Below are 57671 nucleotides of genomic sequence, written 5' to 3'. Positions count from 1 at the left end.
TTGGTAGTGGACGATTCCCATCCTACCAACGAAAAGCCTTTGGATTTTTCCATAACAAAGAATGTTGTGTTCATAATTGCAGTAGCGCTTCTTATGTTTTTGGTGTTCCGCTCCATGGCCAAAAGATATCAGAAGAGTACAATGCCAAAAGGATTGGGAAGATTCTTGGAGCCCCTTGTTCTTTTTGTTCGCGACGAAATAGCTATCCCTAATATTGGTGAGCACAAGTATAAGAGGTACATGAGCTATTTGTTAACGGTATTCTTCTTTGTGTGGATTATCAACCTTTTGGGATTGACACCACTTGGGGTTAACGTAACCAACAATATTGCCGTTACTTTCGCATTAGCGATCATTACCTACTTTATTACAACATTTACGGGGAACAAAAACTACTGGAAACACATTTTTTGGATGCCGGGAGTACCTGTTCCAATGAAAATTATATTGGCGCCCATCGAATTGTTGGGAACCTTCATCAAGCCATTTTCGTTGATGATTCGTTTATACGCCAACATTACCGCAGGTCACGTGGTATTGATGAGTATTATCGGGCTTATGTTCATATTCAAGAACTGGATAGGTAGCCCATTGTCTTTCTTGTTGGCATTCGCACTTTCCTTATTGGAATTGTTGGTGGCGGCATTACAGGCGTATATTTTCACCATGTTGTCCGCTCTATACTTTGGTATGGCGGTAGAAGAAGATCATCATTAATTAGAACGTTTAATATTTAAATTCATATATCATGACAATTCCAAACATCGTAGGTGCTGGTTTGATCGTAATCGGAGCAGGATTGGGTATCGGTAGAATCGGTGGACAAGCAATGGAAGCCATTGCACGTCAACCTGAAGCTTCTGGTAAGATCCAAACAGCAATGTTGATTGCAGCAGCCCTTATTGAAGGTATCGGTTTCGCCGCTCTTTTTGCAGCTTAATAACCGTAAAAACATTGATGAAGGCCATAGCGGTTGGCTGTGGCCCTTCATTGATTTAAATGATATAGTTTAAAAGAATTAATAGAATAAGATAAATGGAAAAGTTAATCGAGCAGTTTTCCTTCGGGTTGTTTTTTTGGCAGATGTTGCTTTTTATCGCTCTTTTATTATTGCTTAGAAAGTATGCATGGAAACCTATCCTTGGTGCGGTTGAAAAACGTGAAGAGGGTATAAAAGATGCACTTGAGGCAGCTGAGGCGGCAAAAAAGGAAATGCAGAACGTTACTGCCGACAGCGAAAAGCTTTTGAGGGAGGCCAAAGTTGAAAGGGACGCTTTGTTGAAAGAGGCCAGGGAAATCAAAGAAAGCATCATTGCTGAAGCCAAGGAACAAGCCCAAGTTGAAGGCGATAAGGTGATCAAGCAAGCTCAAGCTACTATTGAAGCTGAGAAGAAAGCTGCAGTCGCCGACATTAAGGCACAAGTGGCCAATCTATCCGTGGAGATTGCGGAAAAAGTAATCAAAGAAGAATTGTCCGATAAAACCAAACAACAAAAGTTGGTAGAGGACATGTTGGGCGATATTAAACTGAACTAACAGACCATGAACCAAAACAGGGCAGCCATACGCTACGCAAAAGCAACCTTGGATTTCGCAGTCGAAAAGAAGGCGGCCGATGCCGTTGAAAAAGACATGCGGGAGATAGCTGCGACCATTTCTGAAAACGTGGAGCTTCAAAATGTATTGGAGAGCCCTATCATAAAATCAGAAGTAAAGAAGAACAGTTTGCTCGAAATCTTCAAAGGTGCCAACGAAATCACCAAAGGTCTTCTTCAAACTTTGATCAGCAACAAGCGAATAGATATGTTACAGGAAGTGGCCTACAAGTACATCATCCTTCACGAAAAATTGAAGGGAGAAGAAGTAGCTTATGTAACAACTGCTGTTCCTTTGACCTCCGAGTTGGAGAAAAAGATTTTGGACACGGTTACCAAAGCTACCGGCAACAAGGTGACTTTGGAGAATAAAATCGATGAGAGCATCATCGGAGGATTTGTACTTAGGGTGGGCGACACCCAATACGATGCAAGCATCGCAAACAAATTGAACGGATTAAAAAGAGAATTTACAAATAGTCTATAAAAATGGCAGGAGTAAAAGCCGCTGAGGTATCAGCAATTTTGAAAAAACAGTTATCAGGTTTCGAAGCATCCGCTTCTTTGGATGAAGTAGGTACCGTATTACAAGTAGGTGATGGTATTGCCCGTGTATATGGACTTTCCAATGCCCAGTACGGGGAGTTGGTAGAGTTCGAGGGTGGTATGCAAGGTATCGTTCTTAACTTGGAAGAAGACAACGTTGGTGTTGTATTGTTGGGCCCATCCAAAGAGATCGTGGAAGGCGCTACTGTTAAGAGAACCGAGCGTATTGCTTCCATCAATGTTGGTGAAGGAATTGTTGGCCGTGTGGTGGATACCTTGGGTAAACCTATCGACGGTAAAGGACCTGTTGCTGGTGAAACCTACGAGATGCCTTTGGAACGTAAGGCTCCGGGTGTAATTTTTAGACAACCCGTTGACGAACCAATGCAAACAGGTATCAAGGCTATCGATGCCATGATTCCGGTTGGTCGTGGACAAAGGGAGTTGGTGATCGGTGACAAGCAAACAGGTAAGACCACAGTTTGTATCGATACCATCCTAAACCAAAAAGAATTTTACGATGCAGGTGAGCCGGTTTACTGTATCTACGTTGCCGTAGGTCAGAAAGCATCAACGGTAGCCGCCATCGCCAAAACGTTGGAAGAAAAAGGGGCATTGGCCTATACGACCATTGTTGCCGCAAATGCTTCCGACCCTGCTCCTATGCAGGTATATGCCCCGTTCGCGGGTGCTGCCATTGGTGAGTACTTCAGGGATACAGGCCGTCCGGCATTGATTATTTATGATGACTTGTCAAAACAGGCAGTAGCTTACCGTGAGGTTTCCTTGTTGTTGAGAAGACCGCCGGGACGTGAGGCTTACCCTGGAGATGTTTTCTACCTTCACTCCAGACTATTGGAGCGTGCTGCGAAAGTAATCGGTGACGATGCTATTGCAAAGAATATGAACGACCTTCCTGAATCATTAAAGTCTAAAGTGAAAGGTGGAGGTTCTTTAACGGCACTTCCAATTATCGAAACTCAGGCAGGTGACGTATCCGCTTATATCCCAACCAACGTAATTTCCATTACCGATGGTCAGATATTCTTGGAGCAAGATTTGTTCAACCAAGGGGTTCGTCCTGCGATCAATGTAGGTATCTCCGTATCACGTGTGGGTGGTTCCGCGCAGATCAAGTCCATGAAGAAAGTAGCAGGTACCTTGAAACTTGACCAGGCCCAGTTCCGTGAATTGGAAGCTTTTGCCAAGTTCGGTTCCGACTTGGATGCCGCTACCTTGAACGTAATCGAAAAAGGACGAAGAAACGTGGAGATCTTGAAACAAGGTCAGAACGATCCATTTACCGTTGAAGATCAGGTGGCCATCATCTTTGCAGGTTCCAAGAACTTGTTGAGAGATGTTCCTGTGGACAAGGTAAAAGAGTTTGAAAAAGATTACTTGGAGTTCTTGAACGCCAAGCACAGAGATGTTTTGGATACGCTTAAAGCCGGTAAATTGACCGACGAGGTTACCGATACATTGACTGCTGTTTGCAAGGACCTTTCAAGCAAGTACAAAGCATAACAATTGTCATTTCTGAGGGGCCCTGAGCGTAGTCGAAGGGCACTGCAGGAATCCATAACCAAAAAGATTCCGCATCAAGTGCGGAATGACAAAGAAGAATATGGCAAATCTAAAGGAAATACGTAACAGGATATCATCCATCTCATCAACGATGCAGATTACCAGTGCCATGAAAATGGTTTCTGCTGCCAAGTTGAAGAAGGCACAGGATGCTATTACGGCAATGCGTCCCTATTCCGATAAACTGACCGAGCTCCTACAAGGGCTTAGCGCCAGTTTGGAAGGAGATGGAGGAAGCGAGTACGCCGACAAAAGGCCAGTGAACAAAGTTTTGGTGGTAGCCATTACTTCCAATAGAGGTCTTTGTGGTGGGTTCAATTCCAACATCATCAAGCAGAGCAACAATTTGGTGTCCAATAAGTATCCGGGCAAACAGGTCGATTTCTATACCATTGGTAAGAAAGGAAACGATATCCTTAGAAAAAGACATACCATTTTGGGCGACCAGAGCAAGGTGTATGATGATTTGACCTTTGAGAACGTTGCCGAAATTGCCGAACTTTTAATGCGTTTGTTCACCAAAGGTGATTATGATAAAATCGAGTTGGTGTACAACAAGTTCAAAAATGCCGCGACACAGATTGTGATGACAGAACAGTTCCTGCCCATTGTTGGCGCAGAAGGTGATGAAGCCATTGCTGCCGATTACATTTTTGAACCTTCAAAAGTGGAAATCGTAAAAGAGTTGATACCTAAATCCTTGAAGACACAATTGTTCAAGGCCATTAGAGATTCTTTTGCGAGTGAGCACGGTGCCCGTATGACGGCCATGCACAAAGCAACGGACAATGCCGCGGAGCTTAGGGACGAGCTTAAATTAACGTACAACAAAGCCCGTCAAGCGGCCATTACCAACGAAATCCTCGAAATTGTTGGTGGAGCGGAAGCGTTGAATAATTAAGCCGAACCAAAGCGAGGTTAAATATTCAATAGCCGAGGCTCGGAACAACTAGAAGTACAATATATTTATATAAGTAAAGGCCACCGATTCGGTGGCCTTTTTGGTTTTAGTAACTTCTTAAGTTGGACAAAGCAATTACGGAAAACCCCTAGTTTTTTTAAGGTTTTTGTCCAATGCGGTTTAAATTAAAGTTCTTAGATTAGTCCCAACACAATCCTCATTACTTGTTGAGCGCAGCAAAAGTGTATTCGAACACAACATTCGTATACCGTGTGTTGCGGTGATTTTTTAAGGTTCCCCAATCTTATTAATTATTAAAACTTGACAAAATGAAACAACTGAAAAACCTACTCTTCTTGTTGCTTTTGGCCATGTTGGCCTGGAACTGCCAAAAGGAGGAAGCAGCTTTTTATGAAGAAGACCCTCATCCCCAACAAACCTGTGCCACTGCCGACCAAAATGAAGTTTTTGATATGCTGTCGGCCCAATAAAAGATGTCCGACAAGAATGGAGAAAGCCCGTATGTCGAGTTCGATACCAACCGGATTTCCCTAGAGAACATAACCGAGTCCGATGCCAAGCTCATGGTCGTTCCGGCCAAAACTCCATTTAAGGGACAACACAGTAGAATATTGGCCCTTGAGGTCAATGGCACCTTGAAAACGGTGGTCTTCAACATGTACCCTGACCTTGAGAGCCCTGACAGCACTGCCTTTAATGGTGAAATCACCCTGGCCACCCTTCAAGGAAACCTATTGAAGGGATTTAAAGTGGAGGAAGGCTTGATTACAGTGGCATATGACCTGCACGGCAAAGCTGGGGGAAGCCAAGGGTCCAAGTTTGACAATGCCGAGTGCAGGCAGTGGTGCGGGCACGGTTCCAGCGACCCCGTGTGCATCTGCAACACACAGCACTTGGATGGTGTGACCGTCACAGCTCCCAGCAATCAATCGATCACCCATATCCCCATAAATGGGCTTTACGGGGGCAGTGGATACGTGGAGGGCCCATCCGGGGGCAGTACCTGGGGCTATGGCGGCGCTGGGGGAGGCGGAAGCAACCCGAGTTTTGAGGAGGAAGACGTTTTGGATGAATTGACTCCTGACACGCCAATAGAAGATATTGAAGATTTTTTGTCGTGTTATGATACTTCGCAGCCCGCGGTAATCACAATATATGCTGACCAACCAATAAAAGGCTCAAGTGCTTCTATCAATTCAGATTTGGATGTTGGTCACGCCTTCATTTCCATTGCTCAGAGTGGTAAAACAAGTTCTTTCGGGTTTTATCCTAGCGGGGAAGGCATCAAATCTGCACATGGGTCAAGTATTATTGGCAATAATGGGGGTGACAGCTACGATGTTAGCCTATCAAGAAATATTTCTGGAGCAACTTTAGCACTTGTAATTCAAAAGGCTATTAATTATCCTGACATTTATGATGTATATAACTATAACTGTACTGATTATTCCTTGGAATTGGCGAATCTAGCTGGATTCAATATTGATAATGCTTGGGGAGTATATCCAACTGGGTCTGGAGGAGACAATCCCGGAAAATTAGGACAAATTTTAAGAACAAGGCCAGGAGCCAATACAGAAGGCGGTTTTGCGTCATCAAAGGCAAATGGCTGCAATTAATTTCATATGAAGATAAAACGAAGTTTTTTTCTGTTTATCACGTTTACTTTAATTCCAGTAGTTGTCTTTTCACAGAAAGATGAGGAATGGAACGCAAAGGAGTTGGAATATTACAAAACCATAAAAGGTCTAAGTGATTATATCGTAACATCGGTCAAAATTTCTAAAGACACTTTATTTGACAAGTATATTTTTTTTGACAATGTACTCGATGACACCAATAGTGAAAGAAAAAAAAGAAGAATCAGAGCTTTTGACACCATATTTCACCATATTCCTTCCACGATAGATTCCATCGGCATCGAAAATTTAGATGCAAAACCCATTCGTTTTTTTAAAACCCATAAAATATATGAGCCGTTTGAAAAAAATTTGAAGGGTTTTGAAAAGGATGTGTTAGTATACTATTTAAAGGATGATGCGGAAAATCCATTAGGTTACCTCCTTTTTGAAGAAAACTCTAGTAAACTGGCTTCTTGGATCTTGTTGAATCAAGGTGACCAGGGTTGGTTTTTTCTCACCTTTAATTTGTTGTGAGCTTTCGGCGAAGATAAAGTTGGACATGCTTTCGTTTCCATTTCTCAAAATGGTATGACAAGTACTTTTGGATTTTATCCAGATGGAGGTGATTCCTATGATGTAAGTTTATAAAAGAAAATTTCCAAGAAATTGGAGGGCAGGCAACAAGAAATGCCCCTTTGGGTTGGTTAGGAACACCGAGACAATATAAAGAAGATTGGTCGGGTACTGATGATTGTTATTAAATTTATATATGAATTCAATTTCGTGGTATTTAGTTTTATCGTGCTTAATCGCTCAGACAATGGTTATAGATGAAAGTGTTTTATGCAAATCGTTCTCAGATGTGTTTAAAGATTCTACTTACATAGAATTAAATATGCACAATTCTATAGATTCTGGTCTGACATCCTATGACTATTGCACAGTTAATGGGATGGCAGGCCAATATCATTTTCTGGGATTTTCTGTAGAAAAGATAGCCGCCAAGGTAAAACTGGGAGAGGATAAAAAGTTCAAAGAAATTCTTCTAATCCTTAAGGTATGGGATGTGGAACAATTTTATCAAAAAGTTGTAGGCAAATATGGTATGCCCAATACATCCAGCTTATCTAAATTTTATCTGGAAAAGCATGGATTTAAATTACCTATTGAGGTGCGAAAGGATTCTTTGGATAAATATTACGAAGAAATGCCAAAACCAGAGGTAAAGAACTTCCATGAAATTCAAAGTTTGGCGTGGTACGATATTATCAAGAAAAATAATTGTGTTTTAACCGACCTTTTGATCAAAAACAGGACAAATCCCACCAACAATTTCCAAGAAAAAGAGATTTGGGTTTCTTTTAAACGTGCTAGATAATTTCATAGAACTTAAATAAATGGAATCGTATATCAATAAAATAGTAAAGGCCACCGATTCGGTGGCCTTTTTGGTTTTTCTTAGGACAATAAGGTTTAGGTAATACTGGCTTTTGCGTAACTTGTAGCCGCCTAAGCAAGGTTTTCAAAGAAGCAACACCTATTGAATCCACTAAAAAAGCTTTTTAAACAAACATTTATCTATGGTTTGGCCACGGTATTGCCGCGGGTCCTCTCCTTTATATTGGTGCCTTTGTACACTTCTGTAATGGACCCGGAAACCTATGGGGAAATATCGGTGATCTTCTCATGGTTTGCCATTTTTAATGTAGTGTTGGCATATGGTATGGAAACAGCCTTTTTCCGATTCTTTAATAAATACTCGGATAAGGGGAATGTAATTTCTACATCCTTGATATCCTTGCTGATGTCTTCCCTTATATTTTTTGGTGCAGCCTTTCTTTTCAAAGGAACCTTTGCCGCCTTTATAGATGTACAGGAATCGTTGATCATATATATTATTTTGATTCTGGTACTAGATGCATTGGCCATAGTGCCGTTCGCTTGGATCAGGGCAAATGAACGGCCATTAAGATATTCGATAGTAAAAGTCACCAGTGTGGCCATTAATTTATTGTTGAATATATTTTTCTTGACCCTATTGCCCGGATTGGCTGAAAATGGGCAATCATTTTGGGCAGCTCTTTATAAACCAGATTTTCAGATAGAGTATGTCTTTATTGCCAATGTAATTTCCAGTGGTGCTGCCTTTTTATGGGTGAGCGGAATTTATTTTGACACCAAATATAAATTTGATAAAGGTTTGTGGAAGGAAATGCTCAAGTACTCCATGCCCATTATGGTGGCCGGACTTGCATTTACGGTCAACGAGGTGTTCGACCGTATTCTTTTAGATCGATTATTACCAGAGGACATTGCCAAAGCAGAGATAGGGAAATATTCGGCCTGCTATAAATTGGCGGTATTCATGACGCTGTTTGGAACCGCTTTTCGGTTGGGGGTGGAACCGTTTTTTTTTAGTCACGCAGACTCGGAGAACCCTCAAAAAACCTATGCCCAGATCACCAATTACTTTGTAATTATGGGCAGTCTCATTTTTTTAGGGGTAATGGTGTTCATAGACCCTTTAAAAAAATTGTTGGTCAGGGATTCTGCTTTTTGGGATGCTTTGGACGTGGTTCCTATCATACTTTTGGCAAGTTTCTGTTTGGGCATTTATCACAATCTGTCCGTTTGGTACAAAGTAACGGATCGCACCAAGTTTGGAGCCTATATATCCTCGGTGGGAGCTATAATCACATTGGCAATCAATATAAGCTTGATTCCCAAAATAGGATATATGGCATCGGCCCTGGCAACTCTGGCGGCCTACGCGACCATGATGGTCCTATCGTATCACTTTGGAAAAAAATATTACCCTGTCCCCTATAACATGAGGAAAATTGTCTTTTATTTCGCTGTATCACTCTTGTTCTCAATACTATCGTTCTATGTTTTTAATAGAAATTTAATAGTGGGCAGCATACTACTTTTCTTATTTTTGGGGTTAGTATATAAGATGGAAGGAGATAAACTTAGAAGTATTTTTATAAAACGTGAAAATTAAAATAATCAATACATCCGGCCACAAGTTGCCACATTACGAAACCCTTGCCTCGGCAGGGATGGATCTAAGGGCGGATTTGGAATCACCCATAACATTGAAACCCTTGGAAAGGGCCATTGTCCCTACAGGACTGTTTATGGAGCTTCCGGTAGGTTATGAGGCACAAGTACGCCCTCGTAGCGGATTGGCGGCAAAAAAAGGTATTACTGTGCTCAATGCACCAGGAACCATCGATGCGGATTATCGCGGTAATGTCGGGGTAATCTTGGTCAATTTATCCAATGAGGATTTTATTGTGGAAAATGGAGAGCGTATCGCCCAAATGGTAATAGCCAAACATGAGCGTGCCGAGTGGGAAGAAGTTGAAGCACTTTCAGAAACCGATAGAGGCGAAGGTGGGTTCGGAAGTACCGGTACCAAATAAAGAAGAATGTAGGGTTGAGCTTAGTCTTGACCTTTTTAATAAAAGTCTAACCATTAAAAAGAGACACCTGGCCAGACAGGTGCGTAAACTATGAAGATAATCGTTCCAATGGCGGGAAGAGGTTCCCGATTAAGACCACACACATTAACAGTTCCGAAACCATTGATACCTGTTGCGGGAAAACCGATAGTACACCGATTGGTTACCGATATCGCCAAAGTGTTGGGTGAACCCATTGATGAGGTTGCCTTTATTCTGGGCGATCCAGCCTTTTTTGGCGATGATGTTGTAGAGAGCTTAATGGAATTGGCCAGCGAAATGGGAGCCAAAGGATCAATATATAGACAAGATCAGCCACTTGGAACCGGACATGCTATAATGAGCGCAAAAGACTCCCTTAGTGGACCAGCGGTAATAGCTTATGCCGATACATTGATCCGTGCAGATTTTGATTTGGACAAATCTGCGGACAGCGTAATATGGGTAAAACAAGTAGAACATCCCGAAGCTTATGGAGTAGTACAATTAAATGATCAAAATGAAATTGTTGAGTTGGTCGAAAAACCAGCAGAATTTGTTTCCGATCTAGCGGTAATCGGAATTTACTATTTCAAGGACGTTGAAGTGCTCAAAAACGAGCTACAACATGTGTTGGATAACGATATTACGCATGGGGGCGAATACCAAATCAACGACGGCATAAAACGAATGATGGAAAAGGGCATGAAATTTGTTCCCGGAAAGGTGGACGAATGGATGGACTGTGGCAATAAAAATGTAACCGTGGAAACCAATCAGCGCATGTTGGGCTTTTTGGAGCAGGAAGGGGAGAATATGGTGGCCGAAACGGTACAACAAGAAAATGCAAACATTATAGAACCATGCTTTATCGGGGAGCATGTGGTATTGAAAAATACCACGGTCGGCCCATATGTATCCGTAGGTGCAAACACGGTATTGGAAAATTCTACCATAAAAAATAGCCTTATCCAGAGCAACAGTAAAATTAGCAACGCAAATCTGGATAATGCCATGATCGGGAACCATGTGGTGTACAATGGTAATTTCGAGACCATTAGTATTGGAGATTATTCCGTTTTGGAATAACTTTAGTATAGATTTTTAGTTTGACGGGGACTTAAGACGGTATGAAAAATGTATTACTTCTTTGGGTGTTTTTAACAGCATCAATCTTGATGCATTGTGATACCTATGCCCAAGAAGAACAAGAAAGCGCCGAGGTCTACCTCGACGAATATACCGATGAGTTTCAAGAAAACTTTTTTGAGGCCTTAAAACAAAAAGGTATCCAAAACTACGATAGAGCAGTTGATCTGTTTTTAAAATGTAAGCAATTGGAGCCCGATAACAGTGTTGTGGACTACGAACTGGCCAAAGCCTATCTTTTGGACAAAAAGTACATACAGGCTCAAGATTATGCTGTTGCAGCGCTTCTTTCAAAACCTGAAGATTATTGGTATTTGGACAATCTATTGACCATTCTCGACAAACAGGGAAGCCCAATAGAAGAGATTAAGCAACGCATACCTTATCAAAATGAAAAGTTACGGCAAAACATGGCGGTTTCGCTCTTTAGGATGAAAAAGTATGAGGAAGCTTCCAATGTGTTGGGTAGCATGGAGAATTCGGGTTTAAAAACAGAGCTGACTCGAAAAATAAACGATTCTTTGGAAAAAGGAGGTCAGATGCAAGAAGTTCGGACAGTGGAACAAAGAAATAATAGCAATGATCCGGTACTGCAATTGCAAGCAACAATGGAACAATTGATCTCAGCGTCCAATTTTAAGAAGCTGTTGAGCGAATCGCAAGAGGCTCTGGACACTTACCCTTTACAGCCCTATTTTTATTATGCATATGGTACGGCCCTTATTGGTACCGGAAATTCCAACAAGGGCATTGAAGTGTTGTTAAGCGGACTGGACTATCTGTTGGATGACAACCAGCTTCAAAATAAAATATACAAGCAGCTATCCGCAGGATATGCCAAAATTGGTGACACACAGAAAGCCAATGAGTATTTGAACAAAATCAATTCGGGATTATAATGAACCTACATAAAAATATAATAAGATTCACCGCAATACCAATGTTGTTGTTCGTATTGGGCGCTTGTAAGGGCACTAAATCCATTACTGGTGGGGAGGTCAATTCGCGCCTTACTGCAAAGAACATTATAAACGCCCATTACTCCAATCAATCCAATTTTAAGACATTGAGGGGAAGGGTAAAGATAGATTACGCCAACGGAGACGATTCGCAAGGAGTTAATGTGAGCCTAAGAATGGAAAAGGACAAGGTGATATGGATGAGTGCTCCCTTAGGAGTGGTCAAGGCGCACATTACCCCAAAGAAGGTTTCCTTCTACAACAAGTTACAAAACGAATATTTCGATGGGGATTTTAGTTATTTGAGCGAACTTTTGGGCACCCAATTGGATTTTGAAAAAGTACAGAACCTCCTCCTCGGCAATGCTGTGTTGGACCTGCGAAAGGAAAAATTCAATACCGAAGTGTACAATGGGAATTACCAATTAAAACCGAAAAAGGCCCAAGAGCTTTTCAAAATACTGTTTCAGTTGGAACCCAAAAACTTTAAGATAGCGTCTCAAGAAATATCCCAGCCGGAAAATTCCAGACAACTAATGGCTAAATATACCTATCAGGATATTTCAGGAAATGTGCTGCCGAACGAAGTTAAGATTGTCGCAGAAGAAGCAGGTGAGCTGACTACTATTGACCTAAGTTTTAAAAACCTGGAATTGAACAAACCCATGAGTTTTCCCTATAAGATACCCAAAGGATATGATAAAATTACATTAAAGTAGTATGAAAGATAAAACTTCATATCTGTTTTATTATGCGTTAGTTATATTCTTTGTTTCATCGGGGAGTTTTGCCCAGACCAGCGAGCAAAAAGTACTGGAGGCCAAACGAGAACGACTGCAGAAAGAAATTAAGGAAATCAATAGATTGCTCTTTGCAGAACGTAAAGAAAAGGGCACCGTATTGGACCAAATGGAAGCCTTGGACAACAAGATCAACGTTCGCCAAGAGCTTATTCGAGTAACCAACCAACAGTCGAACTTGCTCAATAGGCAGATAAATGTAAACATCAGAAGCATAAGCAAATTAAGAGAAGACCTAAATGCCCTAAAAGAAGATTATGCCCATTTGATCCAAAAAACCTACCAGAATAAATCACAGAGCAATCGACTCATGTTTTTGCTTTCAGCTGAGAATTTCTTTCAGGCTTTTAAAAGGCTTCAGTATATGCAACAATATGCCAAACATCGAAAAAAACAAGGGGAAGATATTGTAAAGAAAACCGAAGAGCTTACCCTTTTAAACCAGGATTTGGTACGTCAGCGCAAGCAAAAAGACCAACTCATTGCGGAGAATAGAAAGGCAAAAGATGAACTGACCAAAGAAATAGAGACCCAAAAGAGCCTTTTAACGAGCATAAAACAAAACGAGGCCAAATACACTACGGCAATAAACAAGAAGCAGGCAGAGGCCCGTAAAATTGATCGAGAGATAGAACGAATGATCAAAAGTGCGATCGCCAGCTCAAATAAAAGCTCCGGTAAATCGACCAGCAGTCCAACTTTTGCCATGACCCCGGAAACAAAATTGGTTGCGGACAACTTTACCTCCAATAAAGGAAGGCTCATTTGGCCGGTGGAAAAAGGAGTTAAAAGCCAAGGGTACGGGGTTTATGCCGATAAATTGTATCCTGGAATCAAGCACAGGAACAATGGGGTTACCATTACTACGGACAAGGGCAGCAAGGCAAGGGCTATTTTTGAGGGAGAGGTAATAGCCATACTTACCGTTCCAGGTGGGAACAAGGGTGTTCAAATAAAACACGGAAACTATATCACCACCTATTATAACCTATCCGACCTTTATGTAAAAAAAGGGGATAAAGTAGCTGCCAAGGATATTTTGGGCGAAATAAATACCAATCGGTTTGATGGCACAACAAAATTGAAGTTCTATCTGTATAGGGATTCCAACCGATTGAACCCTGAAGATTGGATATATCAACTCTAACACTATGAAGAAATTATCAGACTTGCAAGGCTCCTTTGAACTCCACAATGGGGTCCAGATGCCCTATTTAGGGCTTGGTGTTTACCTTTCCAAAGATGGAGAAGAAGTGATCAATGCGGTAAAAGAAGCTTTGAACCACGGTTATCGTCATATAGATACCGCTGCCATTTACGAAAATGAGGAAGGGGTGGGCGAAGGAATAAGGCAAAGCAATGTACCTCGAGAAGATGTGTTCTTGGTAAGTAAAGTTTGGAATACCGATCAAGGATACGAAGCTACATTGAAGGCATTCGAAGCCAGTTTAAATCGTTTGGGAACCGATTATTTGGACCTGTACCTCATCCATTGGCCCAAAGGGGACCTGTCCAAAGACACCTGGCGAGCACTTGAAAGCCTGTACAGGGAAAAACGGGTGCGCGCCATCGGAGTTAGCAACTTTTTAAAGCACCATTTGGAAGATCTTTTGGGTGCCGCCGAGATTGTGCCCATGGTCAATCAAATGGAGTTTCATCCCTACTTGGTGCAGCAAGAGTTGATGGATTTTTGCAGCTCGCACCAAATCCAATATGAAGCGTGGTCCCCTTTAATGCAAGGGAACATCTTTGATTTGGACATTATGAAGGACATGGCAGCTAAATACAACAAAACAATTGCCCAGATCGTGCTGCGATGGGATCTGCAAAAAGGAGTGGTCACCATTCCTAAATCATCCAAAAAAGAACGGATCAAAGCCAATTCGGAGCTGTTCGATTTTACACTTTCGGATGAAGACGTAAAGCTCCTCGATAGTTTGGACAAAGGCAAACGATTTGGCCCCGATCCGGACAACTTTGATTTTTAAACTTTAGGAAGTAGTAAACAATGCTTTTAGTTCGGTAGCATCGGCAGGCTTCATTTTACCGGCAAGTACCAAGCTGAGCTGTTTACGTCGTAACGCAGCGGCAAAACGTTGCTTTTCCAGCTCGGTTTCCGGCTCCAACGGTGGGACTTCCGTTGGTTTGCCGGTGTCATCCACCGCAACAAAGGTGTAAATGGCCTCATTTGCCTTGGTACGCTCTCCCGTAAAGCGATCTTCTATCCAAACATCCAAGAAAATTTCCATGGAGGTATTAAAAGCGCGGGAAACAGAAGCCTCTACGGTTACCACACTGCCCAAAGGAACTGCGCTGTTAAATGCAACATGGTTCACGGAGGCAGTTACGGTGATACGTCTGCTATGTCTACGGGCAGAAATACTGGCAGCACGATCCATGCGGGCCAATAGTTCACCGCCAAAAAGATTGTTCAACGGGTTGGTTTCGCTGGGTAATACCAAATCTGTCATTACCGTACGTGATTCACTAGGAGTCTTAGGCGTCATACCTTTAAATTTTGCGCAAAGATATTGAAGTACGGAAAGGTTTTAAAAGAAAGCGGGATTATTTATTTTTCGGAAAGCATCCAAGCATCCCTGGAATCCTCAACTTTGACCTTTCGTAGGAACAGCAGTGCTTTTTGAGGGTCTTCAAAGCTATCGTAAGCCACTTGGTGCAGGCCATATTTGTTCACCCCAAGATAAAAGGCATTGTATCCTTTTTCTTTAAGTTGACTTACCCTTTTTTCAGCATTCTGTTGTTCCCGGAAAGCTCCCGCGATAATATGGTGGTTTCCCCTTTTCTTTTTGGTCACGCTAAGGTTGATGGCTGGCAGTTCCAAAGGAGAACTTTCAAAAAAAGTAGCTTCTTGGATCAAACGGGAAACTTCTTGTTGTGCATCTTGCTGGGCCGCAACCTCTTTTTGCTGTAAATCATCATAAGTTCGGTACGATGTTACACCCATGGAAACGGCCAATAGAATAACCGCGGCATATTTTAACCAAGGCCTGAACGAGGTCTGCTCCCTTTTCTCAGGGGTAATTATAAATGGAATGCGCTCTTCCAGTTCTTCAACCTCCTCCTTGATCACCTCACGCTTGATCGGTGTAGCGGCAAAAGCGGACAATCCAAAGGAAGACGTCAAAAAGTTGATTTTTTCCTCTGGCTGAAATTGGATTCTATGCTCGTTGTTGTGCCATAGTTTGCCTATACCAAAAAGCTCAATGCTCTCACCTTTGGATAATTTATTGTTCCAATCCAGTGAGATATTTTCCACTTCCTTTAGCATTTCCTCGTACCCGATATTCTTTTCTTTGGATATGTGGGATACCAATAGCCCATCGTTTTTGGTAAGTTGGGCATTAAAGGAAATTACCTTGCTCGGTGGTACCAATGTGTTGGTGGTCAAATCGATTTCTGCGGATTTTCCGTGAGCTAAAAACGCTCCAAAACCGGGAACAACCACACAGTTGTACTCGAACAATAATTTTTCTAGGTATGAGTCTATCCGCATAGCCACAAATATTGCAAAAAAAGGGGGAGTACAAAATATGCAGCATAACTTTTTATTAACATTTAAAAATCTGTATTTTGTGAACAACTTTGACTCCCAAATCAAATGACTGAACCTGAAATTATTGCGGCTTTACGGCTGCAAAACATTCCGAATATCGGGGATGTGACCGCCAAGAAATTAATTGCACATTGTGGAAGCCCAACAGCAGTTTTTGAAGATAAAATGCATCATCTTTTAAAAATTGATGGTATTGGAAAAGTTACTTTGAAAGGTCTGCAGGACACAATGTACCTTGAAAAAGCCCAAGAAGAATTCGAATTTCTGTCCAAGCAGAATATTTCCACCTCCTATTTTATGGATGAAGATTATCCGGCCCGGTTGAAACATTGTTTGGACGGGCCTATTATATTGTTTCAGCGCGGGAATATAGATTTAAAGGGTCAAAAGCTAATCAGTGTGGTGGGCACAAGAAATGTGACCAACTATGGTGTCTCGTTCTGTCATCGATTTATAGAGGAATTGGCGCCTTTGAACCCGGTTATCGTTAGTGGATTCGCCTATGGAGTGGATATTGCTGTTCAAAAGGCGGCCATGGACCATGGATTACAGACCATAGCTTGTATGGCGCATGGATTAGATCAAATATATCCTAAGGTACATGCCAAATATCAAACCAAAATAGAGCGAAATGGTGGGTTTATGACGGAGTTTTGGAGTACAAGCCAGCCTAATCGGGAAAATTTCCTCAAAAGAAATCGGATAATTGCAGGAATAAGTGAAGCAACCATTGTGATCGAATCTGCGGAAAAAGGGGGGAGCTTGGTAACCGCCGATCTGGCACATGGGTACCACCGGGAAGTATTTGCCGTTCCGGGAAGGGCTACCGATAAATGGAGCAAAGGCTGTAATGACCTTATAAAATATCAAAAAGCGCATATATTGACGTCTGCAGCCGAACTGGTTTATCTTCTAGGATGGGAAATTGAAGCGGAAAAACAAGAAAAAGCGGTGCAAAAGCAGCTGTTTGTCGAGTTGGATGAAACAGAACAGTCAATCTACAACTACTTGCAAATAAACGGAAAACAACTACTGGACACCGTGGCTTTGGAATGTAATCTGCCCATTTTTAAGGTTTCCAGCACATTATTGAACATGGAAATGAAGGGCGTGATCCGACCACTGCCCGGTAAACTGTTCGAGGCGGTGTAGTTTCCGAGGTTCAATTGGTAGGGAGCAGTCGGTAGTATGTCGTTGAGCGTATTCGAAACGATAGTCGGTGGTCGTTCAACAGACAGTTACGGGTGGGTAAGGTGTTGTTGCGAACCGTCATCAAGAGCTCTCATCCTGAGCTTGTGGAAGAGGAGCAAAGAATTCCACCAGATTTAGTTTTAGTTTTTTGATGATGGATTCCTGCCTGCGCAGGAATGACAATTCGTCGTATGGAATGATAACAGAACAGTCACTCTGTTTTAGGGCGTTGTTCATCGAAGACATGCCACAAAAAATCGGGTTTTCTTTCCTTTTTGAAAAGGGTTTGGCCAGGAAGCCCAATTTGCCTGCTCCTTGAATATGGGCCTATTAAGTCAAAATATCGATAAAAGGCTAATACCCCAACTTTTCTCGAACACGGACCAATACCTCATTGGCCACTTTTCGGGCTTTTTCCGCACCAAAGGCCAAGGCCTCGTCGATCTCGCCTGTATGGTTCATGTAATACTCAAACTTTTCCCGGGGCTCTTCGAACTTTTCTATAATAAGCTCGTACAAGGCTTGTTTGGCGTGTCCGTAACCATAATTGCCCGCTAAATAATTGGCGCTCATTTCCTCGATTTGCTCTGGGCTGGCCAAAAGCTTGTACAGTGCAAAAACATTGTCCTTGGATGGATCTTTGGGTTCTTCCATGGGTGTACTGTCCGTAACAATGCCCATGATCTGTTTTCTTAATTTTTTATCGGTTTGGAAAAGGTTTATAAGGTTGTCACGGCTTTTGCTCATTTTTTCACCATCTGTTCCTGGAACGTATTTGGTCTGCTCGTGGACTTTTGCCTCGGGCATTACAAATGTTTCGCCCATCTGATTGTGAAAACGAGAAGCTACATCCCTTGTTATTTCCAAATGTTGCAGTTGATCTTTCCCCACAGGAACAATTTCTGCATCGTACAATAATATGTCGGCGGCCATTAGCATGGGATAGGAAAAAAGTCCTGCGTTCACATCTTCCAGCCTGCCGGCCTTATCTTTAAAGGAATGGGCCAAAGTAAGTCGCTGGTATGGAAAAAAGCAGCTTAGGTACCAGGCCAATTCCGCAGTTTGGGGAATATCACTCTGTCTGTAAAAAACAGTTTTTTCAATATCCAGGCCAAAAGCGAGCCAAGCAGCGGCAATAGCATAGGTATTGCTCCTTAACAGTTCCCCATTTTTTATTTGAGTTAACGAATGCATATCGGCAATAAACAAAAAGGAATCGTTTTTAGGGTTTCCCGCCATTTCAATGGCAGGGACAATTGCACCTAAAATATTTCCTAAATGGGGCGTGCCTGTACTTTGTATTCCTGTAAGAATTCTGGCCATATCATTTTTAAAAGAGAACAAAGGTAAAAGAATCTAGAATATTTTAAATCAACCTTATTTCAATAACGCACCTAAATCGGTATGCGGACATATTTCACAAAGAAAGTCTAATGAGCACAGTGGTACCCAAAGGTTTTCCTGTTTCATCTGTTTTATCTATGATTTGATATTCTTTAATGCTGTTTCCAAGCGCTTTCAATCTATGTGCGGTAACTTCCATTCCTCTTGATTTTTTCTTTCGTAATGATCCTTTATTTTTTTCTAGGGAGGCTTTTCTTCCTATACCATTGTCATCCAAAACACACAATATAGTTTCACCCTGTTTTTTAAAGCTAATGGTAAGGATTCTTTCTCCTTCGGATTTTGGCAGCAGCCCGTGGATTATTGAGTTTTCCACAAAAGGTTGAAAAGCCATGGACGGGATTTCGATCGAACAAGTATCAAGATTATCTTCCACTTTGATTTGATAAGAAAAGTTGTCATCGAAACGTAGGGATTCCAAAGCCAAATAGTCTTCGAGCATATTTATTTCTGTGTCTAAAGTAACAAGCGGATTGATTGATCCCTCTAAAATATTACGTGATAAATGACTGAACTTGGAAAGATATTTTAACGAAGACTTAATGTCTTTTTTTATGATTAAATTCTGAATAGAACTTAAGGCATTAAAAATAAAATGGGGGTTTATTTGTGCCCTAAGTGCTTTGTTCTTTGCTTCCAGCGCCTTTTGTTGGAGAAGAAGGTTTTCCCGAAATTCTAAGTGTACTTTATAATTAAGGCCTATGGTAAAGATCAATATCTCCAAAGAACATCCTATAAGCAAATAATATCTGCTATCAAGAAGAAGCCCATCATCGGGGTTGGCATGATAGACATGCAGCATGTAGGATATCAAGAAACTAAAAGAGGCCAAAACAACAAAATGTGCCAAAATATTCTTAGCATGGAAGCCAACATATAGCAAACCGATTATACAGAGCCCAAAGACAATATGCATAAAATTTGAAATAATATAATTTAAGCCGGCCATGTAGTCAAGAAAATAGAAGAAAACTAGGACTACAATAGGCAAAAAAATCGACCCCATGATCGCATACATTAAAGAATGCAGTTTGGGATAATCTTTTTTTGTGCGCAGATAATAGATAAAAAACATGCCATAGGAAAAATTGGCCAGCAAAATGGAACCCTGTGAAAACCAATGCTGTAGCAATCTGTTTTTACCAAAAACAAAGTCATATATACTCAGAATATCCCCTGAAACATAAAAGAATAGAATAAAAATGTAGATTGAGTAGAATAGAAACTCAGGTTTTTTAAGATAGAAATAAAAGCTGATTGTGGACAACCAAATAATCAAACAAGCTCCTGTAAAGGCGTAGTATGGCCATAATCTTTTTAAATCATTTATGGTCAAATTGGACATAGAGGATGAAGGCAATATGCTAAAAGTCCAGTTATTCAATCTTTCATTAAAGGTAATGCGACGAATTTTGAGATATAGATATCTTTTATCGATCAAATTATGCGGTGTAATCGGGGTTTCCGAATAATAGTTAGTTAACGGTAATTCCTTTGCTTCCGTATGATCATCAAAAAGGCCAATCGCTTTTGTCGAAATAGTATTGCTGTCCTGATAATACAAATCCCCAAAATCGAAAGAATTGAATTTGAGATACAAGATTGTGTCTTTGTCAATTGACTGGAGCTTATCCTTAAAATCCAGTTCAATCCAGTAAATATTATCGCGATGCGTTATTTCCGAAGAGTCAGGAATCTTAAACCTACCCTCTGCTAAAATTTGAGAAAAGGTTGTAGAGACATTTTCGCTTTTTAAAACCTTAAACGAAATATGCCTTTCTTTTTGAGCCACGCCCTGTGCCATGAGAGTAAGGCTAAAAATCAAGAATGTCGTCTTTAAAATGTTCTTCATTTGGACGAATTATGGCATCTAGTAAAGCTCCAAAAATTTCTTAATATATATCAAAACACATAAATTCGATAATCAACTATTCAGAAATTGCCTTTAAGATAAAAAATTAAAAACTTTACTTTTGGCAAATGCTTGGAATAATCAAAAATGTGGGGCATTGGCTGTATAGGGTTTGGTTCTATATTTTGGTAGCTGTTCCTATTTTTCTGTTTTTCCCTTTTTTACTGGCCACCACAATTACCGAGAAGACCTATCCGCAATTTTTCTGGTTGGCCCGAAATTTATGGGCCCGTCCCATTTTGTACGGTATGGGATGCATACCTAATGTTGTGCGCGAACAACGGATGGATAGGGGGAAGAGTTATATGTTGGTGGCCAACCATACCAGCATGCTCGATATTATGTTGATGCTCCATGTAAGTAAAAACCCTTTTGTTTTTGTGGGCAAAAAGGAACTGGTAAAGATTCCCATATTTGGATTTTTCTATAAAAGAGTTTGCATTTTAGTGGATAGAGACAGTGTTAAAAGCCGCACAGGGGTGTATCGAAGGGCACAAAGGCGATTAGATCAAGGTCTAAGTATCTGTATTTTTCCAGAGGGGGGGGTGCCTGACGAAGAAGTAGTTTTGGACAGTTTCAAGGACGGAGCATTTAAAATGGCCATAACCCATAAAATCCCGGTGGTGCCGATGACTTTTTATGATAACAAAAAGAGGTTCTCATTTACTTTTTACAGTGGCGGACCTGGTAGAATCCGGGTACGGGTGCATCAATTTTTTGAAACCGGGATCTTGAGTCCGGAGGATACATCCACTTTAAGGGAAGAGGTCCGGGATGTTATACTTACGGAACTGATTTGAATTAATCCATTGCATTTTCCGATTTAGCAAGGTTGGGCAGTTGTAGAACAATATGTTCTATATCTGTTCCATTGTCGAAGGAGCTCGTGGTCTCATGGAAAATTTGATACCCTTTTACCGTGTTCAAAAGTTCAATCTGCTCTTTCCAATTTATCATATTTTTACGGTACCAATGATTGTTTGGAGACTTGGAATCCAGTCCTTTACAATGATATTCAACATCAAAAGACACCGTATTTTCCAAGGTTTTTATCCCAACCTTAAAATGCTGGTCGGTAACTCCATTTATAATGGATTGTTCCACAATATTCTCAATGAGCATAAGCATAACAAAAGGAGGAATGGATGCTTCTTTTGAAATAATAGTATTTTTTTCCATGGAAATAGTGTAGTCGAAAGAATCATCATATCTCAGTTTTTGAAGTTTTAAATACCAGTTCAACATGTCGACCTCGCTGTACAAAGAAGCTGAGTCTTGACCTATCTGTTTTAAATAAAACCGGACAAGTTTACTAAATGTGGAAAAATAATCAAGGGCCAACTTGGTATTTTGTGTAGTAATAAAGTACTGAATGGCATTTAATGAATTGAATACAAAATGTGGGTTCAGTTGCGAATTCAATGTTTTTAACTTTAGCTCGAGTATTTCTTCCCTTATCTCGATAAGCTTACGCTGTTTTTCCAGCAATTGTCTATTGGTGCGCACACTTCTAATTTTTATGGCACAGATAGATGCAATGGCGGATAACATTCTTAAATGGCGATCTGTAAAAAAACCCTTTTCAGGATGTTCACAGTCTATCACGCCATAAATTTCATTTTCGTATTTAATGGGAACACAAATTTCTGAGTGTCTAAAACCATCATCCACTATATATCTCGAATCCTGTGTGGTGTCGAGAATCAGTTCGGGCAAACCAGTGATTGCTACACTCCCGGTTATGCCCTCTCCTACCGCAATTTTTACAGGATTGTACAATGTTTGGTCTTTTGGGCTTTTTGGCCCGTATGCCGCTTTCTGAATTAGCATTTTTTGGTCAGGTTCAACCAAATAGATCACACAATCGACAAACCCCAATTTGGAAATGCAGTTTTTTGCAACATCCCAAAGGATATCTTCTTCTTTTTCCATTCCCATAACAGATTTGGAAAAATAAATAAGGATGTCCTCAAATTGTTCAGCATTCACATTATCAGGGGGTTGGTTCGTGTTTTGCTGCTTAATGTAAGAAAAATATGCGAATTTATGGCCTAAAAAACGCTCCCTTGGAAGGAAGCGCTTAATAAATTGCTTAAAGGAGCAATTATCCTAACCAACTTCTTTATGCTAAAACCTAAAACTAAAACCACTATAAACACCAATGGAGTAGGGGTGGAAATTACCCGAAACATTGGAAAAGGTGTTTAATTGATATTTAAAAACAGGCTCTATATTTATTTTGATTTTTTTGGAAAATCTATAATTGAGCCCCATACCCACATTGGCACTAAAATTCAGCGAATTTATATTGTTGGCCTCACCTACCTCCGTTACCAAATCATTGGATTCCAACAACACTGAATTATCTACCAAAAACAGCGAACTAAAGCCCCCGATCAGATCAACACCGAATTTATTGTCCAAAAGAGCATAATTTATCTCCAAAGGAACCTCTATGTAGCCCAACTGTTGCACCATTTTACCGTCGAGAGAAGGAAGGCTGTTCAGTGCTATTTCTTTAGCTGTCACCGAAGGTGAACTTTTTTGGGTCTCCCTACTTTCAACTATTATGTTTGTTTGGCTTGGATTGTAATCAATATTAACGATTTTGTTCGTTGCTGCAGCGTTTAAGGTGGAAGAGAAAAGAACATCGTTGGTGCTGTACCCGAAATTAACGCGATGTACCCCGGAACGTATTTTTAACTTTTTTCCCATTTCGTAGGCAACGGTAAGTCCATAACTTAGATTAAGGTTTCCCGATTTTGAATTGGAAGAAAAGTCGGGGCCGATCGGGGAGCCATCTCCAGAAGCATCAAAATAAACTGGTGCCAAAGAAGGGCCAACGGACCATTTGCCAGCGTTGTTGTTGGCAACAGCCTTATCTAGATCTTCTTGTTCTTTAATGGCATCATAAATGGATTGTTTTTCCATCTTATCCTTTTCTACTTCGGTAGACACAATTGCTTCCTCTGAATTGGGAGTAGTTGGAATAGACCGCTGCTTATCAGTAGGTTCTCCATCAAGTTTATTGGAGGCCAAGACCGCATTGCTTTCTGATGCTGTTCCACTGCTTTTTGAAAATTTAGGTTCCGATGGTGCCAAATTATTTTCAGGTACATTATCTGCTACAATGAAATTGTTTTTGGTGGCGGAAGTGGGCAATGAGCTCGAAGTTGTATTTGCTTTATTGTTAGAAGGCTTGGAATTACTGTTCTTTTTGGAGTTTTCCGTATCTGCTAAAACTTCGTCGTCAAGCTTTAAATCAGTACCAGGAGAAAGAGATGGGCTATTGAAAGTGTCCGTATCCACATCCTTTTCGGCATTGGTTGGAGAGGAGGGGTCGTCCTCGACATTTGTAATGATTTGTTGCTCTGCCGGTTCACCGGCAAATGGATCGATAGCGAACAATACGACCACCAAGGCAGCGGCAACACCGCCTAGGTACCACCAAATGGGCACGATCCGTTTCTTCTGTTTTTTGTTGTCCAAAGAGGATTCAATGGCACTCCATACTTTTTGGTCCGGAATTTCTTGATAGTCCCGAAACTGTTCTTTGAACAATTGCTCTAAATTCTTTTTCCCCATGGTCTGTCTATTTAAGCAATGTTGATCTTGGTTTTTTCTATTTTATCTCTCAAAATGGCCTTGGCCCTCGCCAAATTCGATTTTGAGGTTCCTGTTGAGGTTCCCAATAGCTCACTAATTTCTTTGTGGCTATAGCCATCCAATACATAAAGGTTGAATGTTAACCGGTATTTATGCGGCAATTCCTGAATGTATCCCAAAAGTGTGGAGAGGCTGACATCGGTAGCCTCGGTGTCCACCTCGACCTCATCTTCTGTGTTTTCCGAAACCACATTGAGGTGTTGATCCTTTCGATACTTTTGAAGAACTGTGTTTACGGTTATTCTTTTGATCCACCCTTCAAAGGACCCTTTAAAATTGAACTGCCCTATTTTCTCGTAAATGGTCATAAAACTGTCGTGCAGATTATCTTCCGCCTCGGTTTTGTTCCGAGAATATTTTAGGCACATACCAAATAGGATGCTGGAATACCTTCGGTATAACTCAGCTTGCGCCTGCCGATTCCCTTTTTTACAGTTATGTATCAGTTCTTCAAGATCCAAATGTTGGTCAATTCTGGATTCGTATTTTTACTTTTGCGTGGATTCCGTTGCTACAGGAACTGTATATTCCAAATAGGTCGGGTTTCCCTCGGCATCGTCTCCCGCATAAAACCTAAAGGTATAATCTTTGTTGTAAATTACATTAAACGTTAATGTGGCCATTACTTCTTCAACAGCTTGTGTACACGCTCTGTTTTCGTCGGTGAGTACGGATCCGATCACCACCACATCGCGATCGGTCATTGCGGTCTGCACCACATCGAACCCTTCAAAAAATGTACAGCCATTAGGGCGTTGGTAGGTTATGTCGATGTCGTAAGTTCTACCGTATTCGAAAGATTCGGGCACATCGGCCTCTATCGTATGAAGCGCGGTAAAGTAAAAATTGGGGGAATCATCGTCCACTTCACAGGAAACGAACCATGAGCATGCCACAAATAATACAATGGGCATTAACACTTTTTTCATATCAAAAATCCTTTTTCCCTTAGATGTGCGGTACAATCAAGGGTTGCGTAGGATTTTCATAACCAAAAGTTAATCTGTCCAAAAAATCGATTAAAAGCTTATTCGCTTACTGCAGCAATGGCTTCCCGTATTTTTTCTTCCAATTCTTCGGACAGTTCGGGGTTGTCCAACAGTAATGTTTTGACCGCGTCCCTGCCTTGTCCCAATTTGGTGTCTCCATAACTGAACCAGGAACCGCTTTTCTTTACAATTTCGTATGCTACGCCCAGATCGAGTATTTCGCCGATTTTTGAAATACCTTCTCCGTACATAATATCGAATTCGGCGGTTTTAAATGGAGGTGCCACTTTGTTTTTTACCACTTTTACCCGGGTCTTGTTCCCTTGGACTTCGCCATCGGTACTCTTAATTTGGGTAGACCTTCTAATATCCAAACGCACCGAAGCATAAAATTTTAGGGCATTCCCACCGGTGGTAGTTTCGGGGTTGCCGAACATTACCCCGATTTTTTCCCGCAACTGGTTTATGAAAATTACGGTACACTTGGTCTTGCTTATGGTTGAGGTAAGTTTTCTGAGCGCTTGAGACATTAATCGTGCATGGAGCCCCATTTTTGAATCGCCCATTTCCCCTTCGATTTCGCTTTTTGGAGTTAAGGCCGCTACGGAATCCACAATCACAATATCAATGGCGCCGGAACGGATAAGATTATCGGCTATTTCCAAGGCCTGTTCCCCATGATCGGGCTGTGAGATGATCAAATTATCGATATCCACCCCCAGTTTTTTCGCATAAAAACGATCAAAAGCATGTTCGGCATCGATAAAAGCGGCAATGCCGCCGGCCTTTTGAGCTTCTGCGATCGCATGCAAGGTCAAAGTGGTCTTACCGGATGATTCCGGACCATATATTTCAACAACCCTTCCTTTTGGGTAACCACCGACCCCGAGTGCAATATCCAGACCTAACGACCCTGAAGGAATAACCTCGACATCTTCAACAACACTGTCCCCCATTTTCATAACGGCACCTTTGCCGTAGGTTTTGTCCAATTTATCTAGTGTAAGTTTGAGGGCTTTTAATTTTGCTTCTTTCTCTTTGCTCATGGTAAAAATTGTTAGGAAGGCTAAAATACCATTTCTTTCTACATGCCACAAAGACGACGCAACCTTTTTAATAACAATGCATCTTGGGTGTACTAACTCATCTTTATAGAGCTGTATTTAGCTCAGAATTGCTAGAAAAGAAAATTTAGTTGTGAAAAAGAAAAAGTGAATTAAGGGGGCCTAATGGCCCTTTTGATTTACTGTTGTTTTCAATCCCTATCTTTGCAAAAAATTTAAAGGACCATTCTTTAACTTAATCAGGTATAGCATGCAACTGTACAATACATTAAGTGCAAAAGAAAGGGAAGCTCTTATTGAGGAAGCCGGCAAGGATAGGCTTACGATCTCTTTCTATAAATATGCACATATAGGGAACCCTCAAATTTTGAGGAACCATCTTTTTTTGGCTTGGAACGATATGGATGTTCTTGGCCGCATTTATGTCGCTCACGAAGGGATCAACGCCCAGCTTTCGGTGCCGGCAGAGAATTTCGGGATTTTTAAGGAGCATTTGGATAGCATTTCTTTCTTGGAAAATGTACGCTTGAATATTGCCATTGAACAGGACAATAAATCTTTTTTAAAACTCAAGGTAAAGGTCCGCAAAAAGATTGTGGCCGATGGCCTCAACGACGACACTTTTGATGTCACCAATAAAGGAGTCCATGTAGGAGCAGAGCAATTCAACGAACTTATTGAGGACGAAAATACTGTGTTGGTGGATATGCGCAACCACTACGAAAGTGAGATAGGCCATTTTAAGAATGCCATAACTCCAGATGTAGACACCTTTCGAGATTCACTCGATATTATTGAGCAAAATTTAGCTGAGCACAAGGAGGATAAAAAACTTGTGATGTACTGCACGGGAGGTATCCGCTGCGAAAAAGCCAGTGCCTACTACAAACACAAAGGTTTTAAAAATGTGTACCAACTAGAAGGCGGGATAATCGAATACACCAGACAAGTGCGCGAAAAGAACTTGGAAAACAAATTTCTCGGTAAGAACTTTGTTTTTGACCATAGGAGGGGCGAACGAATTTCTGAAGAAGTGATAGCGCACTGCCACCAATGCGGAAAACCTTGCGATACCCATGTGAACTGCGCCAACGAAGCTTGTCATTTATTGTTTATTCAATGTGAGGAATGTGCCCAAGAGATGAACAATTGTTGTTCCGTGGAATGTAAAGAAGTGCATGCGTTACCTTATGAAGAACAAAAACGTTTGCGAAAGGGAAAGGGCGCCAGCAACAAAATATTTAAAAAAGGACGTTCCCCTGTGTTGAAATACAAGAAGTAGCATTTCCCTGCTGCCACAAATTGTACTATATTTACAATGAGTAATTTTATGAACCCTATTTAAGGAGACGGTTCAAATTTCCTTAAATCAAGATATTAAATATGGCGTGTAGCAGTTGTTCAACCGGCAAGGATGGACAACCGCGTGGTTGCAAGAACAATGGAACTTGCGGCACAGATGGTTGTAACAAGCTAACAGTCTTTGATTGGCTTTCCAATATGTCGTTGCCCAACGGTCAAAAACCCTTTGATTGCGTTGAGGTACGTTTTAAAAATAGCAGAAAAGAATTTTATCGGAACTCGGACAATCTCCAATTGTCCATAGGTGATGTTGTGGCCACTCAGGCCAAGTCCGGTCACGATGTCGGTGTGGTTACATTGACCGGTGAACTGGTGCGTATTCAAATGAAACGCAAAAAAGTTTCACCAGAGGACAAGAATATTCCAAAGATCTATAGAAAAGCTTCACAAAGGGATATTGATATTTGGCAAAAATGTAGGGACAAGGAAGAAGAAATCAAAAAGCGTTCCCGTGAGATTGCCATATCGCTTAAACTTCAGATGAAACTGAGCGATGTGGAGTTCCAAGGCGATGGTTCCAAAGCTACCTTCTATTACACGGCAGAAGATCGTGTGGACTTTAGACAATTGATCAAGGACATGGCCAAAGCCTTTGGTATCAGAATAGAGATGCGCCAAATCGGCTACAGGCAAGAAGCACAACGTTTGGGAGGAATCGGTTCTTGTGGTCGTGAACTTTGCTGTTCCACTTGGTTGACCGATTTTAGATCGGTGAGTACGGCCTCTGCGCGCTACCAGCAACTGGCCTTGAACCCCCAAAAATTGGCAGGTCAATGTGGCAAGCTAAAATGTTGTCTCAACTATGAGCTCGACATGTATCTCGAAGCCCTAAAAAACTTTCCTTCGTCGGACTGTAAGCTAAAAACAAACAAGGGCCTGGCCTTTTGTCAGAAAGCAGATATTTTTAAGGAAAAGCTTTGGTTTTCATACAAGGACGAACCTGCAATTTGGCACACTTTGACCAAAGATCAAGTGTTGGAAATTTTGGAACTGAACAAAAAAAATCAAAAAGTGGCAAGTCTCGAGGAGTATGCTGCCGACAATGTGATCGAAGAGAAAACAACCTTCGAGAACGTGGTCGGTCAAGACAGTCTTACCCGATTCGATAGGCCCAAAAAGAAAAAACGAAGAAATAAAAAGCGAAGAAAGCCAAAACCTAAAGCATCATCCAATGCGAAATAAAATTTTGTTGCTTCTTATTGCAGTAGTGACCCTATCTTCTTGCAATGAGTTGTTGGTGTATTCCGATTATCGGCCGATCAAGGAAGGAAAGTGGGAGCTCGATAAAACAGTTGATTTTCAGTTTTCCGAACTGGACTCCACACAGACCTATAACCTGTTCATCAATATTAGAAATGATGATTCTTATCCTTTTAGCAATTTATTCTTAATTACCGAGTTAGAGTATCCCAACGGCAATACAATTAAGGATACGTTGGAATATAGAATGGCGGAACCCAGTGGCGAATGGTTGGGAAAGGGAATGGGAAGCGTAAAGGAAAATAAACTTTGGTACAAGGAAATGATCGATTTTTCGGAATCTGGCGTATATAAAGTGAATGTTTCGCACGCCATGCGCAAAAATGGCAATGTGGAAGGACTCCATATTTTGGAAGGAGTAACAGATGTTGGTTTGGAAATAGAAAAAGCACCCAAATAATAATGGCAAAAAAGCGTCAAAAAAAACAGCAACAAAATTTTCGACCTTTTATTAAGTGGTTTTGGATTGTATTCGCAATAGGAATACTTTCCGTTGTTCTTATTTTTCAATTGGCCTCTTGGGGCGCGTTTGGCGAAATGCCCACTTTTGAACGATTGGAAAACCCCGAGACCAATCTGGCCACGGAATTCATTTCAGCGGATGGCGAAACCTTGGGTAAGCTCTATTTGGATGACAACCGTACATGGGTGGATTATGAGACCTTGCCTCAAAATATTGTCGATGCCCTTGTCGCAACAGAGGATGCCAGATATTATGAGCATTCCGGTATCGATGCCAGGGGATTTGCCAGAGCATTGGCCTATCTGGGATCCAAAGGAGGTGCAAGTACCATTTCTCAACAATTGGCACGTCAGCTTTTTGTGGGGGTAAGATCCAGAAACCTTTTCGAAGCCGTTACCCAAAAAATAAAGGAGTGGGTCATAGCCACCCGTCTGGAAAGGAACTATACCAAAGAGGAGATCATAGCCATGTACTTGAACATTTATGATTTTAACTACAATGCCGATGGTATCCGTTCCGCGGCCAGAATCTATTTTGGAAAAGAACCAACAGAGCTAAAAACAGAAGAATCTGCCGTTTTGGTAGGAATGCTCAAAAATTCATCGCTATACAATCCCATACGAAGAGAAGAATTGGTGTTCAACCGAAGAAACACCGTGTTGGGCCAAATGGCAAAATATGGATACATCTCGGAAAAGGAGAAAGACTCACTCCAAAGCTTGGAGATGAAAATCAATTTTAACCCAGAATCACACAGGGAAGGATTGGCCACCTATTTTAGAATGTACATGCAACGCTGGTTGAACCGATGGGTAGAGGACAACCCAAAGCCCGATGGTGAAAAGTATAATATCTATTTGGATGGGTTAAAGGTTTACACGACCGTAGATTCCAGAATGCAAAAAAATGCAGAAGAAGCGGTACAGGAACACATGAAAAACCTTCAGGCCGAGTTCTTTAACCAAAATACGCCCGAGCGCAACCCTACTACACCATTTTTGGACATCAGTAAAGGCGCTGTGGACACCATAATGCGAAACGCCATGAAACGCTCTGCCAGGTGGCGTCATCTAAAACGCGAGGGACTGTCGGATAAAGATATCGAAGCCACTTTCCACAAAAAGGCGGAAATGACCGTGTTTGATTGGAACAGTGATTCCTACGAGAAAGATACCATAATGACCCCACTGGACTCAATCAGGTACTATAAAACCTTTTTGCGAACCGCGATGATGTCCATGGAGCCACAAACTGGTCATGTAAAAGCATGGGTCGGAGGAATAGATTACAAGCATTTCCAATATGATAATGTGATACAGGGAGCAAGGCAAGCAGGTTCTTTGTTCAAGCCTTTCGTGTATGCAGCGGCCATTGATCAGTTGCGTTATTCGCCTTGCTATACCTTGCCGGACAACCAGTATAGTATTGAGCCAGGAAAACACGGAAACATGGAAGCCTGGACCCCAAAAAATGCCGATGGCAAATACTCTGGGGAAGATATGACCCTAAAGAACGCTCTTGCGAACTCGGTAAACACAATAACAGCTCAACTTATAGATAGAGTGGGCCCGGGTGCGGTGGTTTCAATTGCGAAAAGCATGGGGATTACCAAAGAAATTCCCGAAGTGCCTTCCATTGCGCTGGGAACACCGGATGTATCCGTTTATGAAATGGTAGGGGCCTTTGGAACATTTGCCAATCAAGGTGTGTACGTTAAGCCCGTAATGGTTACCCGTATAGAAGATAGGAATGGAACCGTGCTTTATGAATATACACCAGAAACTAAGGATGTGCTGAGCAAAGATGTGGCCTATGCAGTAGTTAACCTATTGCAAGGCGTTACCGAAGCCGGCTCGGGCGGAAGGTTAAGGCACACTTATGGGGTCAACAATACGGTTTACAAAGAAGTTGTAACGGGTTATCCATACAAGCTGTATAATCCCATAGCTGGTAAAACAGGGACCACACAGAACCAAAGTGATGGTTGGTTTATGGGAATGGTACCCAACTTGGTGACCGGTGTTTGGGTAGGCGGAGAGGAAAGATCTATCCATTTCAATCGTTTGGCTTACGGTCAGGGTGCTGCGATGGCATTGCCTATTTGGGCCTTGTACATGAAAAAGAATTATGCCAACGAAGAACTGGGAGTGTCGCAAGATGCATTTGAAGAGCCGGAGGACTTATCCATAAATGTGGATTGTTCCAAGCAAAAAGAAGAGGAAGATATAGATACTGACGACGATTTGGACGATTTGGACTTCTAACCGAAAATAATTTAAAAGAAAGCCCCAAGCATATCATAATTTGCTTGGGGCTTTTTTATTTAAATCGTAATTTCAGGCAATCATAAATACGAAATGCATGATCAATAAAACAGTTGCGAATGTTGCCGAAGCTTTACAAGGTGTTAAGGACGGTATGACATTTATGTTGGGCGGATTTGGCCTATGTGGCATTCCGGAAAATGCAATTGGCGAACTGGTACGTTTGGGCATTAAGGACATTACCTGTATCTCGAACAATGCCGGCGTAGATGACTTTGGCCTTGGCCTGTTGTTGCAAAAACATCAAATTAAAAAAATGATATCTTCCTATGTAGGAGAGAATGATGAGTTCGAACGTCAAATGCTCAGCGGTGAGCTCGAAGTGGAATTGACACCACAGGGCACCCTGGCAGAAAAATGTCGGGCAGCACAGGCTGGATTCCCTGCGTTCTATACTCCTGCAGGTTATGGTACCGAAGTTGCCGAAGGAAAGGAAACTAGGGAGTTCGATGGCAAAATGTATGTGCTGGAACCCGCCTTTAAGGCAGATTTTTCATTTGTGAAAGCTTGGAAAGGCGATGAGGCGGGAAACCTTATATTCAAAGGAACCGCAAGAAATTTTAATCCATGCATGTGTGGAGCTGCGACCATTACCGTCGCAGAAGTGGAGGAGCTGCTTCCTGCAGGAAGCTTGGACCCTAATCAAATCCACATTCCGGGAATATTTGTACAACGAATCTTCCAAGGTGAAAAATTTGAAAAACGAATTGAACAAAGAACCGTAAGACAGAAAGCATAGTTATGTTGGACAAGAATGGAATTGCAAAACGCATCGCAAAAGAGGTCAAAGACGGGTATTATGTGAATCTAGGGATTGGAATCCCAACCCTGGTGGCCAATTTTGTACGCGATGATATCAGTGTAGAGTTTCAAAGTGAGAACGGTGTACTCGGTATGGGACCATTTCCTTTTGAAGGAGAGGAAGATGCCGATATCATTAATGCAGGAAAACAGACCATTACCACATTGCCCGGAGCTTCATTTTTTGATTCTGCACTTAGTTTTGGAATGATCCGTGGACAACATGTACACCTCACCATTCTTGGAGCTATGGAAGTGGCCGAAAACGGGGATATTGCCAATTGGAAAATTCCCGGTAAAATGGTCAAGGGAATGGGAGGAGCCATGGATTTGGTGGCATCGGCGGAAAATATCATCGTAGCTATGATGCATACCAACAGAGCAGGGGAATCAAAACTATTAAAACGCTGCACACTGCCGTTGACAGGTGTAGGATGCGTAAAAAAAATAGTGACCAACCTTGCGGTGCTCGAGGTGACGCCAAAAGGGTTCAAATTGTTGGAACGGGCTCCCGGTGTTTTGGTGGAAGAAATCAAGAAAGCTACTGAGGGAGAGTTGATTGTGGAAGGAGATATTCCCGAAATGAATATTTGAATCGAATCAATCGCAATTTTACAACAAAAAAAAGAGATTACACAACAATAGTTTTTACAGGCAGTTCATCGATTATATATTTGGTTATATCGAAATTTTTACCCAAATTAACACCGTTAAAACCTATTAACCATGGCACTAAAATCAAACACCACGATGAACGAGAACGTACAAGTTTACAGAAACGATTTTTTTACAGGTTTTATGCTATTGATCAAGAAGCTTTTTATGCTATAGGTCAGTATTCATCCCCCTGAAAAATTTGGAGCCAACATCGTGTTAGGCTCTTTTTTTATGGTATTTTGAGATGTAATTTAGATGGAATGGCACTTTATTTTCGACAATGTGATAGTACGGACCTAGACTCTCTGGTACAACTTTCCAAAATAACATTTTCGGATGCTTTTGAAAAGGACAATGATCCACATGACTTTCGTACCTATCTTCAAAAGGCATTTGGATCCAAACAATTGGCGAAAGAACTTTCCAATAAAAACACATTTTTTTATTTTGTATACGATGGCCAAGAATTGGTAGGATACTTTAAACTAAATGTAGAATCTGCCCAATCGGATGTACAAGACCCCAAAGCTCTCGAGATAGAACGTATTTATGTGCTCAATGAACATCAAGGCAAAAAGATTGGCTCACGGGTGCTTAAACGAATTGCCGAAAAGGCCAAAGAAATGCACAAGCAATATATTTGGCTGGGTGTCTGGGAGCATAACCCAAAGGCCATACGTTTTTATCAGAACCATGGATTTGTAAAGTTCGGAGAACACCCATACTTTATAGGAACAGATGAACAAACCGATTGGTTGTTGCGATTAGAGATTCAATAAATCTCCCAGAAACAGAATATCCCCCTCTGCTTGTAACTTGTACGCAAAAGAATTCTCGAACGCAGCATGGATAAGCAACGAAATTGCATAGGCATTTAGTTTGGTTAAGCTATTGGTCCGGTAAACCACATCTCTAATGGTAGAAAAGCTAACATTGCTTTTAATGGCAATATTGGCAAAATCGTTTTTTGTGGTGTTTCGTCGAAGCACGACGGAAAGCCTTTCGTTAATAGGCTTTCCATAATCTTCATCTCTAAAAATCAGTTCGGTTTTTACAATGGGCCCAAGCCCTTTAATTGATCCCATACATAAGTCGTGTTAAATAATAATATGTTGGGGTCGAAACCTATTTTCTATATTTGGCTTGTAACCCAATTACAGAAAACCAGATAAATTGCTGCGTTAAGTGCGTATTGCGTAACAATATTACACAATATAGAAATAAATGTATATAATTAAGCAGTTGCGAAGAAAAAATAATATTAGCCAATCACAATTGGGGAAAGAAATTGGTGTAAGTCTGCGCACTATTCAGCTCTACGAGCGCAAAGATGCGAATATCCCGATCAAAAATTTAACAAAGATTGCGGAGTATTTTGGGCTTACCATTGCAGAACTCTACATGCACGAAGTCAACGATATGGGGGAGGCGTACACCAAACGACAGCCGTTTACCAAGCACGGCAGCGTTTTCTACCCATTGGAGCACGGTAAATATTTGGTAATGGCCCCTCTGGTATTGGTCGAGTGGCACAGAAAATATATCGAAAGTCTTCAGAGCACTAGTTTGACCAATCCGTTCCAAGGCGGTTTTGTAATTGATTTTTTAACCGACGAACCCCATCGAATTTTTGAAATTTCCGGGGACTCCATGAACGATGGTACGTGCGATTCAATTCCGAACAAGGCATACGTGCTAGGCTTGGAAATAAAAAAAGAGTCGTTTACAAAAAGCCGTCCGACCTCTTGGAACCAATCATATGTATTGGTTTGTTCGGATAGAATTATCTGTAAACAGCTTACAGGGTATAATAAGATCAATAAATCGCTCCAGTGTCAAAATTTGAACACATCGCCCGAATTTAAGGACTTTGAATTGCCTTTGGATGATGTGTTACAGGTATTCAAAATCGTTAAGAAGCAGTTTTGATACTTTTTAAATGGTCTAGGACTAAACCAAGGCATTCATCCAAGTTTTTCTTAATCTCGCTTTCCCAAAACCGGAACACGGTATATCCTTTTTCCTTCAGGGCATGGTTCACCTCTTGATCGCGTTGTATGTTCCGTTCAATTTTGGGAATCCAGAAATCTCGGTTGGTCTTGATTTTTTGCTTACGTTCTTCCCAATTATAACCGTGCCAATATTCGCCATCAATAAATATAACGGTCTTGTACTTTTTAAGGGCTATATCGGGCTTTCCTATAAGTTTTTTGTAGTCGGTACGGTATCGGTAGCCCGCTTGCCACAGAGCTCTTCTAAAGGCTAGTTCTGGCTTTGTGTTCTTGCCCCGGATTTTGCCCATGATCTTGGATCGCTCAGGGGTGGTGTAAAAACCGGACTCCTCATTGAACCGAGGGACTTTTATGCGCTCTGTTGGGTATTCTTTGGGCATACTCCAAGATAACAAAAAACCCAAACTCCTATTGGAATTTGGGTCTCGAGTATTAAAATGTATTGTGTTTATCCTTTTAACGAAGCGGATAAATACTCACGGTTCATACGTGCAATGTTCGTCAAGGAAATACCTTTAGGACATTCCACTTCGCATGCTCCTGTGTTGGTGCAGTTACCAAAGCCTTCCAGATCCATCTGGCGAACCATGTTCTGTACACGCTCCACGGCTTCCACTCTACCTTGTGGCAACAATGCAAATTGCGAAACCTTTGCAGATGTGAACAACATGGCGCTCGCATTTTTACAAGCAGCAACACACGCTCCACAGCCAATACAGGTTGCAGCATCCATGGCTTCGTCCGCAGCATGTTTGTTAATAGGAATCGCATTGGCGTCTATGGTGTTTCCAGAAGTATTAACGGAAATATACCCACCAGCTTGTTGAATACGGTCAAAGGCACTGCGGTCCACGATCAAATCTTTGATCACGGGAAATGCCTTGGCACGAAATGGCTCAATAACAATGGTGTCACCATCGTTAAATTTACGCATGTGTAACTGGCAAGTGGTAATCAGTCTATCGGGACCATGGGGTTCGCCGTTAATTTGTAGGGAACATGTTCCACATATACCTTCCCTGCAATCGTGATCAAATTCAACAGGCTCCTCTCCTTTGGAGACCAGTTCTTCGTTCAAAATATCCAACATCTCCAAGAAAGACATATCACCTTCTACACCATCAAGGGTATAATCCACTATTTTTCCGGGGGTGGAAGCGTCTTTTTGACGCCATATTTTTAGATATAATTTCATAGTTTCTTATTTGTAGGATCTTGTCTTCAGTTCAATATTCTCGTATACCAAATCCTCTTTGTGCAATTTGGCGTCTTTGGGCTCGCCCACGTATTCCCAGGCGGCCACATACTTAAAGTTCTCATCGTCTCGGAGAGCCTCACCCTCTGGGGTCTGGTACTCTTCGCGGAAGTGACCTCCACAAGACTCGTTTCGGTGCAAGGCATCCTTTGCGAAAAGTTCGCCCAATTCCAAGAAATCGGCAACCCGTCCAGCTTTTTCTAGCTCCTGGTTTTTGGAATCCATGGTTCCGGTAACCTTCACATTTTCCCAGAAATCTTTTCTAAGGGCGGAAATCTCCTCGATAGCTTCTTTCAATTCTTTTTCATTACGGGCCATGCCACATTTGTTCCACATGATCTTGCCCAGCTTTTTATGATAGTAGTCCACGGAATGGATTCCAGAACCGCCCATCAATTTTTCCATTCGGTCTCGTACTTGTTGCTCTGCCTCTTCGAACTCCTTGGAATCTGTTGGAATAGCTCCCGTTCTAATGTCGTCGGACAAATAATCCCCGATGGTGTATGGCAGCACAAAGTAACCGTCGGCAAGACCTTGCATTAGGGCAGAGGCTCCCAAACGGTTGGCTCCGTGGTCACTAAAGTTGGCCTCACCGGCGCAATAACAACCAGGAATTGTGGTTTGTAAATTGTAATCCACCCAAAGGCCTCCCATGGTATAGTGTACCGCTGGATAGATCATCATTGGGGTCTTATATGGATTCTGGTCCACAATTTTTTCATACATCTGGAAAAGGTTACCGTATTTGGCCTCAACGACCTCTTCACCAAGTTTGGTGATAGTGGCCTTATCGGGATTCTTGATCCCAGAAGTCAGTGCTTTTTCTTTTCCATATCGTTCGATGGCCGCTGCAAAATCCAAGAATACGGCTTCACCGGTCTTATTTACACCGAAACCGGCATCGCAACGCTCTTTGGCGGCTCTGGATGCCACATCCCTTGGAACCAGATTACCAAAGGCAGGATACCTTCTTTCCAAATAATAATCACGATCTTCTTCGGCCAGTTCGGTAGGCTTTAGCCTTCCTTCGCGAATGGCGATGGCATCCTCCTTTTTCTTAGGTACCCAAATGCGTCCGTCATTTCTAAGTGACTCGGACATCAAGGTCAATTTGGATTGATGATCGCCAGAAACAGGAATACAAGTCGGGTGGATCTGGGTAAAACATGGATTGGCAAAGAATGCTCCTTTACGGTGTGCTCTCCAAGCGGCCATTACGTTACTTCCCATGGCATTGGTAGAAAGGAAGAAAACATTTCCGTATCCCCCGGTTGCCAGAACAACGGCATGTGCACTGTGCCTTTCAATTTCGCCGGAAACCAAATCCCGGGCAATGATTCCTCTTGCTTTTCCGTCCACCAATACCAAGTCCATCATTTCGTGACGGTTGTAGGCTTGGATCTTACCACGGTTTATCTGGCGGTTCATTGCGGAATAAGCACCGAGCAATAATTGTTGTCCAGTTTGCCCTTTGGCGTAAAAAGTTCTAGATACCAATACTCCACCAAAAGAACGGTTGTCCAACATTCCGCCGTACTCACGGGCAAAAGGAACCCCTTGTGCCACACATTGGTCTATGATGTTGCCGGATACTTCTGCCAATCGATAAACGTTGGCTTCGCGGGAACGGTAGTCGCCACCTTTTATAGTGTCGTAAAAAAGACGATAATTGCTGTCACCATCTCCTTGATAATTTTTTGCCGCATTGATACCTCCTTGGGCAGCAATGGAGTGTGCCCTTCGGGGTGAATCTTGGTAGCAGAATGTTTTTACATTGTAACCCAACTCGGCCAAAGTTGCTGCTGCGGCACCACCGGCAAGTCCTGTTCCAACAACAATAACGTCGATGTTCCTTTTGTTGGCAGGGTTAACCAGGTTGATGTCGTTTTTATGCTTGGTCCATTTATCGGCCAATGGCCCGGATGGAATTTTAGAGTCCAATATGCCCATACTTAATGTGTTATTGGGTTAAGGTGGTGGTATATGGCGATAAATGCAAATGCCAGGGGTACCACTACCGCAAATATTTTAGCAAATTTTGTGAATCCAACGGTGTATTTGTTGTTTGCACCCATGGATTGGAAGGATGAAGCAAAGCCATGCCACAAGTGCAAGCTGAGCAGTACAAAGGAAATAACGTAAAGAATGGTCCTCCAGAAAGGAGCGAATTTCTCCACGGTTTCTCCATAGTAACGTGTTGGGTCCTCAGGGTTGGCCTCAACGTACTTGTAAGCCATTTCGTGTACCCAAAAGTCATAAAAGTGCAAGGCCAAAAAGGCAAGGATTACCAGGCCGGAGTAGATCATGTTCCTGGAAACCCATGGAGCATTGGCACTGCCCTTGTACTTTACATAACGAACATCCCTTGCTTTTTTGTTCTGGATTTCCAAAACAAAGCCCATCACAAAGTGCACAATCACACCAATGATCAAAATAGGTTGCATCAAAAATTGGACTATTGGGTTATAGCCCATAAAATGGGATGCTTCATTAAAAAATTCCGGGGAAAATACCGAGGCCAAGTTGATGGTCACGTGTAGAATCAAAAATATGACCAAAAAAAGACCCGATAGGGCCATCACATATTTTCTGGCCAACGAAGATTTAATCAAACTCATCAGAAGTTAGTTTTTACACAAATTTACGGCACGGATGAGTTTTTAACAAGCTTTCAACAACGCAAAACAGGTTATTTAGACTCATTTTAAGCTACTGGGATTTAACCCTTCAGGATTTGCTTTTCGGATTTTTAACCGATATTGGGATTGATTATCAAACCAATGTAAAACATGGACATTGCCCTGCTTTCCGTAAGTCTAAACGTGTATTCCACAGCGAGAATCGCGGAGGAGTTCGAAAAAGCGGGACACTATGTTGAGCATATTGATCACACTAAATGTTCCGTGCTTTTGAGCGGGGAAAGACCTCGGATTTTTTTCGAATCCGAGAACATTACGGATGAGTTCGATGCCGTAGTGCCGAGAATCGGCACTACGGTTACTAGGCATGGTGCAGCGATCGTAAAACAATTCGAATTGAACCATGTGTTCAGTACCGCAAAATCCCTTGGCATACTAAAAGCAAGAAACAAAGTGGCCACTCTCCAGTTGATGTCCAAAAAAGGAATTTCAATTCCCAAAACGGTATTTTCCATCAATCCCAACAATGTAGAAGATCAAATCGAATTGCTGGGCGGAGCTCCCGTAATTATAAAACTACAAGAGGGGACCCAAGGCAAGGGGGTTATTTTGGCAGAAAGCAAAAAGTCCGCAAAATCCGTGATCGATACTTTGTATAATATGAATACCAGTATTTTGTTGCAGGAATTTATACAGGAGGCAAACGGGGAAGATTTAAGAATAATCGTGGTGGGCAATAAAATTGTGGCCAGCATGAAAAGGACCAGTGGACTGGACGATTTTAGATCTAATGTGCACAGGGGAGCAGAGATACAAAAGGTGCAACTAACACCGCGAGAAAAGTATATGGCCTTGAATGCGACCAAACATTTGGGACTTGGGGTGGCGGGAGTTGATCTGATCAGATCCAAAAGTGGCCCCTTGTTGATCGAGGTCAATGCTTCGCCCGGGCTCAAGGGAATCGAATCTGCCACAGGTGTAAATGTGGCCAAGGCAATCGTTCGGTACGTGGAAAAAAATGGTAAGCGATAATGGCCGGTGCTTTTTTATGCAGATAGGTCGATTTCTTTACCCGAAACTTTGGACAGACTAAATTTAATGGCGTTTTCCAGATTTGAAAATTGACGGATTTTATGACGAAAGAACATACGCTCCAACACTACACTGGCCAATCCACTCTTGTTATAGGCCACAATGGAGTAGTGCTCCAATCGATGCCGATGTTTGTAAAACTTTAACCAATCGGTGGGAACAACGGAGTAATCGTTGATTCGATTGCTGATATAGGCAATGGGCTTGTCCTTTCCTAAAACCTGGTAGGCAACTAGGATGATCTTTTCGGCAATATCCCAATTAAAAATTGCACCCTCTTTCATTTCGGAGATGACCAAACCGTCAAAAAAATAAAATATGCCAAATTCGTATTCCCTGATCTCCCGGATGTTTTTAAAAAACTCCAACTCTTTAACGCTCTGCATAAAAACTGTTCTTTTTTTGATGAATCCATGTCTTCATCAAAAATAGAGTCAAGCATAGGTTATCAATGGCGCTATTTTACCGATGCCCCTTGTTGGTTGGTGTATCGGCCGTTTCAATTGACGGGAAAATCGACCCTTTTTTGCCAAAAAGAAGTATTCCTACAAACACAGTTCAAAACCCTTATTATTTTTCCATATTCTCCAATTGAATGCCCAGCGCTTTTGTGGAAAGTTGAACTTCTAAAAGGGAGAGTACCAACGAAATCATTAAAAAGACCAAGCTTATGCCAAATATTACATTGGCCCAGACCTGCATTTCCACATAAATTAAAAACATGGTTATCGCTGACAATAAAAAACTGACTATCGCAGAGGCCTGCATATTCTTAATTATGCCCAAACGGGAGCGTAATTGGTTGATCTGTTGCTTAAGGGGTTGGGCGGAGGTTTCCTCGAATTGTTTGTGCAATTGCCGAATTAAAGCGGCAATGGCCAAATAACGGGCGTTGTATGCCAACATGGTCAACGAAATGGCAGGAAAAAGTAGAGCTGGAATACTTAGGCTGAGCTGCATAGTTTTAATTTGAAAGGTAAGGTAAGAATTTGTCATCGGTATGGCAATTACCTAAATTTGAGCAAATCAAAATATAGATATGAAATACGATCAATTAGACAGCAAACTTTTTGTGAAGAACCGTAAAAAGTTCACGGCATACATGAGGCCCAAAAGTATTGCAGTATTCAATTCTAACGATATTTACCCCATTGGCGCAGATAGCACCCTTCCTTTTGAGCAAGATCGGGATATTTTTTATCTGAGCGGTGCCGACCAAGAAGAGACCGTTCTGTTGCTTTTTCCGGACGCAATGGATTCCAAACACAGAGAGATTTTATTTGTTAGGGAGACCAATGATCATATTGCGGTGTGGGAAGGGGCAAAGCTGACCAAAGAAAAAGCGACCGAAGTGTCGGGCATAGAAACCATTTATTGGCTTTCGGATTTTGACAAGATATTCTTTGATCTGATGACCGAGGCCGATACCATTTATTTTAATACCAACGAACACTACAGGCAAGCGGTGGAAACCCAAACCCGGGAAGACCGTTTTATAGAAAAGGTAAAAAAAGAATATCCGGCGCACCAATGGGCGAAGAGCAACCCCATCTTACAAAAAATCCGCGGGATCAAGGAACCCGAGGAAATAGCAATAATGCAAAGAGCTTGCGATATTACCGAAAAAGGGTTTAGACGAGTACTTGGCTTTGTAAGGCCGGGCGTTTGGGAACACGAGATCGAGGCAGAATACCTGCACGAATTTATCCGAAATCGATCAAAAGGATTTGCCTACAGTCCTATTATAGCATCTGGTGGGAATGCCAACGTATTGCACTATATCGAGAATAACCAACAAACCAAGGCAGGTGATTTAATTTTGATGGATCTAGCCGCTGAGTACGCCAACTATTCCAGTGACATGACGCGGACCATACCGGTTAGTGGTAAGTTTACCGAAAGACAAAAAGAGGTATACCGTGCCGTTCTCCGAGTAAAGGATGAAGCTACAAAAATGTTGGTGCCCGGGACCATTTGGGCCGAATATCATAAAGAAGTTGGAAAGCTTATGACCTCGGAACTCGTGGGACTAGGACTATTGGATAAAGCAGATGTGCAGAACGAAGATCCCGAATGGCCAGCGTATAAAAAATACTTTATGCACGGTACCAGTCACCACATAGGACTTAACACGCATGATTATGGAGAGTTGAAAACTCCGATGAAGGCCAATATGGTATTTACGGTAGAACCTGGTATCTACATTCCAGCAGAGGGTATGGGCATTCGTTTGGAGGATGATGTGGTTATACAAGAAAAAGGAGAGCCGTTCAATTTAATGCGCAACATCCCAATAGAAATTGAAGAGATAGAAGAATTGATGAATAGTTAATGTGTCAATTTAAGCAAATATAAATTGCTGTAACACCCCTTTTTTAAACACGATGTTTATGAATCTATTCTGGTCGATTCAACAATCCAACATAGAACAAAAAATTAAGGAAGCTCCCGATAGCGCATACGAAATAGGTGTGGTGATCGGGAGTTACCTCCCTTTTGTGGTATTGGCAGGAATTGCTTATGCCATATACTATTACAACAAAAAGAACCGTGGTTCCGACTAGCTGAGGCAATCCCATAACAATACCTTTTCTTATAAACCTTAAACTACTGGTTTATATATGGTGCTGGACTTGCGACCTTTGTTGGATTCACTTAACTTAGGTTCTCGCAATTTATCGTATAAAAAATGTCCAGAACAACTTATATTTTTTCATTGCTTTTTGCTTTCGCTTATACAGCGTACGCCAATCCAAATACAATGGTCGTCCAAAAAGCCTTTAAGGTTACGCAGGTTCCTTCGGAACATGGCTCTTATGTGGTTTCCCCGGAAATACCTGCAGATGGAATAGTGCTTTCCGGTACGGAACTTACCGTAACGGCAACGGCAACGGCAGGATATAGTTTGGATGCGATTTATTATACCTTTAAGGGCGGGCCTTGGGGTACGTTGAGTGTAGAGAGCTTTGAGCCTACCATGAAGATAACCGTGGACAGGGATTTGGATTTGGGAGCAGTTTTTGTGAAAAACAGTTTGGTGGAAAACCTCAACGTTACCCATGATGTAGTCTATGCCCGACCGGGCAAAAAAACTTTAAAATATGATGTGTTTTCGCCTAAGGGGGCACATAAATTGCCTATGGTCATTATTGTACATGGAGGTGGATGGTCTGCCAACAACGAAGATATTATGAGGGGTTTGGCAAGGGAATTGGCAAAAGACGATCGATATGTTGTTTTTAGTATTGATTACCGCTGGATAAACAATTTGGATGGGGATACCGAGCCCAATTCAATGCACCAACTGATCGAAGATGTGTTCGGGGCAATAGCACATATACAGCAGCATGCTACCAAATATGGCGGGGACCCCGATCGCATTGCAGTAACGGGAGATAGTGCGGGAGGACATTTATCGGCCTCAGCGGCAGTATTATGTTCGTTGATCGGGGATGGTGGTTTTGGCATTGCCGATGGTGTCTATCAGTTTGCTCCAACTTATATTCCCAAAGGAAAAAGTATAGAAGAAGTCCGTTCACGGATTATGGGTGCAATAAAAGTAGCAGCGCCGAGTTATGGCCTTTTTAGTGCCTCGGATTTTAAACCATTTATTCGCCAGGAGGATCAAGGATATTTAGATGCCATATCTCCGGTTGCCCATGTTCCGAGCAGTGCCCATAGGGTCATACCACATTTTATGGTCAGAGGGACCGAGGATGGCTTGGTCACCAAGAACGTAGTACACCCATACGTTCAAGAATTAAAGAAGCAAGGGCAGACGGTTCAGAACATAGAGGTTAAAGGAGCCGGACACGCTTTTTTTGATTGGAAACCGGATGCACAGACCAGGAAAACTTTCGAGAGATATGGTGTCCCTTACGCTGCAAAAATGAAATCCTTTTTTGATTCTGTTTTTTATAAATGATGCAAAAAAGAAAAAATCATTGGGAAACCGTTTATCGGACAAAAAATCCGGATGAGGTCAGCTGGACCCAAGATATCCCAAAAACATCACTCGAATTGATACAGGCAATTAACTTGGACAAGAGTGCCAAAATAATTGATGTAGGCGGAGGAGATGGTAAGTTGGTCGATTTTTTACTGAACGAAGGATTTGAAAATATAACGGTTCTTGATATTTCGGGCAAGGCGATTGAAAGAGCTCAATCGAGGTTGGGAGACAAAGCTCGGAAAGTAACATGGATCGAGTGTGATATCACTGATTTTCAAACTGAAGAAAGGTATGATGTTTGGCACGATAGGGCGGCATTTCATTTTTTGACAGAGGAAGATCAGATTCAGGCTTACGTGAATTTGGCAGAAAAAGCTGTTTTGGACTATTTGATTCTAGGCACGTTCTCCGAGAACGGGCCCAAAAAATGCAGTGGCTTGGATATTAAGCAATATAATGAAGTTCAAATGGCAGAAACTTTTCAAAATTTCACAAAAATCAGTTGCCGAACACTTGACCATATCACACCTTTCGGCACCAAACAGAATTTTACTTTTTGTAGCTTTAAACGAATGGGTGGCTAATACTTTACGCTTGTTTTTTTCCGTGAACCAAGTTGGAAATTAAAAAAGCCACCAAACTGGGCAGAACCCAACCTAATTGATAATCGTTAAAAGGTATCCAAGTGGTATAATGGGATATATGATCGCCCAGTCCAACACTTCCCAAAAAATCGGGAATACTGAACAGAACAGTTACACTTACCACTCTTTTGAACACTTTGGAAGAGCTCCATTGTTCCGGAATTACATTCAATAGAATCAATACAATAGTGATGGGGTAAATAAACATAAGCGCAGGAACCGCTACGGCAATAATATGGCCTACATTAAATTGCCCCACCATTACCCCTAGAAAACAACTTATAAGTGCAGTGACCCGATATGCCAAAATGGAATTGTTGAACCTACCTTTTATAAAATCTGCCGTACCCGTTACAATGCCCACGGCTGTAGTAAAACAGGCAAAGCTTACCAATACACTTAGAAAAAAGTTGGCTTTTTGACCTAGAGTTTCGGTGCTAATGCCTCGTAAAAGTGCGGTTCTGGAAATTTCGTCATCAAAAGACCCTCCGAACAATGCGCCGGTTAAAATTAGTCCTCCATAAACCAAAAGCAACCCAATGCCCGCCCAAAGTCCCGCTTTTGCAATAAGAGTTTTCTTTTCTTGGAACGAGGCTGTTTTTTCCTTTATGTTAACGGAAATGATGATTACGGCCCCAACGACCACCGCTCCGATGGCATCAAAGGTTTGATAGCCCTCCAAAATCCCGGAACTAAAAGGACGTTCCATCTCGGAAGTTACAAAGTCAAAATCCAGGGAAAAAATCGTTGTGGCAATTATCGCGATCAGTATAATAAGAATGCCCGGGGTCAATAATTTGCCCAAAAGGTCCAATATTTTGGAGCGATTTATGGCAAAAACAAATACCAAAATAAAATAGATCAAACTGGTCAGTAGCGATGACGAGTCCAAAAATGGTTGAATGGCCATTTCGTGGGTCACCGAAGCTGTTCTTGGTGAAGGCAGAGAAATGGCGATGCCATAAATTATGTAGCAGTATATGGCACTGAACATGGGCGACACCTTTTTGGCAAAATCGAACAAGGTTCCCTGGAGTTTGGCATGTGCCATTATTCCTAAAATAGGGATGAGAACACCCGAAATACAGAAACCTAGGGTGACTAGCCACCATAAACTCCCTGATTTGTATCCTAAAAGCGGTGGCAAAACCAAATTTCCTGCACCAAAAAAGAGGGAAAACAGAGCAAATGCAGTTACAGTTAACGTTTTTTTATTCTGGCGTTGTTGATAATTTGTTTTCAATATAGTATCTTTCAAAAGCGTTTTTTGGCGGAAAAAGATGTCTTTTAGTCGATTTTTTGGTATTTCATCGAAAAAAATGTTTTAGCAGTGTATTGATAAAATAAAAAGTTATCAACATCCGTTCCAGTAAAAAGAGTAACCTCTAAATTATATTCGTATAACAAAAAATTACAAGTAACCAATTTAAGCATTTTTCGAAGCCCCATTTCGTCAACCATTGCTTTTCTTCAAACAAACCAGCTTATGAAAACATCTACTATCCAGCATGGCAAAAAATTATCTTCTTTCTTTTGTAGTTTGTTCGGGCACCATTATGTGGTTTCCAAAAAAGTAACAGAGCACATTAAAGAGTACAAATGTGTACATTGCCAAAAACAGGTTACAACGGATGTCAGTGGAAAACTATCTGCATTGACTCCTCAAATGCAAGAAATCAACAGTACATTGGAAGATATGTACAGAAAACGAAAAAGTAGGGTGGTGCACCAAGTAGCATAACCCTTTTTCTTTTTAAAAAAGGCCAAATCTTATCCCGGAAACTTAAGTAATTACCTACTGCTACTGGTTACGTGCCCCAATACCATGTTGTAGGGAAATCTTGATTTTCGGGATTTTTTATTTCTCAAAAGAATTCCAACCCTGTGCCGTAATCGGAATTTTGGTCTCTGCTCTAGTGATCAAATGTATCCCTTCATTCTTTTCCGTCATGTGACCTATAACCGTTAGATTGGGATTTCCTTTAATTTTTGGAAAATCAGCTTGATCAATGGTGAACAGCAATTCATAATCCTCCCCACCACTCAGGGCAATCATGGTGCTATCCATCTTAAATTCTTCCGAAGCAGAAATAACCGTGGGGTCCAAAGGAATTTTATCCTCAAAAACATTGCATCCCAAATCACTGTGCTTGCACAAATGAAGAACCTCTGAAGATAGTCCATCGCTAATATCTATCATGGAAGTAGGTTTTACTTCCAATTTCGTGAGGAGTTCCACAATGTCCTTGCGGGCTTCAGGCTTTAGTTGTCGCTCCACGATGTAAGAGTAGGGTTCAAGATCTGGTTGGCTGTTCGGGTTTACCTTGAACACTTCCTTTTCCCGTTCAAGTACTTGTAGTCCCAGGTAGGCGCCACCAAGGTCTCCGGTCACTACCAATAAATCGTTTGGTTTGCCCCCTTTGCGGTAAACAATGTCATTTTCATTGGCAATGCCAATTGCGGCAACGCTTATTATCATTCCGCGTGTAGAAGATGTAGTATCGCCACCGACCAGATCAACATTGTATAATTTACAAGCAAGCGCAACCCCGGCATAAAACTCTTCCAGGGCTTCGAGGGGAAACCTGTTGGAAATGGCCAACGAAACCGTAATTTGTGTTGCCATGGCGTTCATGGCGTAGATATCGGAAAGGTTGACCATCACCGATTTATAGCCCAAGTGCTTTAAGGGCATGTAGCTTAAGTCAAAATGAACACCTTCTACAAGCATATCCGTAGAAACTACGGTTTTTTTTGCTCCATAATCCATAACGGCTGCGTCGTCGCCAACACCGATCAATGAGGATGGTTGTTTGAGTTCAAAGTTTTTGGTAAGATGTTCGATCAGGCCAAATTCGCCCAATTCTTCCAACGATGTACGTTCTTGATTCTTGTCTTCTAGCATTTTACAAAAATAATGAGGATAATCGTAAATTCTGGTGTCGGGCGGCACATAAAAATGTTTTAGGCGGAAACATGTCAAATGTCATTAAGAATATGTGTGAATTCACGACTGATGGGACTTGTGGTCAAACCGTCCTGATTTTCCATAGGAAACACCTATGGAATCATTCGTTATAATAATGTTAGTTGCTATGGTAAAACCCTTTAGATACAGTATATTTGTGGGCTATTTAGATTAAATTCAAGTAAGATGATTAAGGTTTCAGAATCAGCAAGGCATAAAGTGGTGTCGCTCATGACCGAAGAAGGTTTCAATGCGACCACAGATTATGTACGTGTTGGTGTAAAGAGCGGAGGATGCAGCGGATTGTCTTATGAGTTAAAGTTCGACAAGTCGGCTGCTGATACAGATAAGGTTTTTGAGGATAATAACGTAAGGATTATCGTGGATAAAAAAAGCTTTTTGTATCTCGTGGGCACCACATTGGAATATTCCGGAGGTTTAAACGGAAAGGGCTTTGTTTTCAATAATCCAAATGCCCAACGAACCTGTGGATGTGGAGAGAGTTTTTCACTATAAAATTGAAACTGTTGATTGATTGTTGTCAATTAACAAAATGAGAGCGTATGGCTTATACAGAGGAAGAATTAAAAAAAGAACTGGAGACCAAGGAATACGAGTACGGTTTCTACACGGATATTGAATCGGACACCCTGCCCAAAGGGTTGAACGAGGATATTGTAATAGCTATTTCCAAAAAGAAGGAGGAGCCCGAGTGGATGACGGAGTGGCGACTGGAAGCTTTTCGTGCCTGGAAGGAAATGGAGGAGCCAGAATGGGCCAATGTGACTTATGAAAAACCCGATTTTCAAGATATCTCCTACTATTCGGCCCCTAACAAAAAACCCAAGTACAATAGCCTCGACGAGGTAGATCCAGAACTATTGGAGACTTTTAAAAAGTTGGGAATATCCGTGGACGAACAGAAAAAGTTGGCCGGGGTAGCGGTGGATATTGTGATGGATTCCGTTTCTGTGGCCACAACCTTCAAAAAAACCCTGGCGGAAAAAGGAATAATTTTTTGTTCCATTTCAGAAGCTATCCAGGAACATCCTGAATTGGTGAAGAAATACCTGGGAACTGTAGTGCCCAAAAAAGATAATTTTTATGCAGCGTTGAACTCCGCCGTATTCTCCGATGGGTCATTCTGTTATATCCCAAAAGGAGTAAGATGTCCCATGGAGCTTTCCACTTATTTCCGTATCAACCAAGCGGGAACAGGACAGTTCGAAAGAACCTTGGTGGTGGCGGATGAAGGCAGCTATGTAAGCTATTTGGAAGGCTGTACCGCACCTTCCCGCGACGAGAACCAACTGCATGCAGCGGTTGTAGAGCTTATCGCCTTGGACGATGCCGAGATCAAATATTCTACCGTACAAAACTGGTACCCGGGCAATAGTGAAGGTAAAGGAGGGGTATTCAATTTTGTGACCAAGCGAGGGATTTGTGAAAAAAATGCCAAGATTTCTTGGACACAAGTGGAAACAGGATCGGCCGTAACTTGGAAATACCCATCATGTGTATTAAAAGGAGACAACTCAATAGGTGAGTTCTATTCCATTGCCGTGACCAATAATTTTCAGCAAGCGGATACCGGGACCAAGATGATCCACTTGGGAAAAAACACCAAGAGTACCATAATTTCCAAGGGAATTTCCGCCGGACAATCACAAAATAGTTACCGAGGCCTGGTTCAAGTAAACAGCAGGGCCGAAAACGCCAGAAACTTTTCGCAATGTGATTCCCTGTTGATGGGCAACCGTTGTGGAGCGCACACATTCCCCTACATCGAGGCCAAAAACAAATCGGCACAAATAGAGCACGAGGCTACCACCAGTAAAATTGGAGAGGACCAAATTTTCTATTGTAACCAAAGGGGGATCGATACCGAAAAGGCCATTGCCTTGATCGTGAACGGATTTAGTAAGGAAGTGTTGAACAAACTTCCAATGGAATTTGCAGTAGAAGCACAAAAACTATTGGAAATTAGTTTGGAAGGATCAGTAGGATAGCTTCGGTTGAGCTCAGCTACCCAATTCGATTTGTGGTAGAGTTAAGTCGAAATCACAATTAATAAGATAGGATACAATTATAGAAGATGCTAGAAATCAAAAATTTACACGCAAGCGTAGACGATAAAGAAATCCTTAAGGGAATCGACCTAAAGGTGAACGCAGGAGAGGTGCACGCCATTATGGGCCCCAACGGTTCAGGTAAAAGTACTTTGGCCGAAGTAATTGCAGGTCAGGAAGAATTTGAAGTGGGAGAAGGAAACATTCTCTTGGAAGGAGAGGACTTGGAAGAACTTTCACCAGAAGAAAGAGCTCACAAAGGAGTGTTCTTGTCCTTTCAATACCCAGTTGAGATTCCTGGAGTGTCGGTGACCAACTTTATGAAGACCGCAATAAACGAATCCAGAAAAGCACAAGGATTGGAAGACATGCCGGCCAATGAAATGCTCAAAAAGATTCGTGAGAAGTCCGAAATGTTGGAAATTGACAGAAAATTTCTTTCACGCTCTTTGAACGAAGGCTTTTCTGGTGGTGAAAAGAAACGGAACGAGATTTTTCAAATGGCAATGATGGAACCCAAATTGGCCATTCTTGATGAGACCGATTCTGGATTGGATATCGATGCACTCCGTATCGTGGCCAATGGCGTAAACAAATTGCGCAGCAAGGACAATGCCATTATTGTGATAACGCACTACCAAAGATTGTTGGATTACATTGTGCCGGATTTTGTACATGTATTGTACAATGGTAAAATCGTAAAATCCGGGACCAAGGAACTAGCTTTGGAGCTGGAAGAAAAAGGATACGATTGGTTGAAAGAAGATGCTGTAGTTTAGGAGTTTCAAGTTTAATGTTGTCCCGATCTAATGGCTACCGTAAAAAAGTTTGAAGATTTAGAGATTTGGCAGGAAGCCAGAAAGCTATCCAAGGACATCATCCGTATTGCAAAAGAAACCGATTTGAAGAATCATTTTAGACTAAGAGATCAGATAAAGGCATCTTCGGGTTCTGTAATGGACAATATTGCCGAAGGCTTTGAAAGGGATGGTAACTTGGAATTCAGACAATTTCTTTCAATTGCAAAAGGATCTGCGGGAGAATCAAGATCACAATTGTACCGGGTTTTTGATAACAATTAAATCACCATTGATGAATTGCAAAAGCTGACTTCTGAGTATGAAGTCCTTAGCCGGAAAATTGCAAACTTCATCAACTATTTAAATAAAAAGGATTTTAAAGGAGTAAAGTTTAAGGAGAATCAGCGAGAAACCTAAAACATGAAACCCTTAACCTGAAACATTAAAAAAATGGATTTAAAGGAAAAATTAGTCTCCTCATTTTTGGCTTTTGAAGATGGTATGGATTTAGACCATCCCGTACACGAAGAAAGGTCCAGGGCCATAAAGAATTTTGAGAGCAAAGGGTTTCCGTCCAAAAAAGACGAAGCCTGGAAATATACATCCCTTAAAAGTTTGGAAAAGATAGATTTCAGCATCTTTCCAAAACACGAGACCTCGTTGGAGTACAAGGATGTCAAAAAATATTTCCTACACGAGATAGACACATACAAAATTGTATTTGTAGATGGAGTCTACAGTTCTTACCTATCTGAAACCACACACGATGGAGTGGATGTATGTTTGATGAGCTCGGCCTTTAGCAAGCCCATGTTCCAGCAAGTGATCGAAGTATATTTCAACAAAGCGGCATCAAAAGATGAAACGCTGACCTCGTTGAACACAGCTTTCAGTAAAGAAGGAGCCTATATCTACATCCCAAAGAACAAAATGCCCAAAAAACCCATCCAGATACTGCATTTGGCAACGGGTAACGAAGCGGCCCTGATGTTGCAGCCGCGTAACTTGATCGTGGCAGAAGACAACGCTGAGGTCCAGATTATAGAGCGCCACCAGAGTTTGACGGGGAACGAAGTTTTTACAAACTCCGTGACCGAGATTTTTGCGGGCAAGGACGCTATTGTTGACTACTACAAGGTACAGAACGATGCCCCTACAGCTTCCTTGGTGGACAACACCTATATTTCACAAAAGGATAGCAGCGTAGTGCGCGTACACACTTTTTCTTTGGGAGGTAAACTTATCCGTAACAACCTGAACTTTTATCAGAACGGGGAACGTATCGACTCTACCTTGAAAGGCGTAACCATTTTGGGAGATAAGCAGCATGTGGACCACCACACCTTGGTGCACCACGCACAACCTAATTGTGAGAGCCATCAGGATTATAAAGGCATTTTTGGCGATAGTTCCACCGGGGTCTTTAATGGTAAGATCATTGTGGACAAGATTGCACAGAAAACGGATGCCTTTCAGCAGAACAACAATATATTGTTGAGCGATAAGTCTACTATCAATTCGAAGCCCCAACTGGAGATTTTTGCGGACGATGTAAAATGTTCGCACGGATGTACCATTGGTCAGTTGGATGATGAAGCCCTTTTTTACCTAAGATCAAGGGGAATACCAAAAAAAGAGGCCAAGGCTTTAATGATGTACGCTTTTGCGAACAACGTATTGGAAAGCGTTCGAATCCCTGAACTAAAAGTTAGGATTAATAAAATCATTGCGGATAAACTCGGCGTTCGTATGGGTTTTGACCTCTAAAAAAAGGATTTTCACCGTTACATTACCATGATAGAGACCACTTTGGACATACAGACCATTAGAAAGGATTTTCCCATCCTCCAAAGAGAGGTCAATGGTAAGCCTTTGGTATACTTGGACAATGCAGCCACCTCGCAGACGCCACAGCAGGTGATTGACACCATTGTCGATTATTATCAAAACTATAATGCCAATATCCATCGTGGGGTGCATACCTTGTCGCAAGAAGCCACTGATGCCTACGAGGCTGCCCGTCACAAAATCCAGAAGCATTTCAATATTGCCCATTCCCGAGAAGTGATCTTTACTTCGGGGACCACACAGAGCATCAATTTGGTGGCAACCGGATTCACTTCCTTTTTAAAAGAAGGAGATGAGATTTTAGTGTCTGCCATGGAGCACCATTCCAATATTGTACCATGGCAAATGTTGTGTGAACGCACGGGAGCACTTCTTAAAGTGATTCCGATGAATCTAGATGGGGAATTGGTCATGGAGGAATACCACAACCTATTGTCCGATAAGACGAAGTTGGTCTTCTGCAACCACGTGTCCAATGCATTGGGAACCGTTAACCCAATTGAAAAAATTATTGATGCCGCACACAAGGTAGGGGCAGCAGTCTTGATAGATGGAGCACAGGCAGCCCCACATATTAAAGCTGATCTGCAAGCTTTGGATGTGGATTTTTATACCGTTTCCGCACACAAAATGTGTGGACCAACGGGTGTTGGAATGCTATATGGAAAAGAGGAATGGCTCAAGAAATTGCCTCCTTACCAAGGCGGAGGCGAAATGATCGCGGAGGTGACCTTTGAAAAGACCACCTATGCCGACCTGCCCCATAAATTTGAAGCCGGAACACCCAACATTTGCGGTGGAATCGCTTTTGGAGCAGCTTTGGACTATATGAACAGTATCGGATTTGATGCCATTGCCCAATATGAAGATGAATTGTTGCAATATGCTACGGAGCAATTGCTCACGATCGAAGGCCTCAAGATTTACGGAACTGCAGTACATAAAACTTCGGTGATATCCTTTAATATTGAGGGAATTCATCCCTACGATATCGGTACCATTGTGGACAAACTGGGGATAGCCGTTAGAACCGGTCACCATTGTGCACAGCCCATCATGGATTTTTACCAAATTCCGGGAACTGTACGGGCCAGTTTTAGCTTTTACAACACCAAGGAAGAAGTGGATAAGCTGGTAGAAGGTATAAAACGAGCCAAAAACATGTTGCTTTAGGCAAAGCGTTATCTTTATCTTAAACACTTGAATCGCAGCATAGCGAGTTGTATTTTTGAACAAAACCATTGCATGACCATAAAAGAGATACAGGAAGAGATAATAGACGAGTTTTCCATGTTCGACGACTGGATGCAGCGCTACGAATACATGATCGAGCTCGGTAAATCACTTCCGTTAATAGAAGAAAAATATAAAACCGACGACAACATCATAAAAGGTTGTCAGAGCAAAGTGTGGGTACACGCCGAACTGGATGGAGACAAGTTGGTTTTTACAGCAGATAGCGATGCCATTATCACCAAAGGCATTATTGCCATTTTGATCAGGGCGTTCAGCAACCAAAAACCACAGGACATTATTGATGCCGATACCGAGTTCATTGATGAAATTGGACTAAAAGAACATTTGTCCCCCACCCGCGCCAACGGATTGGTCAGTATGATCAAGCAATTGAAATTGTATGCAGTTGCCTATCAAACACAGTTAAAATAACACAGAATGAGTGAAGAAACTACCATAGATACACAAGAACTGGGCGAAAAAATCGTAAAGGTGCTCAAGACCATTTATGATCCGGAAATCCCTGTGGATATTTACGAGTTGGGACTGATTTACGATGTATTTGTGAACGAAGAATACGAAGTTAAGATCTTGATGACCCTGACATCCCCTAACTGTCCCGTGGCGGAAACTTTGCCCGTGGAGGTAGAAGAAAAGGTAAAGTCCATTGACGTTTTGAAGGATGTGGAAGTGGAGATCACTTTTGACCCACCATGGACCCAAGAACTGATGAGCGAAGAAGCCAAATTGGAACTCGGGCTCCTGTAAAATACACAGCCAAACCCAAATGCAGATGACCGCAAGACAAATTGATAGGATTATTGAGATGGCTTGGGAGGATAGAACCCCTTTCGAAGCCATAGAATACCAATTTGACCTCAAGGAAAACGATGTAAGGGAAATAATGCGCAGCAACCTTAAACGTTCGTCTTTTGAGTTGTGGAGAAAGCGGGTAAAAGGAAGAAAGACCAAGCACCAGAAAACATCTCCGGCCAATCGGTTTCGTTCGCAGAATCAAAAGCTCTAATGCATTTTTTGTTTTCTTAGAAATGTCCACTGGTCGGTATTTAGGTCTAACTACTGAAATCTAACATCTGATGTCTGAAGAAATTGTAAATAGAGTAGCCCAAAGCAAGTTGATCACTTTCAACCTGGAGGATTATTATCCAAAGGGAGAGCGAAAGGTGTTGGACATTAAGGATTGGCTGTACGAAGGCTTTATTTTACGTGAAAAGGAGTTCCGTGCACACGTTGATGAACATGATTGGACAGCCTATCAAGATGCCTATGTGGCGCTACAATGTTCCTCGGATGCCATAGTGCCCGGTTGGGCCTTTATGCTGATTGCCTCTAAACTACAGCCCTATGCCAAAAAGGTGAGTCATGGAAGTTTGGAATACTTGGAAACCGCTTTATATCAAAACATATTGGAGCAATTGGACGTTTCTGATTTTAAGGACAAACCCGTGATTATAAAAGGATGTTCCAATAAACCCGTACCCGAAAATGCTTATTTGATGGCCGTGACCAAAATACAGGAAGTGGCCAAAAGTGTAATGTACGGCGAAGCCTGTTCCTCGGTGCCCTTGTTTAAAAGAAAGAAATAGATTTCAGTTGGCAGTAGTCCAGCGGGCAGTAGGCAGTATGCCGCTGACACCAATATCACGAATTATCACTAATAGGACTCTTTGTCAATTCGAACGTCGTGAAGCATCTTTTTTATCTACTAAATAACCCTGTCATTGTCATTTCGAACTGCCACCCCGAGCGCTGGTCATTGAGCTAAGTCGAAATGGGTTGAGGGGGCAGGGAGAAACCTTGACAGGAACCAAGAGCCAGGAATCAAGATTTAAGAGGACATTTCTTTTGAACTTGAGACTTGAACTTGCACTTAAGCAAGAGATTTCTCAATCGTCAAGAATTATTTCGGAACTCATGTCGAAATGACCCTCGATGATGTCCTTTTGGACAAAGTGAGGCACCCCGTCACCCTGAACTTGTTTCAGGGTCCCATCCCATGGACATGGATTCCGTGTGGGGCACGAAATGACACTTTGAACCTTGCCTGTCATTTCGAACCGAATGAAATGAGTGTGAGAAATCTGAACCGTTGCATTCTGTGTTTTAAGATTTCTCCATCGTCACTTCGTTCCTCATGTCGAAATAACTTCTTATCGTCACGCTGAACTTGTTTCAGCGTCTCACTCAGATGGGATTCCGTGTCAAGCACGGAATGACGGCTCAGTATCCAGAGTAGAATACCAACTTGGGTCGCTGAGCACTGGTCATTGAGCAAAGTCGAAATGAGTCGAGGGGGCAGGGAGAAATCTTTTTATCCAGTAATCGGACATCAGAAGTCTGAGCTCTGATTTCTGTCCTCTGACATCTCAAATCTTATCACCCCAAAAACAAAAACCGCCGACAGCTCTGTGGCCACCGACGGTGTTTTATTTAGTAAAGTAATAAACCAATATTAGTTACAGTCTTGCTGCACGCCAAGAGTGCCTTCAATACTCCAACCATGTTCGTTCGCAAGATTGGTAAATGCCAAGAAGGCATCCGTGCCACAGTAAACAAGGTTGTCCACTCCCCAAAAAATATTATTAGGACCATCATTATTCATTACAAAATTGTTCCAGCCGATAACCGTACTGCTCAGGTTTTCAGGGGACATCCCAGAATTACCCAACATACCGGATGCATCCTGCAAATTGGAAAGGTCCCAACCCCCTATGTCCTGATTGAAGGAATTTGCATTAAAGAACATACCTGTCATATCTTGCACATTTGAGGTGTTCCACCCCCCGATGTCCTGATTGAAGGAATTTGCATTAAAGAACATATTAGACATTTCAGTTACACTGGACGTAACCCATCCCCCGATGTTCTGGTTGAAGGAGCTGGCTTCTTGGAACATAGCAGAAATACTGGTCACATTTGAGGTATCCCATCCCCCGATGTCCTGGTTGAAGGATGCCGCATTCGAAAACATAAAGCTCATGTCTTTTACTACATTTGTTTTCCAATTGGAGATGTCCTGATTAAAGTTAGGAGTATTTGTAAACATTCCCCGCATATTCTCTACTTTTTCGGTATTCCAATTACTAATATCTTTATTAAAGGGAGTAGAATGGAAAGCAGCTCGCATTGTTATAACCTCCTCGGTATTCCAATTGCTGAGATCCTGATTGAATGAGGTATACATAAATACATATGAAATATCAGTTACCGTACTGATATCCCAATCCCCGATGGCACCGTTGAACAGGGTGCAATTCCTGAACATTTGTGCCATCGACTCCACGTTGGAGAGATCTGGCACGTCGGTGGCGGTATATTCTGAGAGGTTCTCGCAATCAAAAAAGGCGAATTCCATGCTCTGCCACTGGATGGCGCCCCACTGCTGTATGCCCACCAGTTTGTCGGCCGTGGCTGCACCGCTCGACATGTCGATTGCGGGGAACACTCCTTCTATGGCAATGGTGTAGGTTCCCGCCTCATCATAGGCATGGAAGAATACCGACTCATTGGTGAAGGAAACATTTTCTATTGTACCATCGCCCCAGTTTATGGTAAAGTCATATTCCGTGTTTTGCTGAACGCCTATGATTATGGACTCGAAGGCCTGCTCGGTGACCCACTTGGTCACAAAGGTGGAGGGGTCCTCGGCGGAGGTGATGTCCTCCACGATCACGGTAACAAAGATCTCGAGCTCGTTAAGGCCATCGCTGGCGATCACGGTGATGTTGTGCACGGTCTTGGCCTCATGGTCCAGGTTGGTGCCCTCGATAAGGCTGAGCTCTCCATCGGCGTTGATTTCGAAAAGGTCGCTATCGTCCACTTGGTAGGTAATGGCGTTCCCCTCG

Annotated in this window: 61 protein-coding genes and 1 pseudogene (2 of these 62 only partly in view); 43 read left to right on the top strand and 19 right to left on the bottom strand. The window is 42.0% G+C overall.

Features of this window, described 5'->3' with window-relative positions; genetic code table 11:
* The 17 genes from atpB to ACXAFK_RS01475 form a co-directional block, all read left to right on the top strand.
* Window positions 1-717, top strand: the 3' portion of a protein-coding gene (atpB, locus tag ACXAFK_RS01555) for a F0F1 ATP synthase subunit A (protein ID WP_252081047.1). Its footprint begins 423 nt before the window's first position; the window shows 717 of its 1140 coding nt (coding positions 424-1140); the start codon falls outside the window, past its left edge; the stop codon is at window positions 715-717.
* 31 nt (window positions 718-748) lie between these two features.
* On the top strand, window positions 749-940 hold the full coding sequence (atpE, locus tag ACXAFK_RS01550; protein ID WP_053970734.1) for an ATP synthase F0 subunit C: 192 nt from the start codon (window positions 749-751) through the stop codon (window positions 938-940).
* A 95-nt stretch (window positions 941-1035) separates the two neighbouring features.
* On the top strand, window positions 1036-1536 hold the full coding sequence (locus ACXAFK_RS01545; RefSeq protein ID WP_224835923.1) for a F0F1 ATP synthase subunit B: 501 nt from the start codon (window positions 1036-1038) through the stop codon (window positions 1534-1536).
* A gap of 6 nt (window positions 1537-1542) precedes the next feature.
* Window positions 1543-2082, top strand: coding sequence for an ATP synthase F1 subunit delta (atpH, locus tag ACXAFK_RS01540; RefSeq protein ID WP_224835922.1), 540 nt, complete (start codon window positions 1543-1545; stop codon window positions 2080-2082).
* A gap of 2 nt (window positions 2083-2084) precedes the next feature.
* Window positions 2085-3665, top strand: coding sequence for a F0F1 ATP synthase subunit alpha (atpA, locus tag ACXAFK_RS01535; protein ID WP_224835921.1), 1581 nt, complete (start codon window positions 2085-2087; stop codon window positions 3663-3665).
* Between the two features lie 100 nt (window positions 3666-3765).
* Window positions 3766-4626, top strand: coding sequence for an ATP synthase F1 subunit gamma (gene atpG, locus ACXAFK_RS01530; protein WP_224836438.1), 861 nt, complete (start codon window positions 3766-3768; stop codon window positions 4624-4626).
* A gap of 329 nt (window positions 4627-4955) precedes the next feature.
* Window positions 4956-5117 (top strand): hypothetical protein, encoded by a 162-nt coding sequence (locus ACXAFK_RS01525; RefSeq protein WP_474956569.1) that lies wholly within the window; start codon window positions 4956-4958, stop codon window positions 5115-5117.
* A 3-nt stretch (window positions 5118-5120) separates the two neighbouring features.
* Window positions 5121-6266 carry a hypothetical protein gene (locus ACXAFK_RS01520; protein WP_474956568.1) on the top strand — a complete coding sequence of 382 codons (1146 nt, stop codon included), beginning with the start codon at window positions 5121-5123 and terminating at the stop codon, window positions 6264-6266.
* A gap of 6 nt (window positions 6267-6272) precedes the next feature.
* Window positions 6273-6803: a hypothetical protein gene (locus ACXAFK_RS01515; protein ID WP_293297902.1), complete on the top strand. Its 531-nt coding sequence runs from the start codon at window positions 6273-6275 to the stop codon at window positions 6801-6803.
* Between the two features lie 361 nt (window positions 6804-7164).
* The gene (locus ACXAFK_RS01510) at window positions 7165-7647 is read left to right on the top strand and encodes a hypothetical protein (protein ID WP_474956567.1); all 483 of its coding nucleotides are present in this window, start codon (window positions 7165-7167) and stop codon (window positions 7645-7647) included.
* Window positions 7648-7809: 162 nt separating this feature from the next.
* Entirely contained in the window at window positions 7810-9273 is a 1464-nt protein-coding gene (locus tag ACXAFK_RS01505; protein ID WP_474956566.1) for a lipopolysaccharide biosynthesis protein, read from the top strand.
* The gene (gene dut, locus ACXAFK_RS01500; protein ID WP_474956565.1) at window positions 9263-9697 is read left to right on the top strand and encodes a dUTP diphosphatase; all 435 of its coding nucleotides are present in this window, start codon (window positions 9263-9265) and stop codon (window positions 9695-9697) included. The genes ACXAFK_RS01505 and dut overlap by 11 nt, the downstream gene beginning before the upstream one ends.
* Window positions 9698-9787: 90 nt before the next feature.
* A complete protein-coding gene (locus ACXAFK_RS01495; RefSeq protein ID WP_224835918.1) occupies window positions 9788-10804 on the top strand; it encodes a sugar phosphate nucleotidyltransferase in 1017 nt (338 codons plus the stop codon).
* A 41-nt stretch (window positions 10805-10845) separates the two neighbouring features.
* Window positions 10846-11763: a tetratricopeptide repeat protein gene (locus ACXAFK_RS01490; RefSeq protein ID WP_474956564.1), complete on the top strand. Its 918-nt coding sequence runs from the start codon at window positions 10846-10848 to the stop codon at window positions 11761-11763.
* The gene (gene lolB1 / locus ACXAFK_RS01485) at window positions 11763-12542 is read left to right on the top strand and encodes a lipoprotein insertase outer membrane protein LolB1 (RefSeq protein ID WP_474956563.1); all 780 of its coding nucleotides are present in this window, start codon (window positions 11763-11765) and stop codon (window positions 12540-12542) included. Before ACXAFK_RS01490 ends, lolB1 begins: the two co-directional genes overlap by 1 nt.
* Before the next feature lies 1 nt (window position 12543).
* The gene (locus tag ACXAFK_RS01480; RefSeq protein WP_224835914.1) at window positions 12544-13770 is read left to right on the top strand and encodes a murein hydrolase activator EnvC family protein; all 1227 of its coding nucleotides are present in this window, start codon (window positions 12544-12546) and stop codon (window positions 13768-13770) included.
* Window positions 13771-13774: 4 nt separating this feature from the next.
* Complete coding sequence (locus ACXAFK_RS01475) at window positions 13775-14611, top strand: aldo/keto reductase (RefSeq protein ID WP_474956562.1); 837 nt, start codon at window positions 13775-13777, stop codon at window positions 14609-14611.
* Between the two features lie 3 nt (window positions 14612-14614).
* Here the strand turns inward: ACXAFK_RS01475 and ACXAFK_RS01470 are convergent, their stop codons facing one another.
* Window positions 14615-15130, bottom strand: coding sequence for an acyl-CoA thioesterase (locus tag ACXAFK_RS01470; RefSeq protein ID WP_224835912.1), 516 nt, complete (start codon window positions 15128-15130; stop codon window positions 14615-14617).
* A gap of 62 nt (window positions 15131-15192) precedes the next feature.
* Complete coding sequence (locus tag ACXAFK_RS01465) at window positions 15193-16137, bottom strand: HU domain-containing protein (RefSeq protein ID WP_474956561.1); 945 nt, start codon at window positions 16135-16137, stop codon at window positions 15193-15195.
* 105 nt (window positions 16138-16242) lie between these two features.
* Between ACXAFK_RS01465 and dprA the strand changes: the two genes are divergently transcribed.
* A complete protein-coding gene (gene dprA / locus ACXAFK_RS01460; RefSeq protein ID WP_252081056.1) occupies window positions 16243-17349 on the top strand; it encodes a DNA-processing protein DprA in 1107 nt (368 codons plus the stop codon).
* A 393-nt stretch (window positions 17350-17742) separates the two neighbouring features.
* On the opposite strand, the gene trpS is transcribed toward dprA, so the two are convergent.
* Window positions 17743-18711, bottom strand: coding sequence for a tryptophan--tRNA ligase (gene trpS / locus ACXAFK_RS01455; RefSeq protein ID WP_369885483.1), 969 nt, complete (start codon window positions 18709-18711; stop codon window positions 17743-17745).
* A 94-nt stretch (window positions 18712-18805) separates the two neighbouring features.
* Window positions 18806-20644, bottom strand: a complete 1839-nt coding sequence (locus ACXAFK_RS01450) for a sensor histidine kinase (RefSeq protein WP_474956560.1) — start codon at window positions 20642-20644, stop codon at window positions 18806-18808.
* 128 nt (window positions 20645-20772) lie between these two features.
* On the opposite strand from ACXAFK_RS01450, the gene ACXAFK_RS01445 reads away from it, so the two are divergent.
* Complete coding sequence (locus tag ACXAFK_RS01445; RefSeq protein ID WP_474956559.1) at window positions 20773-21504, top strand: lysophospholipid acyltransferase family protein; 732 nt, start codon at window positions 20773-20775, stop codon at window positions 21502-21504.
* Between the two features lies 1 nt (window position 21505).
* Here the strand turns inward: ACXAFK_RS01445 and ACXAFK_RS01440 are convergent, their stop codons facing one another.
* From ACXAFK_RS01440 to recA, 5 genes are all read right to left on the bottom strand, one after another.
* Window positions 21506-22636, bottom strand: a complete 1131-nt coding sequence (locus ACXAFK_RS01440; protein ID WP_293297860.1) for a histidine kinase — start codon at window positions 22634-22636, stop codon at window positions 21506-21508.
* 195 nt (window positions 22637-22831) lie between these two features.
* Window positions 22832-24289 (bottom strand): outer membrane beta-barrel protein, encoded by a 1458-nt coding sequence (locus tag ACXAFK_RS01435; RefSeq protein WP_474956558.1) that lies wholly within the window; start codon window positions 24287-24289, stop codon window positions 22832-22834.
* Between the two features lie 11 nt (window positions 24290-24300).
* Window positions 24301-24831, bottom strand: coding sequence for an RNA polymerase sigma factor (locus tag ACXAFK_RS01430; RefSeq protein WP_252081060.1), 531 nt, complete (start codon window positions 24829-24831; stop codon window positions 24301-24303).
* 27 nt (window positions 24832-24858) lie between these two features.
* Window positions 24859-25299, bottom strand: a complete 441-nt coding sequence (locus tag ACXAFK_RS01425) for a hypothetical protein (protein WP_224835904.1) — start codon at window positions 25297-25299, stop codon at window positions 24859-24861.
* A gap of 98 nt (window positions 25300-25397) precedes the next feature.
* Entirely contained in the window at window positions 25398-26405 is a 1008-nt protein-coding gene (gene recA, locus ACXAFK_RS01420; protein WP_224835903.1) for a recombinase RecA, read from the bottom strand.
* 268 nt (window positions 26406-26673) lie between these two features.
* Between recA and trhO the strand changes: the two genes are divergently transcribed.
* From trhO to ACXAFK_RS01385, 7 genes are all read left to right on the top strand, one after another.
* Complete coding sequence (gene trhO / locus ACXAFK_RS01415; RefSeq protein WP_474956557.1) at window positions 26674-27705, top strand: oxygen-dependent tRNA uridine(34) hydroxylase TrhO; 1032 nt, start codon at window positions 26674-26676, stop codon at window positions 27703-27705.
* A gap of 101 nt (window positions 27706-27806) precedes the next feature.
* Window positions 27807-28967 carry a PSP1 domain-containing protein gene (locus ACXAFK_RS01410; RefSeq protein WP_224835901.1) on the top strand — a complete coding sequence of 387 codons (1161 nt, stop codon included), beginning with the start codon at window positions 27807-27809 and terminating at the stop codon, window positions 28965-28967.
* Window positions 28957-29445: a gliding motility lipoprotein GldH gene (locus ACXAFK_RS01405; RefSeq protein ID WP_224835900.1), complete on the top strand. Its 489-nt coding sequence runs from the start codon at window positions 28957-28959 to the stop codon at window positions 29443-29445. The genes ACXAFK_RS01410 and ACXAFK_RS01405 overlap by 11 nt, the downstream gene beginning before the upstream one ends.
* 2 nt (window positions 29446-29447) lie before the next feature.
* Complete coding sequence (locus ACXAFK_RS01400) at window positions 29448-31772, top strand: transglycosylase domain-containing protein (protein ID WP_474956556.1); 2325 nt, start codon at window positions 29448-29450, stop codon at window positions 31770-31772.
* Window positions 31773-31869: 97 nt separating this feature from the next.
* Window positions 31870-32571 (top strand): CoA transferase subunit A, encoded by a 702-nt coding sequence (locus tag ACXAFK_RS01395; RefSeq protein ID WP_474956555.1) that lies wholly within the window; start codon window positions 31870-31872, stop codon window positions 32569-32571.
* Window positions 32572-32573: 2 nt separating this feature from the next.
* Complete coding sequence (locus ACXAFK_RS01390) at window positions 32574-33227, top strand: 3-oxoacid CoA-transferase subunit B (RefSeq protein WP_474956554.1); 654 nt, start codon at window positions 32574-32576, stop codon at window positions 33225-33227.
* Between the two features lie 323 nt (window positions 33228-33550).
* Window positions 33551-34069: a GNAT family N-acetyltransferase gene (locus ACXAFK_RS01385; RefSeq protein ID WP_474956553.1), complete on the top strand. Its 519-nt coding sequence runs from the start codon at window positions 33551-33553 to the stop codon at window positions 34067-34069.
* Here the strand turns inward: ACXAFK_RS01385 and ACXAFK_RS01380 are convergent.
* Window positions 34055-34375 carry a hypothetical protein gene (locus ACXAFK_RS01380; protein WP_224835895.1) on the bottom strand — a complete coding sequence of 107 codons (321 nt, stop codon included), beginning with the start codon at window positions 34373-34375 and terminating at the stop codon, window positions 34055-34057. The genes ACXAFK_RS01385 and ACXAFK_RS01380 overlap by 15 nt on opposite strands.
* Before the next feature lie 139 nt (window positions 34376-34514).
* On the opposite strand from ACXAFK_RS01380, the gene ACXAFK_RS01375 reads away from it, so the two are divergent.
* Window positions 34515-35219: a helix-turn-helix domain-containing protein gene (locus tag ACXAFK_RS01375; protein ID WP_474956552.1), complete on the top strand. Its 705-nt coding sequence runs from the start codon at window positions 34515-34517 to the stop codon at window positions 35217-35219.
* Here ACXAFK_RS01375 and ACXAFK_RS01370 read toward each other — a convergent pair.
* From ACXAFK_RS01370 to ACXAFK_RS01355, 4 genes are all read right to left on the bottom strand, one after another.
* Window positions 35203-35682 carry a very short patch repair endonuclease gene (locus tag ACXAFK_RS01370; protein ID WP_474956551.1) on the bottom strand — a complete coding sequence of 160 codons (480 nt, stop codon included), beginning with the start codon at window positions 35680-35682 and terminating at the stop codon, window positions 35203-35205. The two genes, ACXAFK_RS01375 and ACXAFK_RS01370, sit on opposite strands and share 17 nt — an antisense overlap.
* Before the next feature lie 68 nt (window positions 35683-35750).
* On the bottom strand, window positions 35751-36497 hold the full coding sequence (locus ACXAFK_RS01365; RefSeq protein WP_224835892.1) for a succinate dehydrogenase/fumarate reductase iron-sulfur subunit: 747 nt from the start codon (window positions 36495-36497) through the stop codon (window positions 35751-35753).
* A gap of 6 nt (window positions 36498-36503) precedes the next feature.
* On the bottom strand, window positions 36504-38507 hold the full coding sequence (locus ACXAFK_RS01360) for a fumarate reductase/succinate dehydrogenase flavoprotein subunit (RefSeq protein ID WP_252081070.1): 2004 nt from the start codon (window positions 38505-38507) through the stop codon (window positions 36504-36506).
* 2 nt (window positions 38508-38509) lie between these two features.
* Window positions 38510-39178 (bottom strand): succinate dehydrogenase cytochrome b subunit, encoded by a 669-nt coding sequence (locus tag ACXAFK_RS01355; RefSeq protein WP_474958146.1) that lies wholly within the window; start codon window positions 39176-39178, stop codon window positions 38510-38512.
* A 168-nt stretch (window positions 39179-39346) separates the two neighbouring features.
* Here ACXAFK_RS01355 and ACXAFK_RS01350 point away from each other — a divergent pair, with 168 nt between their 5' ends.
* A complete protein-coding gene (locus ACXAFK_RS01350; RefSeq protein WP_474956550.1) occupies window positions 39347-40228 on the top strand; it encodes an ATP-grasp domain-containing protein in 882 nt (293 codons plus the stop codon).
* A gap of 14 nt (window positions 40229-40242) precedes the next feature.
* Here ACXAFK_RS01350 and ACXAFK_RS01345 read toward each other — a convergent pair whose 3' ends face one another.
* Complete coding sequence (locus tag ACXAFK_RS01345; RefSeq protein ID WP_224835889.1) at window positions 40243-40674, bottom strand: hypothetical protein; 432 nt, start codon at window positions 40672-40674, stop codon at window positions 40243-40245.
* Between the two features lie 184 nt (window positions 40675-40858).
* A complete protein-coding gene (locus ACXAFK_RS01340; protein ID WP_224835888.1) occupies window positions 40859-41248 on the bottom strand; it encodes a DUF2721 domain-containing protein in 390 nt (129 codons plus the stop codon).
* A 79-nt stretch (window positions 41249-41327) separates the two neighbouring features.
* Between ACXAFK_RS01340 and ACXAFK_RS01335 the strand changes: the two genes are divergently transcribed.
* From ACXAFK_RS01335 to ACXAFK_RS01320, 4 genes are all read left to right on the top strand, one after another.
* Window positions 41328-42620 (top strand): aminopeptidase P family protein, encoded by a 1293-nt coding sequence (locus tag ACXAFK_RS01335; RefSeq protein WP_474956549.1) that lies wholly within the window; start codon window positions 41328-41330, stop codon window positions 42618-42620.
* A gap of 58 nt (window positions 42621-42678) precedes the next feature.
* Window positions 42679-42852 (top strand): hypothetical protein, encoded by a 174-nt coding sequence (locus ACXAFK_RS01330; protein ID WP_224835886.1) that lies wholly within the window; start codon window positions 42679-42681, stop codon window positions 42850-42852.
* Between the two features lie 125 nt (window positions 42853-42977).
* Window positions 42978-44213, top strand: a complete 1236-nt coding sequence (locus tag ACXAFK_RS01325) for an alpha/beta hydrolase (protein WP_474956548.1) — start codon at window positions 42978-42980, stop codon at window positions 44211-44213.
* Window positions 44210-44824 (top strand): class I SAM-dependent methyltransferase, encoded by a 615-nt coding sequence (locus tag ACXAFK_RS01320; RefSeq protein WP_474956547.1) that lies wholly within the window; start codon window positions 44210-44212, stop codon window positions 44822-44824. The genes ACXAFK_RS01325 and ACXAFK_RS01320 overlap by 4 nt, the downstream gene beginning before the upstream one ends.
* 4 nt (window positions 44825-44828) lie before the next feature.
* On the opposite strand, the gene brnQ is transcribed toward ACXAFK_RS01320, so the two are convergent.
* Window positions 44829-46127, bottom strand: coding sequence for a branched-chain amino acid transport system II carrier protein (brnQ, locus tag ACXAFK_RS01315; protein WP_474958145.1), 1299 nt, complete (start codon window positions 46125-46127; stop codon window positions 44829-44831).
* Between the two features lie 243 nt (window positions 46128-46370).
* On the opposite strand from brnQ, the gene ACXAFK_RS01310 reads away from it, so the two are divergent.
* Window positions 46371-46625 carry a hypothetical protein gene (locus tag ACXAFK_RS01310; RefSeq protein ID WP_224835883.1) on the top strand — a complete coding sequence of 85 codons (255 nt, stop codon included), beginning with the start codon at window positions 46371-46373 and terminating at the stop codon, window positions 46623-46625.
* Between the two features lie 117 nt (window positions 46626-46742).
* Here the strand turns inward: ACXAFK_RS01310 and thiL are convergent, their stop codons facing one another.
* Window positions 46743-47789 (bottom strand): thiamine-phosphate kinase, encoded by a 1047-nt coding sequence (gene thiL, locus ACXAFK_RS01305; RefSeq protein WP_474956546.1) that lies wholly within the window; start codon window positions 47787-47789, stop codon window positions 46743-46745.
* Between the two features lie 249 nt (window positions 47790-48038).
* Between thiL and ACXAFK_RS01300 the strand changes: the two genes are divergently transcribed.
* From ACXAFK_RS01300 to ACXAFK_RS01255, 10 genes and pseudogenes are all read left to right on the top strand, one after another.
* Window positions 48039-48368 (top strand): HesB/IscA family protein, encoded by a 330-nt coding sequence (locus tag ACXAFK_RS01300; RefSeq protein ID WP_224835881.1) that lies wholly within the window; start codon window positions 48039-48041, stop codon window positions 48366-48368.
* Window positions 48369-48415: 47 nt separating this feature from the next.
* Window positions 48416-49861, top strand: a complete 1446-nt coding sequence (gene sufB / locus ACXAFK_RS01295; RefSeq protein WP_224835880.1) for a Fe-S cluster assembly protein SufB — start codon at window positions 48416-48418, stop codon at window positions 49859-49861.
* An 86-nt stretch (window positions 49862-49947) separates the two neighbouring features.
* Entirely contained in the window at window positions 49948-50700 is a 753-nt protein-coding gene (gene sufC, locus ACXAFK_RS01290; RefSeq protein ID WP_293297808.1) for a Fe-S cluster assembly ATPase SufC, read from the top strand.
* A gap of 30 nt (window positions 50701-50730) precedes the next feature.
* Window positions 50731-51138 (top strand): annotated as a pseudogene (locus tag ACXAFK_RS01285) (four helix bundle protein).
* A gap of 33 nt (window positions 51139-51171) precedes the next feature.
* On the top strand, window positions 51172-52488 hold the full coding sequence (gene sufD, locus ACXAFK_RS01280) for a Fe-S cluster assembly protein SufD (RefSeq protein ID WP_474956545.1): 1317 nt from the start codon (window positions 51172-51174) through the stop codon (window positions 52486-52488).
* Window positions 52489-52515: 27 nt separating this feature from the next.
* Window positions 52516-53742: an aminotransferase class V-fold PLP-dependent enzyme gene (locus ACXAFK_RS01275; protein WP_474956544.1), complete on the top strand. Its 1227-nt coding sequence runs from the start codon at window positions 52516-52518 to the stop codon at window positions 53740-53742.
* A 72-nt stretch (window positions 53743-53814) separates the two neighbouring features.
* Window positions 53815-54237, top strand: a complete 423-nt coding sequence (locus ACXAFK_RS01270) for a SufE family protein (protein ID WP_224835877.1) — start codon at window positions 53815-53817, stop codon at window positions 54235-54237.
* Between the two features lie 6 nt (window positions 54238-54243).
* Complete coding sequence (locus ACXAFK_RS01265) at window positions 54244-54573, top strand: iron-sulfur cluster assembly protein (protein ID WP_100816841.1); 330 nt, start codon at window positions 54244-54246, stop codon at window positions 54571-54573.
* A gap of 19 nt (window positions 54574-54592) precedes the next feature.
* Window positions 54593-54832 (top strand): TIGR03643 family protein, encoded by a 240-nt coding sequence (locus ACXAFK_RS01260; protein WP_474956543.1) that lies wholly within the window; start codon window positions 54593-54595, stop codon window positions 54830-54832.
* Between the two features lie 70 nt (window positions 54833-54902).
* Entirely contained in the window at window positions 54903-55412 is a 510-nt protein-coding gene (locus ACXAFK_RS01255; protein WP_474956542.1) for a DUF2480 family protein, read from the top strand.
* 866 nt (window positions 55413-56278) lie between these two features.
* Here ACXAFK_RS01255 and ACXAFK_RS01250 read toward each other — a convergent pair.
* Window positions 56279-57671: the 3' portion of a BspA family leucine-rich repeat surface protein gene (locus ACXAFK_RS01250; RefSeq protein ID WP_474956541.1), read on the bottom strand. Its footprint extends 734 nt past the window's final position; 1393 of the gene's 2127 nt are visible here — the last part of the coding sequence; the start codon falls outside the window, past its right edge; it ends in the stop codon at window positions 56279-56281.

The sequence above is a fragment of the Flagellimonas sp. ABD4_174 genome (assembly GCF_056160185.1).
This window is presented reverse-complemented; position numbering and strand designations above follow the sequence as displayed.

Coding starts and splice junctions, on each gene's coding strand:
- ACXAFK_RS01265 (WP_100816841.1), top strand. CDS start 54,244: ATGAGTGAAGAAACTACCATAGATACACAAGAACTGGGCGAAAAAATC.
- dprA (WP_252081056.1), top strand. CDS start 16,243: ATGACTGAACCTGAAATTATTGCGGCTTTACGGCTGCAAAACATTCCG.
- ACXAFK_RS01440 (WP_293297860.1), bottom strand. CDS start 22,636: ATGGAAAAAGAAGAAGATATCCTTTGGGATGTTGCAAAAAACTGCATT.
- ACXAFK_RS01515 (WP_293297902.1), top strand. CDS start 6,273: ATGAAGATAAAACGAAGTTTTTTTCTGTTTATCACGTTTACTTTAATT.
- ACXAFK_RS01330 (WP_224835886.1), top strand. CDS start 42,679: ATGAATCTATTCTGGTCGATTCAACAATCCAACATAGAACAAAAAATT.
- atpE (WP_053970734.1), top strand. CDS start 749: ATGACAATTCCAAACATCGTAGGTGCTGGTTTGATCGTAATCGGAGCA.
- trhO (WP_474956557.1), top strand. CDS start 26,674: ATGCAACTGTACAATACATTAAGTGCAAAAGAAAGGGAAGCTCTTATT.
- ACXAFK_RS01470 (WP_224835912.1), bottom strand. CDS start 15,130: ATGACGCCTAAGACTCCTAGTGAATCACGTACGGTAATGACAGATTTG.
- ACXAFK_RS01270 (WP_224835877.1), top strand. CDS start 53,815: ATGACCATAAAAGAGATACAGGAAGAGATAATAGACGAGTTTTCCATG.
- ACXAFK_RS01525 (WP_474956569.1), top strand. CDS start 4,956: ATGAAACAACTGAAAAACCTACTCTTCTTGTTGCTTTTGGCCATGTTG.
- ACXAFK_RS01450 (WP_474956560.1), bottom strand. CDS start 20,644: ATGAAGAACATTTTAAAGACGACATTCTTGATTTTTAGCCTTACTCTC.
- ACXAFK_RS01340 (WP_224835888.1), bottom strand. CDS start 41,248: ATGCAGCTCAGCCTAAGTATTCCAGCTCTACTTTTTCCTGCCATTTCG.
- ACXAFK_RS01350 (WP_474956550.1), top strand. CDS start 39,347: ATGGACATTGCCCTGCTTTCCGTAAGTCTAAACGTGTATTCCACAGCG.
- ACXAFK_RS01255 (WP_474956542.1), top strand. CDS start 54,903: ATGTCTGAAGAAATTGTAAATAGAGTAGCCCAAAGCAAGTTGATCACT.
- ACXAFK_RS01320 (WP_474956547.1), top strand. CDS start 44,210: ATGATGCAAAAAAGAAAAAATCATTGGGAAACCGTTTATCGGACAAAA.
- ACXAFK_RS01385 (WP_474956553.1), top strand. CDS start 33,551: ATGGCACTTTATTTTCGACAATGTGATAGTACGGACCTAGACTCTCTG.
- ACXAFK_RS01495 (WP_224835918.1), top strand. CDS start 9,788: ATGAAGATAATCGTTCCAATGGCGGGAAGAGGTTCCCGATTAAGACCA.
- atpG (WP_224836438.1), top strand. CDS start 3,766: ATGGCAAATCTAAAGGAAATACGTAACAGGATATCATCCATCTCATCA.
- ACXAFK_RS01395 (WP_474956555.1), top strand. CDS start 31,870: ATGATCAATAAAACAGTTGCGAATGTTGCCGAAGCTTTACAAGGTGTT.
- ACXAFK_RS01365 (WP_224835892.1), bottom strand. CDS start 36,497: ATGAAATTATATCTAAAAATATGGCGTCAAAAAGACGCTTCCACCCCC.
- ACXAFK_RS01380 (WP_224835895.1), bottom strand. CDS start 34,375: ATGGGATCAATTAAAGGGCTTGGGCCCATTGTAAAAACCGAACTGATT.
- recA (WP_224835903.1), bottom strand. CDS start 26,405: ATGAGCAAAGAGAAAGAAGCAAAATTAAAAGCCCTCAAACTTACACTA.
- sufB (WP_224835880.1), top strand. CDS start 48,416: ATGGCTTATACAGAGGAAGAATTAAAAAAAGAACTGGAGACCAAGGAA.
- ACXAFK_RS01360 (WP_252081070.1), bottom strand. CDS start 38,507: ATGGGCATATTGGACTCTAAAATTCCATCCGGGCCATTGGCCGATAAA.
- ACXAFK_RS01275 (WP_474956544.1), top strand. CDS start 52,516: ATGATAGAGACCACTTTGGACATACAGACCATTAGAAAGGATTTTCCC.
- ACXAFK_RS01510 (WP_474956567.1), top strand. CDS start 7,165: ATGCACAATTCTATAGATTCTGGTCTGACATCCTATGACTATTGCACA.
- ACXAFK_RS01390 (WP_474956554.1), top strand. CDS start 32,574: ATGTTGGACAAGAATGGAATTGCAAAACGCATCGCAAAAGAGGTCAAA.
- trpS (WP_369885483.1), bottom strand. CDS start 18,711: ATGGCCAGAATTCTTACAGGAATACAAAGTACAGGCACGCCCCATTTA.
- ACXAFK_RS01325 (WP_474956548.1), top strand. CDS start 42,978: ATGTCCAGAACAACTTATATTTTTTCATTGCTTTTTGCTTTCGCTTAT.
- ACXAFK_RS01545 (WP_224835923.1), top strand. CDS start 1,036: ATGGAAAAGTTAATCGAGCAGTTTTCCTTCGGGTTGTTTTTTTGGCAG.
- ACXAFK_RS01370 (WP_474956551.1), bottom strand. CDS start 35,682: ATGCCCAAAGAATACCCAACAGAGCGCATAAAAGTCCCTCGGTTCAAT.
- ACXAFK_RS01520 (WP_474956568.1), top strand. CDS start 5,121: ATGTCCGACAAGAATGGAGAAAGCCCGTATGTCGAGTTCGATACCAAC.
- ACXAFK_RS01400 (WP_474956556.1), top strand. CDS start 29,448: ATGGCAAAAAAGCGTCAAAAAAAACAGCAACAAAATTTTCGACCTTTT.
- atpH (WP_224835922.1), top strand. CDS start 1,543: ATGAACCAAAACAGGGCAGCCATACGCTACGCAAAAGCAACCTTGGAT.
- ACXAFK_RS01300 (WP_224835881.1), top strand. CDS start 48,039: ATGATTAAGGTTTCAGAATCAGCAAGGCATAAAGTGGTGTCGCTCATG.
- ACXAFK_RS01480 (WP_224835914.1), top strand. CDS start 12,544: ATGAAAGATAAAACTTCATATCTGTTTTATTATGCGTTAGTTATATTC.
- ACXAFK_RS01490 (WP_474956564.1), top strand. CDS start 10,846: ATGAAAAATGTATTACTTCTTTGGGTGTTTTTAACAGCATCAATCTTG.
- ACXAFK_RS01260 (WP_474956543.1), top strand. CDS start 54,593: ATGCAGATGACCGCAAGACAAATTGATAGGATTATTGAGATGGCTTGG.
- ACXAFK_RS01435 (WP_474956558.1), bottom strand. CDS start 24,289: ATGGGGAAAAAGAATTTAGAGCAATTGTTCAAAGAACAGTTTCGGGAC.
- ACXAFK_RS01405 (WP_224835900.1), top strand. CDS start 28,957: ATGCGAAATAAAATTTTGTTGCTTCTTATTGCAGTAGTGACCCTATCT.
- ACXAFK_RS01465 (WP_474956561.1), bottom strand. CDS start 16,137: ATGCGGATAGACTCATACCTAGAAAAATTATTGTTCGAGTACAACTGT.
- sufC (WP_293297808.1), top strand. CDS start 49,948: ATGCTAGAAATCAAAAATTTACACGCAAGCGTAGACGATAAAGAAATC.
- thiL (WP_474956546.1), bottom strand. CDS start 47,789: ATGCTAGAAGACAAGAATCAAGAACGTACATCGTTGGAAGAATTGGGC.
- atpA (WP_224835921.1), top strand. CDS start 2,085: ATGGCAGGAGTAAAAGCCGCTGAGGTATCAGCAATTTTGAAAAAACAG.
- ACXAFK_RS01375 (WP_474956552.1), top strand. CDS start 34,515: ATGTATATAATTAAGCAGTTGCGAAGAAAAAATAATATTAGCCAATCA.
- ACXAFK_RS01345 (WP_224835889.1), bottom strand. CDS start 40,674: ATGCAGAGCGTTAAAGAGTTGGAGTTTTTTAAAAACATCCGGGAGATC.
- ACXAFK_RS01425 (WP_224835904.1), bottom strand. CDS start 25,299: ATGAAAAAAGTGTTAATGCCCATTGTATTATTTGTGGCATGCTCATGG.
- ACXAFK_RS01410 (WP_224835901.1), top strand. CDS start 27,807: ATGGCGTGTAGCAGTTGTTCAACCGGCAAGGATGGACAACCGCGTGGT.
- ACXAFK_RS01335 (WP_474956549.1), top strand. CDS start 41,328: ATGAAATACGATCAATTAGACAGCAAACTTTTTGTGAAGAACCGTAAA.
- ACXAFK_RS01445 (WP_474956559.1), top strand. CDS start 20,773: ATGCTTGGAATAATCAAAAATGTGGGGCATTGGCTGTATAGGGTTTGG.
- ACXAFK_RS01475 (WP_474956562.1), top strand. CDS start 13,775: ATGAAGAAATTATCAGACTTGCAAGGCTCCTTTGAACTCCACAATGGG.
- sufD (WP_474956545.1), top strand. CDS start 51,172: ATGGATTTAAAGGAAAAATTAGTCTCCTCATTTTTGGCTTTTGAAGAT.
- lolB1 (WP_474956563.1), top strand. CDS start 11,763: ATGAACCTACATAAAAATATAATAAGATTCACCGCAATACCAATGTTG.
- ACXAFK_RS01310 (WP_224835883.1), top strand. CDS start 46,371: ATGAAAACATCTACTATCCAGCATGGCAAAAAATTATCTTCTTTCTTT.